Source organism: Litorivivens sp. (genome assembly GCF_057445395.1).
Genome location: NZ_JBVBUV010000023.1, coordinates 1 through 48,792, shown reverse-complemented (window position 1 = coordinate 48,792; position 48,792 = coordinate 1). Strand labels below are relative to the sequence as shown.

At 52.5% G+C, this 48,792-nt stretch carries 41 protein-coding genes and 1 pseudogene; 25 read left to right on the top strand and 17 right to left on the bottom strand.

All coding sequences use genetic code 11. The annotated features are described in order from the left end of the window. Positions 1-235: pseudogene (locus AC222A_RS09000) on the top strand (calcium/sodium antiporter); the annotation flags it as partial. Between the two features lie 111 nt (positions 236-346). Next, positions 347-709 (top strand): hypothetical protein, encoded by a 363-nt coding sequence (locus tag AC222A_RS08995; RefSeq protein WP_372783772.1) that lies wholly within the window; start codon positions 347-349, stop codon positions 707-709. A 116-nt stretch (positions 710-825) separates the two neighbouring features. Here the strand turns inward: AC222A_RS08995 and AC222A_RS08990 are convergent, their stop codons facing one another. Further along, positions 826-1,677: a hypothetical protein gene (locus AC222A_RS08990; protein ID WP_486774871.1), complete on the bottom strand. Its 852-nt coding sequence runs from the start codon at positions 1,675-1,677 to the stop codon at positions 826-828. Between the two features lie 342 nt (positions 1,678-2,019). Next, positions 2,020-3,378, bottom strand: a complete 1,359-nt coding sequence (locus tag AC222A_RS08985; RefSeq protein ID WP_486774870.1) for a spinster family MFS transporter — start codon at positions 3,376-3,378, stop codon at positions 2,020-2,022. Positions 3,379-3,602: 224 nt separating this feature from the next. Here AC222A_RS08985 and AC222A_RS08980 point away from each other — a divergent pair, with 224 nt between their 5' ends. From AC222A_RS08980 to AC222A_RS08960, 5 genes are read left to right on the top strand one after another with little or no spacing between them, the layout of a single operon-like run. Further along, entirely contained in the window at positions 3,603-6,047 is a 2,445-nt protein-coding gene (locus AC222A_RS08980; protein ID WP_486774869.1) for a TonB-dependent receptor, read from the top strand. Positions 6,048-6,059: 12 nt separating this feature from the next. Then, entirely contained in the window at positions 6,060-6,764 is a 705-nt protein-coding gene (locus tag AC222A_RS08975) for a hypothetical protein (protein ID WP_372758306.1), read from the top strand. Then, complete coding sequence (locus AC222A_RS08970) at positions 6,761-7,543, top strand: hypothetical protein (protein WP_372748511.1); 783 nt, start codon at positions 6,761-6,763, stop codon at positions 7,541-7,543. The genes AC222A_RS08975 and AC222A_RS08970 overlap by 4 nt, the downstream gene beginning before the upstream one ends. A gap of 11 nt (positions 7,544-7,554) precedes the next feature. Then, entirely contained in the window at positions 7,555-8,142 is a 588-nt protein-coding gene (locus AC222A_RS08965; protein ID WP_372748512.1) for a cytochrome c oxidase subunit 3, read from the top strand. A gap of 3 nt (positions 8,143-8,145) precedes the next feature. After that, positions 8,146-8,424: a cytochrome C oxidase subunit IV family protein gene (locus tag AC222A_RS08960; protein WP_372748513.1), complete on the top strand. Its 279-nt coding sequence runs from the start codon at positions 8,146-8,148 to the stop codon at positions 8,422-8,424. Between the two features lie 107 nt (positions 8,425-8,531). Here AC222A_RS08960 and AC222A_RS08955 read toward each other — a convergent pair whose 3' ends face one another. Further along, positions 8,532-9,137, bottom strand: coding sequence for a TetR/AcrR family transcriptional regulator (locus tag AC222A_RS08955; protein ID WP_372748514.1), 606 nt, complete (start codon positions 9,135-9,137; stop codon positions 8,532-8,534). 259 nt (positions 9,138-9,396) lie between these two features. Between AC222A_RS08955 and AC222A_RS08950 the strand changes: the two genes are divergently transcribed. From AC222A_RS08950 to AC222A_RS08930, 5 genes are all read left to right on the top strand, one after another. Continuing rightward, a complete protein-coding gene (locus AC222A_RS08950) occupies positions 9,397-10,650 on the top strand; it encodes an acetyl-CoA C-acetyltransferase (protein WP_372748515.1) in 1,254 nt (417 codons plus the stop codon). A 128-nt stretch (positions 10,651-10,778) separates the two neighbouring features. After that, positions 10,779-11,471 (top strand): TetR/AcrR family transcriptional regulator, encoded by a 693-nt coding sequence (locus tag AC222A_RS08945; protein WP_372748516.1) that lies wholly within the window; start codon positions 10,779-10,781, stop codon positions 11,469-11,471. A gap of 90 nt (positions 11,472-11,561) precedes the next feature. Beyond that, positions 11,562-12,305, top strand: coding sequence for a 2-oxo acid dehydrogenase subunit E2 (locus AC222A_RS08940; RefSeq protein WP_372748517.1), 744 nt, complete (start codon positions 11,562-11,564; stop codon positions 12,303-12,305). Positions 12,306-12,743: 438 nt separating this feature from the next. Continuing rightward, positions 12,744-15,485 carry a cation-transporting P-type ATPase gene (locus AC222A_RS08935; protein WP_486774868.1) on the top strand — a complete coding sequence of 914 codons (2,742 nt, stop codon included), beginning with the start codon at positions 12,744-12,746 and terminating at the stop codon, positions 15,483-15,485. A gap of 22 nt (positions 15,486-15,507) precedes the next feature. After that, positions 15,508-16,482, top strand: a complete 975-nt coding sequence (locus AC222A_RS08930; RefSeq protein ID WP_372750331.1) for a universal stress protein — start codon at positions 15,508-15,510, stop codon at positions 16,480-16,482. 6 nt (positions 16,483-16,488) lie between these two features. Here the strand turns inward: AC222A_RS08930 and AC222A_RS08925 are convergent, their stop codons facing one another. The 3 genes from AC222A_RS08925 to AC222A_RS08915 form a co-directional block, all read right to left on the bottom strand. Beyond that, on the bottom strand, positions 16,489-17,385 hold the full coding sequence (locus AC222A_RS08925; protein ID WP_486774867.1) for a histone deacetylase family protein: 897 nt from the start codon (positions 17,383-17,385) through the stop codon (positions 16,489-16,491). 57 nt (positions 17,386-17,442) lie between these two features. Then, the gene (locus tag AC222A_RS08920) at positions 17,443-18,771 is read right to left on the bottom strand and encodes an LVIVD repeat-containing protein (RefSeq protein WP_372763770.1); all 1,329 of its coding nucleotides are present in this window, start codon (positions 18,769-18,771) and stop codon (positions 17,443-17,445) included. Positions 18,772-18,875: 104 nt separating this feature from the next. Continuing rightward, on the bottom strand, positions 18,876-19,499 hold the full coding sequence (locus tag AC222A_RS08915; RefSeq protein ID WP_486774866.1) for a DUF305 domain-containing protein: 624 nt from the start codon (positions 19,497-19,499) through the stop codon (positions 18,876-18,878). A gap of 553 nt (positions 19,500-20,052) precedes the next feature. On the opposite strand from AC222A_RS08915, the gene AC222A_RS08910 reads away from it, so the two are divergent. Further along, entirely contained in the window at positions 20,053-20,442 is a 390-nt protein-coding gene (locus AC222A_RS08910) for a carboxymuconolactone decarboxylase family protein (RefSeq protein WP_372759480.1), read from the top strand. A gap of 28 nt (positions 20,443-20,470) precedes the next feature. Here the strand turns inward: AC222A_RS08910 and AC222A_RS08905 are convergent, their stop codons facing one another. Beyond that, entirely contained in the window at positions 20,471-21,493 is a 1,023-nt protein-coding gene (locus AC222A_RS08905) for an SDR family NAD(P)-dependent oxidoreductase (RefSeq protein ID WP_372759481.1), read from the bottom strand. Between the two features lie 178 nt (positions 21,494-21,671). Here AC222A_RS08905 and AC222A_RS08900 point away from each other — a divergent pair, with 178 nt between their 5' ends. Further along, the gene (locus AC222A_RS08900) at positions 21,672-22,541 is read left to right on the top strand and encodes a hypothetical protein (RefSeq protein WP_372759482.1); all 870 of its coding nucleotides are present in this window, start codon (positions 21,672-21,674) and stop codon (positions 22,539-22,541) included. Here the strand turns inward: AC222A_RS08900 and AC222A_RS08895 are convergent, their stop codons facing one another. Next, positions 22,542-23,105 carry a TetR/AcrR family transcriptional regulator gene (locus AC222A_RS08895; protein WP_372781966.1) on the bottom strand — a complete coding sequence of 188 codons (564 nt, stop codon included), beginning with the start codon at positions 23,103-23,105 and terminating at the stop codon, positions 22,542-22,544. It lies immediately after the preceding gene. Positions 23,106-23,568: 463 nt separating this feature from the next. On the opposite strand from AC222A_RS08895, the gene AC222A_RS08890 reads away from it, so the two are divergent. Beyond that, on the top strand, positions 23,569-24,390 hold the full coding sequence (locus AC222A_RS08890; RefSeq protein WP_372750164.1) for an SDR family oxidoreductase: 822 nt from the start codon (positions 23,569-23,571) through the stop codon (positions 24,388-24,390). Positions 24,391-24,546: 156 nt separating this feature from the next. Here the strand turns inward: AC222A_RS08890 and AC222A_RS08885 are convergent, their stop codons facing one another. Next, the gene (locus AC222A_RS08885) at positions 24,547-25,602 is read right to left on the bottom strand and encodes an RNA-guided endonuclease InsQ/TnpB family protein (protein ID WP_372758817.1); all 1,056 of its coding nucleotides are present in this window, start codon (positions 25,600-25,602) and stop codon (positions 24,547-24,549) included. A 118-nt stretch (positions 25,603-25,720) separates the two neighbouring features. On the opposite strand from AC222A_RS08885, the gene AC222A_RS08880 reads away from it, so the two are divergent. Continuing rightward, positions 25,721-26,035 carry a hypothetical protein gene (locus AC222A_RS08880; protein WP_372764423.1) on the top strand — a complete coding sequence of 105 codons (315 nt, stop codon included), beginning with the start codon at positions 25,721-25,723 and terminating at the stop codon, positions 26,033-26,035. Between the two features lie 104 nt (positions 26,036-26,139). Here AC222A_RS08880 and AC222A_RS08875 read toward each other — a convergent pair whose 3' ends face one another. After that, the gene (locus AC222A_RS08875) at positions 26,140-27,342 is read right to left on the bottom strand and encodes a cytochrome P450 (RefSeq protein WP_372750296.1); all 1,203 of its coding nucleotides are present in this window, start codon (positions 27,340-27,342) and stop codon (positions 26,140-26,142) included. A 201-nt stretch (positions 27,343-27,543) separates the two neighbouring features. Between AC222A_RS08875 and AC222A_RS08870 the strand changes: the two genes are divergently transcribed. The 3 genes from AC222A_RS08870 to AC222A_RS08860 are packed head-to-tail and all read left to right on the top strand — an operon-like array spanning position 27,544 to position 31,077. Further along, positions 27,544-28,173: a paraquat-inducible protein A gene (locus AC222A_RS08870; protein ID WP_372758815.1), complete on the top strand. Its 630-nt coding sequence runs from the start codon at positions 27,544-27,546 to the stop codon at positions 28,171-28,173. Further along, a complete protein-coding gene (locus tag AC222A_RS08865) occupies positions 28,170-28,790 on the top strand; it encodes a paraquat-inducible protein A (RefSeq protein ID WP_372758814.1) in 621 nt (206 codons plus the stop codon). The genes AC222A_RS08870 and AC222A_RS08865 overlap by 4 nt, the downstream gene beginning before the upstream one ends. Beyond that, positions 28,783-31,077 (top strand): PqiB family protein, encoded by a 2,295-nt coding sequence (locus tag AC222A_RS08860; RefSeq protein ID WP_372810896.1) that lies wholly within the window; start codon positions 28,783-28,785, stop codon positions 31,075-31,077. The genes AC222A_RS08865 and AC222A_RS08860 overlap by 8 nt, the downstream gene beginning before the upstream one ends. Positions 31,078-31,172: 95 nt before the next feature. Here the strand turns inward: AC222A_RS08860 and AC222A_RS08855 are convergent, their stop codons facing one another. After that, the gene (locus AC222A_RS08855) at positions 31,173-34,424 is read right to left on the bottom strand and encodes a transglycosylase domain-containing protein (RefSeq protein WP_486774865.1); all 3,252 of its coding nucleotides are present in this window, start codon (positions 34,422-34,424) and stop codon (positions 31,173-31,175) included. A 289-nt stretch (positions 34,425-34,713) separates the two neighbouring features. On the opposite strand from AC222A_RS08855, the gene pbpG reads away from it, so the two are divergent. Continuing rightward, a complete protein-coding gene (gene pbpG, locus AC222A_RS08850; RefSeq protein ID WP_372749214.1) occupies positions 34,714-35,619 on the top strand; it encodes a D-alanyl-D-alanine endopeptidase in 906 nt (301 codons plus the stop codon). A 12-nt stretch (positions 35,620-35,631) separates the two neighbouring features. Here the strand turns inward: pbpG and AC222A_RS08845 are convergent, their stop codons facing one another. Beyond that, a complete protein-coding gene (locus AC222A_RS08845) occupies positions 35,632-37,515 on the bottom strand; it encodes a DUF3604 domain-containing protein (RefSeq protein WP_486774864.1) in 1,884 nt (627 codons plus the stop codon). 428 nt (positions 37,516-37,943) lie between these two features. On the opposite strand from AC222A_RS08845, the gene AC222A_RS08840 reads away from it, so the two are divergent. The 3 genes from AC222A_RS08840 (at position 37,944) to AC222A_RS08830 (ending at position 41,224) form a co-directional block, all read left to right on the top strand. Continuing rightward, positions 37,944-39,629, top strand: coding sequence for an FAD-binding protein (locus AC222A_RS08840; protein WP_486774863.1), 1,686 nt, complete (start codon positions 37,944-37,946; stop codon positions 39,627-39,629). A gap of 303 nt (positions 39,630-39,932) precedes the next feature. Further along, on the top strand, positions 39,933-40,412 hold the full coding sequence (locus AC222A_RS08835) for a hypothetical protein (RefSeq protein WP_486774862.1): 480 nt from the start codon (positions 39,933-39,935) through the stop codon (positions 40,410-40,412). Between the two features lie 35 nt (positions 40,413-40,447). Then, positions 40,448-41,224, top strand: coding sequence for an enoyl-CoA hydratase/isomerase family protein (locus AC222A_RS08830; RefSeq protein WP_486774861.1), 777 nt, complete (start codon positions 40,448-40,450; stop codon positions 41,222-41,224). A 187-nt stretch (positions 41,225-41,411) separates the two neighbouring features. On the opposite strand, the gene AC222A_RS08825 is transcribed toward AC222A_RS08830, so the two are convergent. Beyond that, on the bottom strand, positions 41,412-41,954 hold the full coding sequence (locus AC222A_RS08825; RefSeq protein ID WP_372750071.1) for an aromatic-ring-hydroxylating dioxygenase subunit beta: 543 nt from the start codon (positions 41,952-41,954) through the stop codon (positions 41,412-41,414). Then, positions 41,951-43,243, bottom strand: coding sequence for an aromatic ring-hydroxylating oxygenase subunit alpha (locus tag AC222A_RS08820; RefSeq protein ID WP_372764750.1), 1,293 nt, complete (start codon positions 43,241-43,243; stop codon positions 41,951-41,953). The genes AC222A_RS08825 and AC222A_RS08820 overlap by 4 nt, the downstream gene beginning before the upstream one ends. A gap of 170 nt (positions 43,244-43,413) precedes the next feature. Here AC222A_RS08820 and AC222A_RS08815 point away from each other — a divergent pair, with 170 nt between their 5' ends. Next, complete coding sequence (locus tag AC222A_RS08815) at positions 43,414-43,995, top strand: TetR/AcrR family transcriptional regulator (protein ID WP_372749808.1); 582 nt, start codon at positions 43,414-43,416, stop codon at positions 43,993-43,995. A gap of 189 nt (positions 43,996-44,184) precedes the next feature. After that, positions 44,185-44,553 carry a helix-turn-helix domain-containing protein gene (locus AC222A_RS08810; RefSeq protein WP_486774872.1) on the top strand — a complete coding sequence of 123 codons (369 nt, stop codon included), beginning with the start codon at positions 44,185-44,187 and terminating at the stop codon, positions 44,551-44,553. Between the two features lie 68 nt (positions 44,554-44,621). Here the strand turns inward: AC222A_RS08810 and AC222A_RS08805 are convergent, their stop codons facing one another. The 3 genes from AC222A_RS08805 to AC222A_RS08795 form a co-directional block, all read right to left on the bottom strand. Continuing rightward, positions 44,622-45,344: an SDR family NAD(P)-dependent oxidoreductase gene (locus AC222A_RS08805; RefSeq protein ID WP_372749809.1), complete on the bottom strand. Its 723-nt coding sequence runs from the start codon at positions 45,342-45,344 to the stop codon at positions 44,622-44,624. Between the two features lie 93 nt (positions 45,345-45,437). Next, positions 45,438-46,499, bottom strand: coding sequence for an MBL fold metallo-hydrolase (locus AC222A_RS08800; protein WP_372749810.1), 1,062 nt, complete (start codon positions 46,497-46,499; stop codon positions 45,438-45,440). 40 nt (positions 46,500-46,539) lie between these two features. Next, the coding region (locus tag AC222A_RS08795) for a TonB-dependent receptor (RefSeq protein WP_486774860.1) at positions 46,540-48,792 on the bottom strand (2,253 nt) is incomplete at its 5' end.

Genomic DNA, 48,792 nt, shown 5'->3' with positions numbered 1-48,792 from the left:
CTTGGGCAGCAATATTTTCAACCTCTTGGGAATACTCGGAATCTCTGCATTGCTACAACCGCTCCCCGTCCATGAGCGGATCCTGCAGTTTGACCAATGGGTCATGTTGGGAACCTCACTGATTCTATTGGTCTTTCTTTATACGGGCAGTCGGCTTGGCAGGCTGGAAGGCGGGTTACTCCTGATGGGTTATATTGCGGATGTCGGTCTGAGCTTCACCGTATTTGGCACATAACTGTGCTATTGGTGCGATATGGCAGCTTGGCTTAGTTAATTGCTGCGGCTTAGGCGCTGCGTTTGTGTTTTCTGCGCGCAGGTTCTCTTGCGGATATATTGGAGATGACAAATGAAGAGCTATCCTGAAGCACTCGACCTAATGCTGGCTGCTTGGAATGCATCAGACCCTACCGAGATTCGAAGCCTGTTGGAAAAAGCACTGGACCCAAAGGTTCGTTTCGTGGACCCAACCATTGATGTCTCCGGTATCGATGGCTTTGAGCAGAATGTCCACGAAGTGAGATCCAAGTTACCCGGCGCAGTTTACTTCCGCACCAGCGGTGTAGATTCACAGCACAATTTTCATCGTTACCACTGGGCTATCCATCAGCATGGAAAACTTTTGATCTCAGGGTTCGATGTAACGCAGACCAATGAACAGGGTAAAGTCATCTGTGTTATCGGTTTTTTTGGTGACATCCCTGATAGTTAGTTCGAAGATCGGCAAGCCGGGGCTACGAGTTTGTCTTGGCGCACCACTGCTGCGGAGTGATATCGAAGTGCCGTGGTTTGATATTACCCGCTGAGTTTCACTGGCTGTCTATGACCTTAGTCAACATAACGATAAATCTTAAGTGCCGGAATAAACGGCTCCTTCTCGATGGTTGCATCACTTCTGCCACCGCGCTTGCTCGCTGGCTCTTCGTTTCCTACCCATCGCAGGTCGGGTAACGCCTCCTGATTTATCAGCACAATGCTGGGCGTCGGAATGCTGTAGCGAATCTTTTCGCCTTCATACAGGGCTACTATGTTGGCTTTCAGTTGCGGTGACGGTTGTGTTCTCGCCCGGGCAAAATCGTGATTCGGGTTCTCTCGGGCGAGTTGTGACAGGGTTACTTCTCTCGCTTTGCCTTTCATTCGTCGCTCGGCAAGTTGCACCACCTCTTCGTGCTTGAGGCGTATTACCTCCCGGCGTTTTACATGCCAGCACCAGCGAAACGACAATACGGTGGGATCAAGAACTCGCAGTTGGCGATAGGCCCAAACGAGATGCAGATCGCCAAAGCGAACCTGTCGCAACGCTTTTGCTACGGTGGGGTCGCGCTGGAAGAGAGGGGAGTCCGTCTGGGTTAGCAGCGCATGAAAGGTTCGGTTATCTCTCCCGGGAGGTAAATCTTCTTTCAGGGACCGGATGGTTTCTTTCAGTATTTGCTTATAAATATTGAACTGCGCGGCGATGTCAGCGGAGCGTTGCCCCACGCACAGCAAACCTGAACGTGGTGGAAGAGGGCACTCATCGGCATACAGTGCGGTGGCGGCTTGGATCGCGACGGATCGCTGCGAAGCTTGATCTGGCAGCCAGGCCGGCAAGCTTTCACTCGTCAGCTGGTCTACCAGTTGATTCCGGGTGTTGACGAGCTGGCGGCAGACGCTCAGCAGACTAGAAATTCGGTGATCCATGGGCCCTCCTGAGAGGCAATATTAGCACACCGCATATATGAACCCATGTAGATTGGTGCAAGTAGAGCCATCGCAGTATCCAGGGAGTTTCTTGAGTTATGTTAAATAGGTGTTTGAGTTGATGACTGATGCCTCGGCGGTGATGTTGTGGGGTGCTTAAATGGAGGGGAATATGTGTTTCACATATGTGGTGTGCTAAATCTGCTTGTTCGGCTTATCTTTGGTTGGCGGTAGGTCTCAGTTAGTGCCGCCGCGCGCCGAAAAGGCGGTGCGAGGATCCTAAAGGCATAGTGGCGGGATACCGTCGCTGCGCTATGGTGGATTAGAGGGCAAGGCCGGTCGTTACTGACTGGCGCTTTCGAGGCTGACTACAGCCTGATGCATCGCCTTGCAGCCTGTCAGAAGGAGGGTTGCCGCTATCGGACAGCAGATGGCGATCGTGGTGGCCATACCCATGCCGATGGCATTGCCACCATAGAGGTGGTCAGAAAAGAACGCGATTATGAGCGGGCCAGCTGCCAGCCCTACCAGCCCAGCCGTGCCTGAGAAAAAGGCGATACCTGCGCCACGCAATTCATTTGGGGTAACAAGGTTTAACGCGGCAATATAGCAGGCGGGTAATGGCGCCAGAAGCACCAGAAATATACTGACACAGCCGAGAAACAAGTACGGATCAGTAAACTGCATGGCAGCAATACCAAACGGTACGGCCAGTATCAGACTCCAGCCATACCAGCGGAACTGCGCATCGCGGTAGCCGCGCCGATAGAGCGTGTCGGCCGCATACCCACAGAGTAACTTACCAACAATACTTGATACGATAAGCGTTAACCCCAGATACAAGCCAATCTGACTGGCACTCCAGCCAAAGGTTCGCCCCATATGCGCTGGATACCATACGCCGCACCCCCCCATCACAATAGACGCCATCGCAAAGCCTATGTAGTGATGGATAAAAAATCGTTTCTGCGTACGGATAAAAACCAGCAAATTCTTGTAAGTGCCCAAGATACCTTCCCAGAACCCCTGCTTCTCAACTACCGCTTTGCGATCTCTGCGTAACGGTTCGGGAAAGGTAAAAACGATCAATGCCAGCGCCACGCCCGGCACGCCAATCATGAAAAACACGGCTTGCCAGGAGCGCACTTCGCCAATCAGTGGCAGGGCATAGGTAGGTGCCTGCGCCACCATATCCACAATCATGCCGCCAAAGAGGTAAGCAGTACCGGAGCCTATAGTGGCGCCAATGGAATACACGGCCATGGCGGTCGTGAGCCGGTCTCGCGGGAACAGGTCGGTCAGCATGGAGGTCGCGCTGGGATTCAGCCCGGCTTCGCCGACACCAACACCAATACGGGCCAGTAGCAGTTGCCAGTAATGCAGAGCCATACCGCAGGCGGCCGTTGCCATAGACCAGATAGTCACACTCACAAAGATAATCCAGCGCCGACTGAAGCGGTCCGCCAGTGCCCCGGCAATCAGCCCGAACAGGGAATAGGTGACCGCAAACGCCATCCCGTGCAGCAATCCGAACTGCACGTCTGTCAGCCCCATATCCCGTTTGATGGGATCGACCATCAGCGAAATGATGAAACGGTCGAGAATCGACAGCCAGTACAACAGGGCCAGACAAATGGTGGCATACCAGGCAACCGAGGGCGCCGGGTAGGGGGCTTGCGTGCGAATAGCGCTCTCGGTCATGCGGACAGGTCTCAAATATTATTCGAATAGGATTCGGAACGTTACTGGGGCAACCCAAAGAAATCAATATTAAACATCGCTGTTGAGTATTATAGTATGGGGGGGAGCCGTCTGGCATGCCGATATCCTAGCTGAATGTCGACATGCCTTGTCGTTGCTCCCGTTGGCAGCTCCTCCCAAGCTAGACCGGGGCGCCGTAACTACAATAATTACAGAGGTTCACCATGTTTTCCTGCCGTTTGCCCGTGTTTGCAAGCGCCCTGTGGGCAGCCGTGGCAAGCGTTGTTCCGACAGCGTTTGCCCAGGATGCGCCAGCTGCAACCATTGAAGAAGTCCTGGTCACGGCCCGCCGTACGCAGGAAAGTCAGCAAGACGTGCCGATCGCCCTGGCCGCCATGAGTGGTGATGACCTGCGGCGTGAGCAAATCAATAGCCCGACCGATCTGAACGGTAAAGTGCCATCGCTTGTGGTGGGTACCGGTAGTCAGATGCGCAACACCGAAACCCCGACGATTCGCGGGCAGGGCGCACAGTTTGGCTCAAGCCCGGGCGTGGTCATCTATCTCGCGGAAGTGGCCCTGCCATCAGATCCGGTAGCAAACTATCAGGGCGGTTCCGGTAAGTTCTTTGACTTGTCCAATATCCAGGTATTAAAAGGTAGTCAAGGTACCCTGTTTGGCCGCAATACCACCGGCGGGGCGCTGCTTCTGGAACCCAACCGCCCGGACAATGAATTCAGCCTGTCGCTGCGCGCCGGTATCAGTCGAATGGCGGGCGACAATGGCCATGATCCCAAGGGCGCCAGTTACGAAGCAGTCGTCAATCTTCCCCTGATTGACGATGTGCTGATGGCGCGTATTGGTGGGCAGGTGTTTGAGCGCGACGGCTTTACCACAGATGTGGTGACCGGCAAGGACTACGATGACAAGAATTACTGGACTGCACGTCTGGGCGTGTTGTGGCAGCCCACCGAACGCATCAGTAATTACCTGTTGGTCAATTTCTCCGATAGCGATACCAACGGCACAGCAACCGTAATCGAGCGCGTAAACCGGACGGGGCTTAATCGCGCCATACCCGGTGCGTTGGGATTAACACTGCCATCATTGCCACTGGTCGATCCGGCACAGTCTGCCAATTCCGGCTGTCTGCTGTTGAATGCCTTTGGGCCTTCAACCAATTGCGGGCAGGATATTATTGATGAGCAGGCAGCCCGAGGAAATCGCAGCGTGCAGCTCAGCGGCGACCCCAATGATCAGCTAAACAGCGACACCTTTGTCGACAACTTCAGTTTTGACCTCACCGACAGCATCACACTGCGCAATATTCTCAGCTACTCTACGCTGGTACACAGCTACCGGTGGGATCTGGACGGTTCGCGCGCAGCTTTCAATGAATTCATTAACCCGGATGGTGTCAACAATTCCGATGTGCGAACCATCACCGAAGAACTGCAGCTGCAAGGGGAGGCACTCGAGGGCGCGCTGAACTATGTCGTGGGCGCTTACTATGAGGAAACCGATGCCGACGGTCGCATCATTGCCAAGTCACTGCTGTTTGTCGATGTCGAACAAGGCTACAAACAACACAAAGAATCGTTCGCTCCGTTTGCGCAGGCAAGTTACGACCTTGGACATCTCACCACGTCGCTTGCAGGGCTGAATCTGACACTTGGCGTGCGCTACACCGACGATCTCACCGAGGGCAGTGCATTCATAAAGCAGGTCGCCAGCGGCGGCTTTACCCTGGTGGACAAATCTTTTGTTACCGAAGTGGAAACGACAGCCCTCACTTATACTGCGGGTCTTGACTACAAGTTTGAAAACCTAATGCTCTACGGCAAGGTAAGCCGTGGCTACAAAACCGGCGGACTGTCGACGATCGCCGCCAATCCTCAGCATTACACCTACGAACCGGAGTTTGTGGTGAATTATGAGATCGGCCAAAAGGCCGATTTCGCGCTCGGTGACATTCCGGTGCGGCTGAATACCGCCCTTTACTATACCGACTACACCGACATGCAGACGGCGGCACCGGATGCCTACGTTGACCCCGACAACCCCAGCCCGGTACCACAACTTGGCCAGTCGATTTTCAATGTGGGTGAAGCCACGGTTGCAGGCCTAGAAATGGATCTGACCGTGCAGCTTTCACCCGGTCTGACCGTGGTGGCAACCTATGGCTACACCGATGCGAAGTACAACCGCTTTGATCTGGATTATTTTGGCGCCACGCCGCAACTGGACTGCAGTGGTCAGGAAAAATCTCGCGGGGACTCGCTGGAACTAACCTGCTTGCCGTTCAAAACCACGCCGGAACATCAATACAGCCTATCGCTGCGCTATCTACTGCCCGTTGCGCAGCACTGGGGCGATATCGAGGGTTCAGTTACCTATGCCTGGGTTGACGAACAGTACAGCGCACAAATTTCGCCACCCGAGGCTGAGCCCGGTGCATGGCTGCCGGATTTTGGTCTCGTCAATGCCAGTATCAGCTGCAGCCGTATTCTGGATTCTGCCTTCAGCGCGCAGATTTACGGCACCAATCTCGCCAACAAGGAATACCGTATTTCAAACAGTAACCAGTGGAATCTGACCTATTTTCAGAGTTCGATCTATTCCGAGCCACGCAATATCGGTTTGCAGCTGAGTTACGACTTTGGGCAATAACAGGGGAAGAATATGAATACCCGAGGACAAAACATACTGTTGTGGCTTACCCCAGTGGCTGGCCTGCTGTTTTTAGTAGCGTACTGGCTGTTTCCAGCGTTTGCGCCACCACTGTCGCCGACCTTGTCACCCGAGGAAGTGGCAGCATTCTTTAAAGAAAATCTCACCGCCATGCGTGGCGTGGTGATTTTTGGCAATATCATTGGCGCCCTGCTGGTGCCGCTGTTTGCCTTAATTGCGGTACAGATGCTGCGTGTCGTAAATTCCAGTCCGATTTTCGCCTACGCCTATATTATTGCCGCTGGGATTGGCATCACAGCCTTTATATTGGCGGACTTTGCGTGGGGAATTGCCCTGTTCCGCCCGGACCGCGATCCGCAACTGATCAGTCTGCTTAACGATATGGCTTGGTTCTTCCTAGTAGCACCGGTAGGTTGCGTGTTCGTGCAGAACCTTTGTCTCGCCGGCAGTATTTATCTCGACGCCCGACCTGATCCTGTGTTCCCGATCTGGGTCGCCCATTTCAATATAGTTACAGGCTTGCTGATGCTGCCGGCAGCGTTTTCGCTGCTCTACAAGACGGGGCCGTTGGCTTGGGACGGTAGCATCTCGTTCACACTGCGGTTTTCCACATTTATTGTGTACGTGGCGGTGATGTTTCTGGTGTTGCTGAAAGTGACTAAACAACAGGTAGAACAGGAAGGAGTGGCGGCATGAGCACAATCGCCACAGCAGAGCGGGAACCCGTCAGCCAGCCGACCGAGCCCTGGTACAAAAACAAAAAATTGGACCAGCTGCTCTGCTTTTGGAGCATTCCTGTGTTCTATAACCTGTTCGGGCTGGTGTTTGTGCCGTTGAGCTGGATGATGCCGCCGCGCGCGCCAGAAAGCGATCTCGCCGGCGTTGTCGAATTCATGCAGTCGCCCAATCTGCTGATTGCCAGCACCATCTTGATACTGTCGGTCGGCCTGTCAGCAGTTGGTAACGCTATGTATGCCATCCAGATGAAACGCATGTCGGTCAGCCCCGTTTTGCGCTTTGCATTTATCGCCGGTGCAATGACAGGCGCTATTGTCGGTTGCCTTTTCCCGATGTTCTGTTTCGGACTGGGCGCTTTCCGCGAAGGGTACAGTCCAGAAATACTGCAGATGCTGTACGACTTCGGCTACCTCTCGTTTATCGGTTGTCTGGGCTGTTTCTTTTTGAACTGGTCCTGTCTGGCGCTTGCCATACTGCTCGATAAAAACAATATCCTGCCGAAATGGCTGGGTTACTACACCATCTGGCAGTCAGTAACCGAGATCTTCGCAGCAACAGTGTGGATTGCCCATACCGGCCCCTTCGCCTGGAATGGGTTGCTCGCCTTCTGGTTCAATATGGTGCTGTACGTGCCTTGGCAGTTCATCGTGTATTACTGCATTTTTCAGGCGATCCGAAAACAGCCGGAGTCCGAGCTTTACAACAGCGGCCCAACACCGCGCGCTGCCTACGCCTGAGGAGACTGGTCATGACAATTTCACAGGTTGGCCAAGCGCCCCGCACACGCGCCGACTATCTGCCCGGCGATCACGGCATGTGGTTTTTTATCGTTGGCGATCTGCTGATCTTCGGCGTCTACTTCCTTTGCTACATGGTCTACCGCGGGCAGAATCTCGACGTCTTTCTTTACAGTCAGCAGTTTCTGAGCCAGGGAATCGGCGTTGCCAATACCATAGTGCTGCTAACCAGCTCACTCTTTGTTGCGCTGGCCACCGAGGCGGTGCGAGAACACAAGATTCGTGATGCTGGACGGTTACTGAGTCTTGCGATTGTTCTCGGTGCGCTGTTTCCCGTACTGAAGATGGTGGAATGGATACCCAAGATCAGCGCCGGCCATACCCCCGGAGAAAACCTGTTTTTCATGTATTACTACGTGATGACAGGACTTCACCTGCTCCATGTGCTGCTGGGCCTGTGCATTATGGCGTTTATGCTGCGCAACCTCCGACAGGCGGCCCAGCCGGATATCAAATTCATTGAGATCGGCGCGATCTACTGGCACATGGTGGATGTGCTGTGGCTGGTGCTACTCGCTGTGTTTTATCTGATGAGGTAAGCGATGATCGCGTATCTAAAAAATCCGCTGACGACAGTCTGGGCAATACTCAGCCTGATCACAGTGGCCGCGTGGTTGATCGGCCGCAACGTCGGTACTGATCTGCAACCAAGCCACGCGGTCACGTTGTCGGTGCTTCTCATTGCCGCCGCCAAAGCCCAACTGGTCATCATGTATTTTATGGAAGTACGTTCAGCTCCTCGCTGGTTGAAGCGTGTCGCCTATGGTTGGGTCCTGGTGCTGTTTCCGCTGCTGTATCTCACAAACCAGTTGGTAAACTGACTAATGTGATTGCGCGACGACGTTGGCGGGTTGTTGGAAAAAATCCGCTGGTGATGGATGCCTGTGTTAGGCAGCCCAACGCAAGTGCTGACCGCTTAGCGTGGATGTCACGGTTTACGCCCTGCGCTAATTGCCTCATGCATGAGCGTAAATAACCAGCGCAGGCTGCGACTGGTGCGCTCGTCATCAAAGCCCCAGCGGCCGGTAAGACGTTCGAACAGCTGCGGCTGCCAGAGGATATCGAGCATTGCCGCTGCGGTTTCCTGCTCTTCCGGGCTCCAGTCAGGCGTCTCGGCAACGACGGCATTTATCAGGCCCGCGCGACGCAGGCGATCGAGGCTGTCGAAGGCAGAATCTTGGGGGGTCGTGGTTTTAGCCTGAAATGACTGCAGGTGCTGGAACAGACCCACCACTACTTCAGAAAAATCGCTAAGGCTCAACGTACTCAGGTCGATACCCGATTCTTCAACCAGCCGTTTTAACACGGCGTCGCGCAATTTGGCATCGGTGGTGAAATAGCGGCGCACGGTGCGCTCGCTGACCCCCGCCTTTTCGCCAACGGCCCGGGCCGACAAATTCTTCCAATCCCAGTCTGGCAGGGTATGTACCAAGGCGGCCCCTGCCGAGACAATATTCTCTCGGGTCTCGGCGCTCTGCTGCTCACGCAAGGGGCTGTTGTAGCTGCGCTTTTGTGTGGCCTTCTTCATTGGCATTTATTGCGCCTTTAACTTTGCATTGCCGGTGGTCCCGGGAGCAAAATTTTTTCGACTACCTGTCATTAGCCGTTAAGTCTCTGAATTCAATGACAAGAATAATAGCAGAGTCGATCAACGGGCGAGACACATTCGACGCCTTCTATTATTGCACAACACTGTCGAATAATACTAAACTACCCTCCAAGTATCAGTCGCAACGGCGACCCGGTGCCGCACTTACCCATACTGCGGCGCTTGCGAACACAGGAGATCACGCATGTCTGAAGTCTATATCGTTGACGCAGTCCGCACCCCTCGCGGCATCGGCAAACCCGGCAAGGGTGCGCTGACTCATATGCACCCTCAGCATCTTGCCGCCACGGTGATGAAGGCAATTGTGGAGCGCAACGGTATAGACAGCAAAGACATCGATGACATTATCTGGGGTACCAGTGCCCAGAAGAGCACCCAGGGCGGTGATCTTGCGCGAATGGCCGCACTGGATGCTGGCCTAGATGTTACGGTAAGCGGCGTTACTCTGGATCGCTTCTGTGGCAGTGGCATCACCTCTGCGGCACTCGCTGCCGGCCAGATAATGTCTGGTCTGGAAGACCTGATTATTGCTGGCGGTACTGAAATGATGTCGGTAATTTCCAAAGCCAGTCAGGACGAAATGGCCGCTGGCTTGCGTCCGCTAATGATGGGTAGCGGTAATGCCCGCCTGCAGGCCAAGCATCCGCAGAGCCATCAGGGCGTCTGTGCCGATGCCATCGCCTCGATGGAAGGAATCTCCCGCGAAGATCTGGACGCATTTGCACTCGAAAGCCAGAAGCGCGCCGCTATTGCCATCGCAGAAGGCCGCTTCAACAAATCTCTGGTGCCAGTGCTCGACGACGACGGCAATGTGGTATTGGACAAAGAAGAGTATCCACGCCCGAACACCACCGCCGAAGACCTTGCCAAGCTGGAACCAAGTTTCGCCAAACTCGCGCGAATGCCTATTGATGAAGAGGGCAATACCTTTGCCGGGTTCATAAACCGCCGCTATCCGGATCTCAACATTGAACACTTCCACCACGCGGGCAATTCATCCGGTGTGGTAGACGGTGCGGCGGCCCTGTTGATGGCCTCTGAAGATTATTTGAAGAAAAGCGGTCTCAAAGCCCGCGCGCGCGTTGTCGCCAGCGCAAATATCGGTGACGACCCCACGCTGATGCTCAATGCCCCGGGACCCGCCATTAAGAAAGTATTGGCTAAAGCCGGGCTCACCCTCGGTGACATAGATCTGTTTGAAATCAACGAGGCATTTGCAGTCGTGGTGGAAAAGGTTATCCGGGATCTCGGTATCGACCGCGACAAGATTAACGTTAATGGTGGCGCGATTGCCCTTGGGCACCCGATTGGGGCGACCGGTGCGGTGATGATTGGCACCCTGCTAGATGAGCTGGAACGTCGCGACCTGAAGCGCGGCCTGGTCACCATGTGCGCCGCGGGCGGTATGGCTCCTGCACTGATTATCGAGCGCGTATAAGCCGGTCTACGTAGCGAAAATCGTGTAACTTGCGGGAAATTAGCTCTAGGGATGGCCCGAATTGTGCAGTAACCACCAGAAGTCGGTTAAAATACAAAATCAATTTGCTAAACGGGTTGGGTAGAACATTGAGCGACGCAGTAGCGACACGAAAAGCACGAAAAAGTAAGCGCGATCCGCAGCTGACGCGCGAAGCCATTCTCGAAGTAGCCGGCAAGTTGCTGGCAAAGGATGGCCCCGAGGGCTTAAGCGTTTCACAGGTTGCGCAGCTGGCCGGAGTCAACCGCGGAACGGCCTATCACCATTTCCCCACACGGGAGACGCTGATCGATGAAACCAAGGCTTGGGTCAGCCGAAAGCTGATGCGGGAAGTCTTTGGCGATGTCGACGAAAACGGTGTCGACGCCGAGGTGCAAACACGTCGCCCGCGTGAAGTTATCGAAAAACTGGCCAATTTCGCCATGGAAAACCCGGAATTCGGACGAGTCTGGCTCTATGAGGTATTAAGTTCCAACCAGGCAGCCAGTGACCCGTTCTGGGCACGCTACCGCCAGAGCATCGACGATTTTGTTGAGTCAGACTACGCTCAGCCGGACATCGACGCCGAAGTACACGCTGTTATCTTGCTGGTGGGTGTTTTCCTATGGCCGGTGTGGGCAAACGCACATTCCAGCAGTGCCAACAGCAAGAAAAAGATGGCCCAGCGTTTTACTGATGAAATGCTTCGCCTGAGCCTGCACGGCACACTGCTCAAGGAAAAATTCCCCGAGTTGCTGGCCGAAGAGAAGGGCAAAAAGAAAAGCGGCCGCAAGTCCAAGTAATTTCCCATTGCTGGTGTCTAGCGGCTTCTCTTAATCAGCCGGGGGGCAGTTACTGCCCCCCGGTTCCGATTGACAATTGGAGTACAAGCTATGACAACCAAGCCAGCACCCATGATGCCCTGGCCCGAGGAAGACTTTTCGGTATACGGCAGCGTGGAAGAAAAACCTGTCGGTAAAATCCAGGGCTTTGTCGCCAAAGCTATGGAACGCAACTGGTCGATGATTCCCCACGTCACGCACAACGACGAAGTGGATGTCACTGATTTTGAAATCCGCCGCAAAGCATGGAACGCTGCGCATCCCGACAAAAAACGAACCTTGCTGCCTGCGCTGATGAAGTGCACCGTGGACATGCTCAAGCAGTTCCCGCAGTACAACTGTTCCCTCAGTGCCGACGGCAAAAAACTTTTCGCCAAGAGCTACTACAACATAGGCTTTGCGGTTGATGTGCCAGCGGGGCTGCTAGTACCGGTGATCCGCGATGTCGACAAGAAAAGCCTCGACGACATCAGCGCCGAAATCGTGGCACTGTCTGAGAAGGCTAAGACCAAAGGTCTGTCAATGCAGGAGATGTCCGGCGGCTGTATCACTCTGTCGTCACTTGGCCACATTGGCGGCACATCCTTCACTCCCATCATCAATGCCCCGGAAGTGGCCATCGTCGGGATCACCCGTACCCAGCAACGCTTTGTACCCGACGACAATGGCAATCCGGTACTCCGGCAAATGCTGCCATTGTCGTTGAGCTACGACCATCGCGTAATCAATGGCGCCGATGCGGCCCGCTTCCTGCGTGCCATGGCGGACTGGTTGGTCAGCTACGAGTTTTCCTGAGCCCTACGCTGATTGCGCAGCCGTTTGCAGCGACTGTGGTGCTGGGATTGGCCACGACGTTGTCCGCTTTCTTGACGAAAGTAGGGATGGATACCGTCGCCCCCCGAATGTGACGACTGTTGTTCTGGCTAGCATTTCTCAGGCGCTGGTACTCAAAAATGCCCTTGGCTTGTCAATAGGTCATGCCCCTGAACAGAAAGAAATTCCAGACCGACTGTTTGACTTGGCGGGGCGCAGCGGGTCGACGTACCCAAATGAGTAGCCAGCGCAGCTGATCCCGATCTTTACATAGGGTTTCCCTCCTCATAACAGCGCCCCTTGATCCTGATCAATGCTTTTATATAGCTAGGCCTGTATCCCTGTCACCATGACTGCCTGACATCAGGAAGACATAGCGGCACCACAGTCTGTGATCCAAATTTGTCATTTGAGGCAAAGATGCAGAACCCGGAAAACGAGTCGTTAACAACATGGCACGCGCTGGCACCCGACGCTGCTCTCAATAAACTCCAGTCATCCCCGGCGGGCCTGACCCATTCCGAAGCACAGCAACGGCGGGCCACCCATGGCGCCAACCGCCTTCCCCAGGCTGCCAAAAGAAATGTCGTCGCGCGATTCCTGCTTCACTTTCACAACGTTCTTATCTACGTTTTGCTCGTCTGCGCCGCGATTACCGCATTGCTCAGCCATTGGGTCGATACGGGGGTCATTCTCGCCGTCGTGATAGCGAATGCAATTATTGGCTTTGTTCAGGAGGGCAAGGCCGAACAAGCAATGGATGCCATTCGGCATATGTTAGCCCCTCGCGCCAATGTTATTCGGGCTGGGGAAAGAATCGCTGTCGCAGGGGAAGATTTGGTTCCCGGCGATATCGTGTTATTGGAAGCTGGCGACAAAGTTCCTGCCGACCTGCGACTCGTGAACGCACATGGCCTGGCGATACAGGAGGCCATACTGACCGGCGAATCAGCACCTGTAGAAAAAAGCACGCTGGCCGTTGAGAGCAGCCTCCCGCTGGGCGATCGCGCCGGCATGGCCTATTCCGGCACTCTCGTCACAAGTGGGCAAGGAAAAGGCGTTGTAGTCGCGATTGGTACGGGCACTGAAATCGGAAGAATAAGCGGTTTACTATCAGACGTCGAAACACTCACCACGCCACTGGTCACCCAAATGGCCGAATTCGCAAAATGGCTAACGATTATGATTCTGCTTATCGCGGGGTTGTTGCTAATCTTTGGCCATTTTGTTGCACATTATAATTTCACCGAGATGTTTATGGCTGTCGTCGGGTTGTCGGTTGCCGCGATTCCCGAAGGGCTGCCCGCTGTACTGACGATTACGCTTGCTATTGGCGTACAGGCCATGGCCAAGCGCAATGCTATTGTCAGGCGGCTGCCCGCGATTGAAACCATTGGATCCGTGTCTGTTATATGCACCGATAAAACAGGCACACTAACGCGCAACGAAATGATGGTCTCGTCCGTGGTATCGCACCAACATCTATTCACACTGGACGGGTGTGGTTATGAGCCTAAAGGCGCATTAAGACTGAACAACGTTAACGTTTCTCCCTCTGAGCATACAGTACTTGAAGAACTTGCCCGTGCAGCAGCACTTTGCAACGACGCGGCGTTGCGTCATAAAGACAATATTTGGCATGTGGAAGGCGACCCGATGGAGGGCGCATTGCTTGCGTTTAGCGGAAAAATGTATATCGATGCTAACCGTGAAATGGACGCATGGACACGTACCGACGCGATTCCCTTTGATTCGAAGCACCGGTTTATGGCCACGCTGAACCACGACCACGAAGGCCATGGCTGTATTTTCGTAAAAGGCGCGCCAGAACGCATTTTGGCCATGTGCGCCGATCAACGTGCAACCAACGGCGGCACGGAACCCCTGGACACCGATTACTGGAACTCTCGCGCAGAAACAATCGCCTCGCTTGGTCAACGACTGCTGGCTTTCGCCGTCAAATCGGTTCCGCCCGAGCACACAGTATTAGCACACACGGACGTTGAAGGGTCGCTTACGTTCCTAGGATTGGTCGGGATGATTGATCCACCACGACCAGAAGCGATAGCCGCGGTCAGCGAGTGCCATACCGCTGGCATTGATGTAAAAATGATTACTGGCGACCACTTCAAGACAGCGGCGGCTATCGGCCAACAGATCGGATTGCGCAACACCGACAAGGTTCTTACCGGGTTAGACCTCGACGGGATGGATGACGCCGCATTGCAGCAGGCAGTACGCGATTGCGATATCTTTGCGCGCACAAGTCCAGAACACAAACTGCGATTGGTCATGGCATTACAGGCTCAAAATATGACCGTAGCTATGACCGGCGACGGGGTTAACGACGCTCCCGCACTCAAGCGGGCCGACGCCGGTATAGCCATGGGTAAAAAAGGCAGCGAAGCCGCGAAGGAAGCCGCGGAACTGGTGTTGGCAGACGATAACTTTGCATCCATCGTTGCAGCCGTCAGAGAAGGCAGAACAGTCTATGACAATTTCAAAAAAGTAATCAGTTGGACTTTGCCAACAAACGCCGGCGAAGCCATGACGATTATACTGGCTTTACTGACCGGACTGACGCTCCCGGTAACTCCTATCCAAATACTTTGGATAAACCTGATTACCGCAATCACGTTAGGCATAGCGTTAGCATTCGAGCCAACCGAGAAAAACACCATGTGCCGACCACCGCGTGACCGCCGAGAACCGCTGCTAAACGGTGAACTTGTATGGCATATCATTCTAGTTTCTATTCTCTTTCTACTCGGTGTTTTTGGCATCTATCAATATGCAATTGATCGGGGATACTCCGTGGACTTGGCGCGTACAATGGCATTGAACACCCTGGTAGTCATGGAGATTTTCCATCTGTTTTTTATCCGCAACATTTATAGCACATCTCTAAATTGGAGCGCCGTGCGGGGAACAAGGGTTGTCTGGACGGTCGTATGTGCGGTCACCGTCGCGCAGTTCGCGATAACCTACTTGCCGCCACTTCAGAGTATATTTGCGACGGTCTCAATCGCGTTCTTTGATGGTTTGATCATTGTGGGTATAGGCGTAGCACTCTTTGCAATTATCGAAACTGAAAAGCAAATGCGTCTTGCGTACCGACGGATGACATCTGCGACGGAAGTAGAGGCAGCAACAGGCAACTGAAACAGGCCAAGCAGGTAACATTATGAGGCAATTCAACAGTGTGTTATGCATAGTAGACACTGAGGAAAACTCGGATGAAGCGATACTGCATTCAATAAAGATTGCGGAAGATCACCAGGCTACAATCACGTTTGTGTCCACCATGGACGCTAGTAAACTTTGGTACTCCACGGAGCACTACACCTACTTCGATCAAAGTTTACAGCACCTCGCGGAGGTCAAACGATCTGCTATCGCCAGCCGCATTTCTGAGATTTCTCCCAAGGTTAAGGCCAACATCGAGGTTCTCTCCGGCATCGGCTTCCTTGAGATCATCAGGAGCGTCGTAACCAATCAACATGACCTTGTTGTTAAATGTGCTGAAGATGTCGCGTGGCTAGAGCGTATGTTTGGTAGTGAAGACATGCAACTCATCAGAAAATGTCCATGCCCAGTTCTGATGTTAAAACCGGGCCACAACGACAGTTTTCACCGTATTCTTGCTACGGTTGATATCAATGAAGACGTCGACGAAGTCGAAGAGGTTAGAGTGCAAGCTGCACTAAACAACAAGGTACTAGAATACGGCGCAACGATGGCTATGCCCGAACTAACAGAGATGCATATCGGTGCGGCATGGGAAGCCTACGCCGAACATTTCTATCGCTATGGCGCGTTTTCTCGCATGCCGGAAGAAGAAGTAGACCGCTACGTCGAACAGATTCGTCGTGAACGCTCAGACGACCTGGACCAGCTAGTCAGAAAAATGGAGACGATGCTGGGAAAAGACGCCGTATCGTACCTCCAGCCCAGAGTGCATCTGGCTAAAGGCAAGCCATACAAAGAAATTCCAAAGATGGTTGAAAAATACGATATCGATCTGATTGTGATGGGAACCGTCGGGCGAGTAGGCATACCGGGATTGATTATTGGCAATACCGCAGAATCCATACTAGAGCAGGTTAAGTGCTCCGTGTTGGCACTCAAACCAGACGGTTTTGAGACACCGGTTCGTTAGGCCGCGTTACACTGCCTTCGCCGCCTGAAACAGTAATTCATGTAAATTGACCAACGCTTGAATATCTCGCTGGTAGCCACCGCCAATCACCGCCGACACGGGTAGCCCGGCACGATCACAGGCCTCGAATACCAACTGGTCACGAGCCAGTATGCCCTCGTTGCTAACCTCAAAATGTCCGAGATCATCATCACAGTGGATATCAACGCCGGCATCGTATATCACTGCATCAGGCTTAAACGTGTTGACCGCCATCAGTAGTGACTGTTCCACCTTTTCTAGATAGAGGTCGTCACCAGTGCCTTTGGGCAATGGCACATCAATATCAGAAACCTGCTTTCGAAAAGGGAAGTTTTTTTCCCCATGCACAGATACGGTAAAAATATCCTCATGGTCCTGAGCCAACGCTGCGGTGCCATCGCCCTGATGCACATCACAGTCGAATATCAGCACACGGTTAATTGCCGGTTTTGTGAGCAGATTGAGCGCAGACAAATACAAATCGTTAATGATGCAAAAGCCCGCGCCATAATCGTAGAAGGCGTGATGATACCCGCCGGTTAGGTTAATGGCTTTACCTCTATCTAGTGATAGAACTCCGGCCAGTATGGTGCCTGCCACTGCCGTCAAGGTGCGTTCAACAAGTTGCTCTGACCAAGGAAATCCAATTCGGCGCATTGCCTGCCGGTCAATCTCGCCATTGATAAACCGAGATACGTAGCGCGGACAGAGCGCATCTTCGATACGCCTATAATCCAGTGGCACAGGGCGCACAAACTGAGCAGGCTTTGCGCCTCGAGCAACAAGCTGGTTATAAAGCTGCTGATATTTCGCCACGGGAAAACGGTGCCGCGCGGGTAATTCAAGCTGACTGTAAATGGGTGCGAAGATTAACGGAATCATAACCCTGAGCGGTCAAACTGGAGGAAAACCAAGTCTAACTGTTTTTACGGCACGTGTTCACCACGCGCCGTTTGTCACCCGTACAACGTAAAAGCCGCTGTAACCATCGGTGTACCAGATTTCCTTGCGCTCCGGAACAAAAGCGGGTTTGGACATAGCCCAGTTACTGGCCGGCGCCGGCTGCGTAATAATCCGCGGTTGAACGGGGGCATTGAAGTAAGCCACTTCTCTAGGGTTGGCAGGATCGCGTATATCAAAAATCCGTAGCCCGGATAGAATCATACTGCAGGCGGCAATATCTGGATTCACGCGTGTGGGTATGTCGCAATAATGGCCCGCATAGCCCCCGGTAATATTGGAAGCTCCCGGATCATCCTTGATGGCAGCACGGTTCTCAGGCTCGTGCACTTCCAGTCGAAGATCGGACACGATCTTGGGGTTCGTCTCATCGCTAATATCGATGATGCGTCCGGCACCAACGAACTCACCATGAGATGCCACAGAGCTGTCTTCGCCGGGGTTGTTCGTGGAATATTCATCAATTTCAAGCAAATAGGGCTTACCGTCTCGGGTAAACGGGATCGCGTTCTGGGGGATACTCTGGTTTGGCCATGTAATCGATGCTATCTCGCGAACCTGGGGATTAGGCTGGCGCGACTGAATTTCAGAGACATCCAGAATAAGCACGCCTTTACCATTTCCAGATGACAGATAGGCGCGATTGCCATCGTCACTGATCGACAGGCCGTGGGACGTATAATTGCCTCTCCATATAGGAACCGGTGCAAAGGGTACGGAAAGATCGACGGCGGTGAGAGTCGGCGTGCCGGGAGAGGCTGAATAAAACGTTTTACCGTCTGGCGAGATACCGCTCTCGTGTCCAAGGAAGCCTACGGGAGCAGACGCCTGCAAAGCAGGATTCAGACAGTCAGAAGATATATCGTAAACATCTACAATGCCCGGGTAAAAGGCTGGATTACCCAGAACCGCCGCCAGAATGCCGCCTTGTTGTGCAACTACCATAGATTCATGAGGTGAATCCATCGCTGGCGTTACAAGCCGAGTGGACAGCGTCGGGTTTGTTGGATCGCTCATATCCAATACATTCACACCGACGTTTAGGTCCAGCACGTTGGAAGGGAACAGCAGAGTGCTATCGTAATACGCACACTCATTGCCCGACGAGTCCACATAGCGCTCAACCTTGAAACCGCCGACAGTGCCAATCGCATTAGGTACCGTGTATTGCCCGACTAATTGGGTATTACACGTAAAGCCAGCCGCCGCGCGACCTGTTTCGTGATCCTCGGGCGACACGCGCCCCTGCATACCACTTTCCGGTTGCGAACCCGGACCACAGCTTGCCACCCTGGTTTCTGTAGGCACGTTGACTCCAGCAGAGCCGCTGCTGGAACTGCTGGAGTTGCACGCGGTAATTGTAGTGACCAGAGCGAACAATGGCGGTATAAGCAGGTATTTCATTGGCATCCTCACAGTGTCGGTTCACTTGCGTCTTGCAGCGCTCTATCAGTGGCAACAGGTTGAACCTGATTTAGCATATGGGTGAACTGCTGAATTTCTCGCGCCTGATCCAAAACAATCTGGCGCGCCAAGCGTCGCACCGGCGGCAGCGTTGCCTCCTCGGATGCAAACCTCGCCATGGGCAGACCACCCTCGTGATGGGCTAACATCAGGCGCAGATACTGTATATCTCGCTCGATCCCCGTTAATTCGCGCAACTGTATCAACTGTTCTGAAGTGGCCAGTCCCGGCATTCCCTCCGGCGCGTTCCCACAGTCAACCAAATACTGTAACAGCTCATCATTGTAAGGTTGTTGGCCGAGTAGCATCCAGGTCATGTCATCCAAGTCGGGTTCGAAGGGCTGCTCCCACAGCCTCAACCACCCCTGCATCTCGCCCAACTCCACCAACTGACTACTGGCAATACGCTTTGCAAGCCCACTCAAACCAGTGGCTTGGCCATCAAGTAACAGTTGAGACATCGCGATTGCCTGTCGGTGATGCAGAGCCATAAATTGACTGAAACGAACATCGATAATATGCGGAGTCTTGGCGTCCAGCGACTGGTGCACTTCAGCAAGATCACGCCACAACAAGACGCTTGCGACAATGCTGACCGTGAGACCTAATAATGCTAGAGGAAGTGAATAACGCACCTAAATAACGGTAGTCCTGATTTCAAGAGCATGTAAATACGTAATGTGCGCAGGATATTAGCCAGTCGGCGGAGGTAATACCAGCGATTTGATCGCAATTCCAGCTACAACAGCGGCCTAACACCATATTGCGCGGTACAAGCAACACACCAGTTTTCACGCCGATCGATTGTTGATATCGGGCGTCGCTCGACTACCCATGCTAAAAGACGGAAGCACGTGTCTAGGTACTCCGTGCGTATACTGATTGTGATTATCTTACCAAGCGGAATAAGCAAAAACCCATCAAATTGCATTAGAAATGTTTTATGATATATTGCGGAAGGCCCCTGCAATTTACAACAAATATGTCGCAAACAAGGCCCGCCACAATTTCGTTATTTGCCGCGTCTGACATCTACCGGGACTACGATAGGAGATAGTCTCGAGCGTAGTAAGTGTGATGTGCTCTCGGCTAAATAAAATACACACTGAGAGAAAAAAGAATACTATGAGTGACCCTACGCGCCGCGAACGCGGCGAGGCTATGATTAAAGATGTTTATGCCGGCGACGTGGTCGTCCCAGAAGAAGGCTATGCATTCACTGACGTCATGCTGGAACAGCTTTTCGCAGAAGTCTGGACACGCGACATCTTGTCAATGCGAGACAAACGCATATTACTACTGGGCATTATTGCGGAAAAAGGCGAAAACACTACTTTCAAAATCCAGATCAAAGCCTCTCTCAAGCGAAAAGAGATGACACCGGACGAAGCCCGCGAGTTACTGATCTTTATTGCGCAGTACGCGGGCTATCCGCGCGCCGCCGCGATGCTGATACCACTGGAAGAAGCAATCAATGAAGTAACGAGTGAATTACAACAGGCGCCAGCAGAATAAGGAGCGCGGCGCCTGTCTCAAACACTTACTAGCGAAGTTTGCCTGAGGACTTCATCCAAGACAGCAAATCACTGAAGGACTTCTCACAACCCACCAGCTCCAGCTCCAGCTCGTCAATGGCAGGCGAGTCATCGCAGGGCACACTGCGTGTCAGCACCTCAGCAGCTTCACGCGTGAGCATATAACTTTTCCCCGTGAGTTTTGAAAGCAGATCGATAGTGCTCCCTATGCCGCGCAACACAGATCCGGGTACGTTGATAGGCTTTATGTCTCTGCCACTTAGATTTGCAAGGAGCTGGAGAACTTCGCGATGCTCAAGAAAGTAGCCACCAAACATATAGCGCTTTGCGCCCCGGCCTTTCACCAGCGCCTTGCGAATAAGCTGGGCAAGATCACGCACATCGGTAAACCCGCGCCCCCCCTCTGTTACCAGCATTTTTCGCGTTTTCACCGCCTGCTCCAGCAACTGCGAGCCTATACCGTAAGTTGGATCGTTCGGGCCCTGAATTGAGCCAGGATAGACCGAGACAACCGGCGCTCCTTGGTCCTGCAGGGTACGGGCGATGCGCTCCGCTTCAGCCTTGGTGCCGGCATACATGGCGCGGGGCGACTTTACCGTATCGTCGCCAGTCATAATATTTCCGTCCGGTGGGAAAAGGGCTAGATAACTCGACAGGTAAATTATGGGGTCTAATTTTTGTTGGTGCGCTTGAGTCAGAATGTTCCGGGTGGCATCCACGTTAATTTTCTGCAACTTTGAACGGTCTGAGAGGTCATTTGAGAAAATACCTGCGCAATGTACCAATGCATCACAACCGTCAATATACGATGCAAGCGCTGACGTATTACTGATATCTCCCTCGACAATCTCAACCAACTCAGTCGTAATATTGAACGGCTCAAGACAATGAAGCAGCTTCTCCCGACTGCGGACCAGCACCCGCACCCCCATCCCGTGGCTGACGAGTTCGGCCACTGTGTGCACGCCAACCAAACCGGTGGCACCGGTAACCAGCGTTTTTACAGGTATTGTAGTTTCTGCTTCTACCATGAATATGGCGCATCCTTCGTCTGAAATCAGGCAGCGGTTGTGGCCAAGTGCCAGCCGCACGCGTCATTTTATAGTATACATATTATGCATTATATGTATACTCACCTTATCCTCACTGCGCCTGACGATTCCCAATTACAGCGCATATAACAGAATCAAAATAACAGGAGTTTGTGTTATGGCCGACGTCAAACCCACCACTAAACCGCTTCCCGGCTACTGGTTTTCACCCAATCCCGACAAAGCGTGGGCCGAAAAATTCCTTCTTACTGTTATCCCGTTCTGGTTCGTTTACAACATGGCAATGGTACAGATGGGCTGGCTTAATACCGGCACATTCTGGAATATCATGCAGAATGTTCTGATGTGGATTCCGTATTGTGTCCTGCTACCGTGGTTTCTTCGCCGCAACAGTGGTATCCCCTGGCACCAAAGCTACTGGTTCAAATTTAATCTGTACATGTTTTGGTGGGTCGTTATCGCCACATACTTTCATACCGAATACTTTTTCGAAGTGCTTGGGTTGCGCTACCGCTTCCCAGAAGTAACTCTTTATCTAGACAGTGCGCTCGTCGGGCCTGATGAAGCAACAGCACTGGCCGGCTACCAGAAAGTACCGCCCTCTATGTATTTCAATTCCGTTGTGTTTTTCACGGTCTACCATGTTTCGGCCATTATTGTGATGCGACGCATCCGGACCCTGAGTGAGGCCTGGACTTCGGGCGCGGTTCGCACGCTGACCTGGTTTGCCATTGTCGGGCTGATCTCCCTATTCTGGGCATGGGGAGAAACCTATTTTTACTTTGTTATTGCCGACAACGACTTCTCCAACGTCTGGTATGAAGACCTAGACGCCATGCTGGTAACCGGCTCACTGTTTTATGCGCTCTATTTTGTCGTTGCCTTCCCCAACCTGTACCGCATGGACGAAGACAGCGACGGAGAGCGCTGGAGTATCGGTCGCGTATTTATCGAAGCCTCATTCGTGGGGATGATTACGCTGTTGCTGATCGACCTCGCGACGCATTTGATGGGTGGCAGCCTTTAGTTAGTCGCGATTACCCGAACGCAGACCGGCGCTGATGGTCTCTACGAGCAGGGTACGATACTTCTGCTCCCGCAGATCAATCACCGGTCGAGTCGACAGATAATTTCGCTTCACACTGAACACAACCCCCTGCAGCATATGAGCAGTATCAGCAGGCTTGATATCATCTCGTATTTCACCCGACTTGATGCCACGCCGCAAAACTTTCACTAGGGCTTTTTTTACATCGTTGAGCGTGGCTTCGGTGGCCTCCTGTCCCTGAATCAGCACCTGCTGCGCATCATCAATCATAACAGCCCGAACAAACCCGGCCTGCTCGGTATTGAGATACTTGAGCAGCCATTCCCGTATGACCTCCAGCGCAGGCGCTTTGCTAGCAGACAAGCGTCGCGAGTCTTCCTGTGCCTCTTCAAGCACTTTCCTGTTCAGCTCCAGAAGCAGCGAATCCTTCGTTGGAAAGTACTTGTATAGGGCCGCACGTGATATTCCGCTCATATCCGCTACCACAGTCATGCGGGTATCACGGTAGCCGTTCTGTAACATGCATTCAGCAGCGGCGTTCATTATCTTGTCATAGGTAGAACGTGCCGCAGGCGATGTTCCCGGTTGGACCTTTTTCAATATCCTGATTACCTTTTTATAGCTGTTGGCATGACAACATCAGGCGGCAGCCTCCGCGTCCACCCCGAAAATCGCGTTACATAGTAGGTGAAATCTACGCCCAGTGAAATCTAGCTTGCCGACCAGGTACCCCGCGATACTCACACGCACACCCAGCAGATACTAACGTAGTTCGATCTACCGCATATTAGGTAATATAAAGTTACTATTATCTAAATAGCTATTTACCACCGCAAGGGAAGCTTGGTAGGCTACACCCCATAACAACCAAAACTGCCAGTCACATCCACTACATGATGGCTCGGCGCCTATTTGCAGAACCGGTATTTTCCGCTAAGCGGGACGCCAATCAGGCCCGCAGAACCGGATTTATTAAACAACAACGTGACAAGAGACAGGAATACCCATGGACAATATCCTTGGCTACAAAGACCAGAATGTGGTTATTACGGGTGCCGCGTCCGGCATGGGCGCGGCCGCAACCGAACTGCTGATTGAAGCCGGGGCGAATGTCTATGCTCTGGACATCGGTGAAGTCAGCGCTCCGGTCACCAAGGCACTCAGGGTCAATATCATGGATAAGGCATCGATTGATGCAGCGCTGCTGGAGCTGCCCGATTCTATATACGGGCTGTTCAATTGCGCCGGGGTTCCTCATCCCCCCACACCGGCCTACGAGACGATCATGATCAATTTCGTCGGGCTGCGCTACCTGACAGAACAGCTGCTGCCACGCATAGCGCAGGGGGGAGGTATCGCATCAATTGCCTCTACCGCTGGCATGGGGTGGCGCGCCAACCTGGACACCGTGAAGTCCTTCCTGGCACTGGAATCCTTCGAAGCCGCCTCCGACTGGCTAAAAGCCGAGAACGAACTCGGCGAAGCCGACGCCTATGGCTTTTCCAAGCAATGCATTATCGTTTATACCATGCAGATGGCTGGTGAGCTGGCAAAACAACACAAGCGCATCAACTGCATCGCACCATCCCCGACACAGTCAGCCTTTATGGATAACCTCAATTCTGCCGGTGTAGGCAAGGACGTGACCAGCTTGTTCTGCCCAAGCAACGGCGACTTTGCTACCGGTACAGACATGGGGCATGCGCTGGTGGCAATCAACAGCAAACTTGCCGGCTTTATCAGCGGCTGCAATATTCCAGTTGATTACGGCTACTGCGCGGAAATCACGATGGAGCAGCGGGACAACCTGCTCGGCATTTCACTCTGATTCACTCCCCACTATCGACACAAAACGGTGATCCCTAGGTCAGATTGCCGTTTTGTTCGAGTTTTCCGTTTTACGACCGACAGGCTTTGACCTCCTCCCCTCCGCATGGCGAAGGGGATTCCCTAAACCCATTACAGGCTTAAGCCCAGGGCGGCACTAGGCCGCTACCTTTCCTCCAGCGAGACGTCCGAGTCCAGACGCGAGAATGTTCTTCGATGCGTTACCATCGCGCTGATGCGTGACTCCACACTCACAGCAAGTCCATTCTCTTATTCGCAAATCTTCCTGACCACTAGGGCCAGTGCGCTTGTTACAGTCGCTACAGGTTACGGTGGAGTGTGCTTCGTTGACTACTTCAAAAACCACGCCTGCCATAGTGCACTTGTACTCCAGCATGGTTTTGAGTTGGCCCCAGCCTGCATCCAAAACAGATTTCGCCAGTTTGGTTTTTACTAGGCCGGTGCTCGATACGTTGCCAACGAAAATAGCCGCATTTTCATTTACTAATTTGCGGCTGTATTTATGTTGTCCATCTTTTCTACAGTTTTTGATTTTTGCGTGAATTGCCCTAACGCGCTTCGTCTTTCTTGCACGTTGAGCATTGCCTAATTTTTCTTCAAGCTTCCTGTATTCGCGCCCAACAAGAACATGCCCGCTTGAGTCCGTTGCAGCTTTTTTGCAACCCAAATCGATTCCGGTTGCCGATTTTCCCTCGCTTCTTTCAAACTCAGCATCAACAACGACATTGAAATACCAGCGCCCTCGTGCATCTTCGGAAAAGCAAGCAGTCCTAAATTTATACTGGCTCAGGCCGTAACTATCAAAAACCTTGTAGTGATTACCGTTAAAGTAGACTTGTCCGCTTTTCCATGATGCAGCACCGGTGTTAATTGGAATCCAGCCAAGACTTCTTTTTGCGCCTCTTGAGTTGCGCCACCTGAGCCTTGCCTTTTTGGCCTTGATCCTGCATTTAACATATTCAGCAGCAATACATTGCAGGGTTTGGCTATGTAGACCAAGCTCTTTTCCGGCGCCAGCAGTGTAAGGGTGGAAATCGTATTTTGAAAGAAAATTTCCACGCTCACGAATTGAGCGATGACTTAAATCATTTATGTAATTCCAAACGAAATTCACTGCGTTAGCCTGCCGGATCAACGCTTTTGCGTGCCGATCTTTAACTCTCACTGACAGTGTTTTCGTTAGCTTAGCCATACTGTATGTTTACACAGCAATTTGTTTGGAGCAAGTATTCTACAGGGGCTGGCTGCGCCAGCCGCGCTCTACATCCCCAACGCATGGCGACGGGGTTTTACGTGCAAAATTTGATAAAATGTCAGGGCTTTTTTTAACGTGCGAAGTGTTTTTTGATCCGGATGACACGACCAATAGTAGTTTGTATCTGTTTCGCGAAACGCTCGCGATCGCTGATGTAGACACGCACATCAAGCGACTGATGGAATCGGGATTGTGGACACCCAATAGCGTTGCCTGCGTCCGCGACGAACAGCGCCAGACTTATGCAGATCAACTTGAATCTATTGACGTAGTGGATCTTGGTCCCGGCATAAAAGCCGGGCGGTTTAATCATCCTGCCTACCCGTCCAATGCCGATCGCTGGCATGACTGGCTGGATTGTCTGAAATAGCATTACAGCACTTGCCGTCCAAGCGCTGAGTTTGGCAAAGCAGCTCACCCCTATACGTCGTCTGAAGAGTATGTCCGCGGGCCGCTTTGCTCTACCGCAGACCGTCAGGGTGTTTTTTCGCAAGTAATGACGGCATTGCGCAACTCATAGCCCTTCACCTGATCATTCCAGCCAATATCTGGCTCACGCTCCAGTTTCAGACCGGGGACCTGAAACAGCATCGTCAGAAAAATACGTGTCTCATGCAGCGCAACCTGCCAGCCAGGACAGGCGTGCGGCCCATCCCCAAAGCTCATGTACCGACCAGTTTCTTTAAGACGTTTTGCACGATCTGGGTCTACCGCAAAAGGGCACTCGCCGACCAAAGCCTCATCTGTATTCGAGGCACGAATATCAATGCCATACTTCTCACCGGGTGGCAGCGGCTTGTCTGCAACGCCGTCGACTTCCTCCGCGACTCGGCGATGAATCATCGCGGCAACCGGTTCCAACCTCAGAATTTCCATCAGAACGGCCAGCTGATCCTGTGAGTCACCAGCGAGAAAACGCTTTCGAAGGTCGAGATCTTCAAACAAGTACCATGCAGCCATCACAATAAATTCGCGGGTTGTGATCATGCCGGCTGTACCATAAGTCAAACAGTCCACAATGATTGCCGTATTGGTATATCCTTCATCTATAAAGAAGGTGATCGCATCGTCTTTAGGGTGCTGCTTACGCGCCTCAATCGCCGGACGCACATCAAACCAAAAGAAAATCCCCGTGTGGAACGCCCGACGTAAATTCAACCAGAATATGGACAACGGATTATTGCTGGCCTTGGAAATGCTCGCGCTCAGCACATTCTGAATGCGTTTTGCGCGACCGCGCTGGTCGCTCTCGGTAAGCCCTATAATTTCACCCACAACCTCAATTGCCAGATCAAAGCTAATATCCTCCAAAACGCCGCGGCCTTGTGCCTGGAAAGCATCCAGCAACTCGCGGGATTTCTGCTCCATTACCTTGTAGTGCTGATCTGAGATCGCCTTGGGCGAGAGAAATCTCAGCGTTTTGCGCCGCTTCTTGGCATGTTCTTCCCCGTCGAGAAAGAATACCGGCATTTGCTCGGGGTTCTTATATTTGAGCATGTCGGCGCCAGCACCTGCCTGGGTGGCTGTCTTGTTACGCAGAATCATTCTGGCCAGAAGCGGATTCTTGACCCAGTGGGCGCCTTCGTCTGGGTGTGTGTTGGCCAGAGCCAGAGGCGCAGATTTTCGACGATCGACATTGTCATGTATGGGGCAGCCCGTGCCGGCAGCTTGGTTCATAGTCTTCACCTTGGTTTACGATTCAGATGTGGCGCCAATATTTAATGTCATTGTACTGTCATCAATATAAAAGTACACCACTTTGCGCCCCAGCTCACACCGCGCAACACTTTCAAGCACACCCTCCAAGTTATTGAACTAGCTGTATTTTTACGCAACTCTGCCAGTGCGCTGAGCTCAGATCTTCATTACAATGCGCTAATGCACACAGCCCCCACGCAACATCCTGGCCTGCTGGCCTGTCCTGAATGCGATCTCTTATTGCAGAACCAGCCACGCGCCGACGATAAGGAGGGACATTGCCCTCGCTGCAATGCGCTGTTGTGGGGCGTGGGCAAACACTCCAGCGATATCGTGTTATGCGCAGCCCTCAGCGGTCTTATCCTATTTATACCGGCCATCACCCTACCGATTCTCAAACTGACAATGGTTGGGCAAAAAGGCAGCAATTCTCTACTCGGTGGTATCGGCCGGTTGTGGACAGAAGGGGAGCAGATGCTGGCACTGCTGGTGCTACTGTGCTCTATAGTCGCGCCGCTGCTACACCTACTGTGTGTATTCGCCATCAGCCTGTGGCAGCGGCAGCGGCGCTTTCCCAGCAATTTTCCCCAGTGGATGAAGTGGCACCGCTGGATGCAGGGCTGGAGCATGCTTGAGGTCTACGCCATGGGTATCATCGTGGCCTATGTAAAGATGATAGACGACGGTGAGGTCGTTATCGGCAGCGGTAGCTGGTGCTTTGCTCTATTGTTGTTAACTGTCATTGTTTGCAACCAGTATTTCCGCGAAGAACAAGCCTGGCAGCAGTGGGAACAGGAGTCCAGCGCATGACTGACACTGCCCGTGCCCATGGCATTGCCCGCTGCGGCATGTGCGGCAAACTCTGTCACCTGCCCGCAAGCCGAAAGCGCCACCAAACACACTGCCCACGGTGCGATAACCCGGTGACCATGCGCAAACCCCGGAGCTTGGAAACGAGTTGGGCCTATACGCTGGCCGCTATCGGACTCTTAATACCGGCCAATGTTCTACCCATTCTTACCGTAGTGAGCTTTGGCCAAGGCGACCCGGACACCATCATGTCTGGCGTAATCGCTCTCTGGGAAGCGGATTTACGCGCCATTGCAATGATCGTATTTATCGCGAGTATTGCAGTGCCGGTAGCAAAACTGGTCATTCTCGTTATTCTTATGCTGGTGGTCCAGTGGCGCTTGTCACTCAGCAAATTTCAATGCACCGTGCTATACCGTTTTATCCACTTTATAGGACGTTGGTCGATGCTGGATCTCTTTATGATTTCCATCCTGGTTACCCTCGTACATCTGGGAAATATCGCCAACGTGGAAAGCGGGCCGGCAGCAGTAGCTTTCGGCGCAGTCGTGGTATTGACCATGCTTGCCGCCAGCAGTTTTGACCCACGCCTACTTTGGGACCTGGAACATGAATGAAACCAACCTGCCGTCTGCCACCGAAAAGCCCAAGAAAGGCATTTCCGCGATCTGGCTTTTGCCGCTCATCGCCGTCGCCCTCTCCGGCTGGTTAATGTATAAAAACCTGATTGAGCATGGCCTGGAAGTTACCGTTTCTTTTAACAATGGCAGCGGCATTACCGTAGGCAAAACGCCCGTCGTGTATCAGGGCATCAATGTGGGCGAGGTAACCAATCTGCAGCTCGACGATGATCTGAAAGGCGTTACGGTAACTCTCGAGCTCAGCCGCCAAATTGAACCGCTGATTCGGGAAAAAACGCAGTTCTGGCTGGTACAACCACAGATTTCCCTCTCGGGCGTATCTGGCTTGGACACCCTCGTTGAAGGTAACTACATAAGCTTCAAGCCGGGCGACGGCAAACCCGCCAGTAACTTTGAGGCTTTGCTCGGGCCGCCACCACTGGCTCGCACCATGCCTGGCCTACGCCTGCGTCTGGAAGCTGACAGCCTTGGCTCATTAGCCGTGGGAGCTCCACTGCTTTACCAGCAGATTGACGTTGGCGACATCGAAGGCTTCCAGCTAACCGACCACGGCGTGGAAATCGTCGCCCGGGTTGATCCGGTCTACAGTCACCTGATAAATCGAAGTTCCCGTTTCTGGCGGCAAAGTGGCATCAAAGTGAATGCAGGTCTACAAGGCGTCGAGGTCGATGTAGGCTCCTTTGCCAGTATTCTTGTAGGCGGCGTCGTAATTGACACACCGGATAAAAACGCTGAACCCATCGAGGATGACGCGACCTTCACGCTTTTCGCAACCAAAGAAAAAGCAGCGGGCAGTCGCGTCATTACTGTGTACTTTCAGAACCCTGACGGCCTGGATAGCGGCAGCAAAGTTCGCTTGAACAGCATGGATGTAGGGCGGGTACTCAACTGGCATTTTGTTGACAACTTCCCGGCGAAAGGTGCAGAAGTTCGCTTGGAGATAAAAGCTCCCTACAATACCTACCTGAATGCCGACACCCAATTCTGGATAGTAAAACCCGAAGTCTCTACCGAAGGTATACGAGGCATTGATGCGCTTATTGGTGGACCCTACGTCGCTATGAAGGTAGCGGGAGAGGGTGGCAGTCCTCAAAAGCGCTACACCGGGTTAGCCAAACCGCCAGAACAAAAAATCCAGGATCCGGGACTACGTGTCACATTGCGCAGTGAGGAACCTGGTTCCATTAGCGTTGGCAGTAAAGTTTTCTATCGCAAAATTGCCGTCGGCCAGGTAGAGCATGTTGAGCTCGACCCACGCGGCGTCAATATCGGCGTCTTCATCCACCAGCGCTACGCGCACCTCCTGCAACGTCACTCGCTATTCTGGAATGCCAGCGGCATCTCAATCAGCGGCAACCTGGGTGGTTTTGATATCGCGACTGAATCTCTCTCCACCATCGTTGCCGGTGGTATCGCTTTTCGTACACCGGAGATAGCCAATCCCCAAGCCGCATGGGAAGGCCTGAAATACACGCTGCACACAAACTATGAAAGCACCCTGGTCGACGACTCACTGGATATCAGCTTGCATTTCAACTCTGGTAGCGGCCTGAACAAAGGGACTGAGCTGAAATATCAAGGCATCAAGGTAGGGGAAGTGTACGCCGTCGAGCTGGACGAAAATCTGCACGGGGTAAACGTCAAGGCGCGATTGTCGCCTTCAGCCAAGGGGTTGGCCCGCAGCGGCAGCGAATTCTGGCTGGTAAAACCACAGCTCGGACTTGTTGGCACGCGCAACCTAGAAACACTGGTTACAGGCAGTTATATCATCGTGCGGCCAGGGGAGGGTAAACCAAAACGTCATTTTGTCGCGCTGGACAGTCAACCGGCACTACGCAAACCCGAAACCGGACTGAACCTGATATTAACGGCGTCGCAACGCGGCTCAATCAAAGCCGGCAACAAGGTGTTTTACCGAGACATTCCGGTGGGCGAGGTCTTCGACTTTGAGTTGGCACCAGATTCAACCAAAACGCTGATTCACATAAATATACATCCACGATATACCGCGCTTATCCGTCGCGGCACCCGCTTCTGGAATGCCAGTGGCGTGGCCGTGAATGTCGGTTTGTTCAGTGGCGCCAATATCCGCAGTAAATCCATTGAATCACTGCTTGAGGGTGGGATCGCTTTTGCCACGCCCGAGGAGGCCGTCAAGGAACCCATTGTTCCCGCAGGCACCGTGTTCAGACTGAATGATTCTGTTGAGTCGCGCTGGCTGGAGTGGGCGCCGAAGATTGCTTTACCGCAGGCTGCTCGCTGAGCGGCCTTCGAAACCAGAAACTATCAGACCCGACCGCCATAAACATCAGGGCGAAACGTTTCGGGAGTTTATCGTACCGACCGACCTAGCGAGTTCTAGCGACCGCTCTCGAATGGCTGTCGTCTGGGTCCTTTTCGGATCGGCTTTCCTGCTGGGATAGCCGCCGGCTCAGTCTCCTGCTGAGCCGAGCTCCTTGCACTCTCTTGGGCGGCGTGCTCGCTCTCTACTAGATTAGTATGCAAACGTTCCTGTTCGACTTGTTCCTGCTCGACTTGTTCCTGTTCGACTCGTTCCGGTTTGACTTGTTCCGGTTCGATCTTTGCCTGTGCTGCCTGCTCAAACTCCGGCTTTTGAAGATACGGTTCAAGAATCGGCGCTAAGCCCTTTAATACCTGAGCCGGCAAAGCTGATGTGAATTTGAAATCCTTTGCTTCACTGCCGGGCACAAAGGCCGTCAGCGTGCCGAAGTGGTTATCACCAATATAGAACACCAGCGTGGCGGTGCGGCTTAGCGCGCGGGATTTATGCTTTACCCCGGCGGACGTTGTCACCAGGCGATTATCACCGGTACCGGTTTTACCGCCTGAGACGCGGGCCGTTCCATCGATATGACGAAATACGCCCTGCAAACGTCGGCCAGTGCCCTTGTTGACTACGTCGGCCAACGCAACTTTTAAAGCATGAGCAACTTCCGGCCGCATTACTTGGGTTGGCGTCGGAGGAACATAGGTCAGGCTCACTTCGTAAGGAGTGTCCTCGGCGAACTGCAGCCTATTGACCCGATAAGTCGGCAAGCGCTTGCCATCATTGAGAATAATACCCATCAGTTCCGCCAGCGCTGCAGGCCGGTCACCTGAACTTCCCAGCGCACTCGCCAACGACGGTACTAATTGATCGAAGGGATAACCCAACTGCTTCCAGCGTCGATGGATTTCTGTAAACGCCTCCAGTTCCAACATGGTACGTACTCGGCTGTCTCGAGCATTCTTGGCCTTGGTACGCATTAGCCAATTATATACTTGCTGCCGTTGTTCCTTGCTTTCGTCCAGCAGGGTCTTAAAGGTTGCCCCCTCATTATTCTCAAGATAACCCAGCAGCCAAAGCTCCAGAGGATGCACCTTGGCCAGATAACCCTGATCTTGCAGGCTATAGGCATCCGCCGAATACTGTTTGTACAGGCGCTCAACTTGCGCATCCGATACGTCGGTCTGCGGCATACGTTCACTCAGAAAGGCTGCCAGATCCGTCGCGCTGCCTTCTGGAAACAGGTATCGATACACGACTGACAAGCGGACCGGCGTCGGCTGAATACCGGCAAGAAAGGTATCCAGGCGTTCCTGGCTAGGCTTACCCTGATACTTTACCCAGAAGCGCCAAAGAAAGACCGAACCTTCCCGGTCGATAAATCGCGTCAGCATTTCTTTGCGACGAGTGTCGCTGTCGTCTTTAAGCACCCGATCTACATCATTCCATTGCAAATAAGTGATGTAATTGGCTATATCGCGAAGCATTCGGACAAAAGGCAGGTTGACTGAATCCTGCAATGCTTCGCGGACCGTGGGCGCCCGCGCATTGTCTTCAGGTTTGAAGTTGCCGAAAGTATGGCGTCCGCCGCCGGTAAAAAATCCTTCCGCCGGACTCGCAGAATAACGCCGCTCAAGAGCGCCCTCCAAAAGCGACGACAAGCTCAGTTCAGGCGTTGCAATCAACTGCTCTAGTACCCAGCGCGACAGTGCGTCGCGGCCGGGATCTCTCATTAACATCAATTGCTCGGTAGCTGCACCGGCAAAGCGCTGATGCAGTTCGGCTATAACCTCCAGATAGGTAGCAAGCACCCGAAGTTTAGCGGTAGAGCCTAATTCCAGTTTACTACCTTCATTTATATCGAAGGGTATATCTGTGTTATCGGTCTGTACGCGCACCCGGTTGCGATCCCCTGAACGCTCAAACAGGGTAAAGCTGTACCGCAGCTCTGTGCTCTGTCCAGGTCGCAGCAGGTATTCCCCAACCAGGCCATTTTGTCGTGCAACCGACTCGTCCCGCAGATTGCGCAAATGCGCGGTAATCTTTTGCTGTAGGTCTTTATCCAGGGTTGTAAAGACATTCAGATCCAAACGATCTAGTGCGTAGAGAGGTATGCCGAGCTGGGATACCAAGCGGTTACGAATTGCGTTCGCCCCTTTGTTGGTCTCGTTGACCTGCGCGGCCGGTGCCATTCGGAAATTCCGAAAGACCAATGGCTGGGCCAGGGCATCTTCCATAAGTTCGAGTCCAATCACACCCTTGCGACCGAGCAATCGCAAGTGGGCATCGGTAAGCTGGTTCAAGTCGTCCCGGTTCTGAAGCAAATAATATGTGGGACGGCGTTGGGCTATCATTAGCGCCATCACCTGACGCAACGCCAAACCTTGCCCCTCAAGCACCTCCGACTCCGGGTCGACAGACATCAGCAGATCATTCGTTCGATCAAAGTCAGCACCAAACCAAACATGCAGTCCGTCTCCCAGACCATTGACCTCGCCAAAGCCGGGAGCCGCCGCGAGTGGTACCGTATTGAGATAATCCAGCACCAATTGGCGTCTGGCGGGATAGGTATCTATTCCCTGCTGATACACTCGAACACTGGCGGACGCTATCTGACGGAGCTTCTCGGAGATCGACGTAGTAAGGCCATCCTCTGAGTGGCGAAACTTTTCAATCTGTGTCGCTAGTGTACTTCCACCGGCAGCGGGTGTATCGACGTTCATCGCGTCACCCACCTTGAATATCGCCGCCTTTAGGAAACGCCCCCAATCGACCACCGGGTTTGCTTGAGTGTGTTTTTCTTTAAGCAAATATCGGTTTTCGATATACAGTAATGACTGTGTCACCGGATTGGGTATTTGTTCGAAGTCATCATAACCACGTCGCGGATATCTATACTGAAACAGGGCTTGCTGTTGCTCATCGATGATTGTCAGACCGGCACGTGATTTTTCGCGGAATGGCGGAAACAACCCGGACTGGGCATAACGCAGTAACGCCGGCGAGAAGACAGCCTGTTCTTCAACCCGCATGCCCCCGCCATCTTGTAACCTCCCAATCATTCGCGGCAAGCGGATGTATCCCAAGCGGTCGTCAAATGGCCCCTCATGGGGATAGAGCACGGCGTCGGTTGGCCCTGGTTCAACTTTATAACTTAAGGTACTGGCAAAGCGTGTCAGCCAGCGGGCTTGTAGCGTGGATGTCTCCGCTTCGTACACGATGGCTATAAGAAGGGCAAAGGGCAGGGCGATTAACAGCAGTGCAATCCACCGAGCCCTAAGCCGTTTGGGAGGGTTAGCTGCTGGATGGCAAGCGGAATTCACAGGGTCTTCGAATTTCCTGTTGCGTTGCTTGGTTTGACCGTAAGGATTTTTTGCCACGAGATAACCGGAATAAAGTTGAAAGTGTGCCCAAGAGGCCTTCGGGGGGTCGCTTAGGCTTCGCCGTGAAGGTCTGGGGATAAGAGGCGCGGTCTGAGCTGACGCTCTCTAGAAAAATATTTTGGCGGAGAGGGCTTTTACCTGCTCTTTCTGGCGCGAAATTATACTAGAATCGCTTTCGCAAAAGTAGCTAGTTGCAGTGTTAAACGCGTCCAGCAGCAGAGTATAACGTGTGAACTCCCGACTCCTTATTATTATAATCAGCCTGGCCCTTGGCTCTGGCATACCCACTACAGTGCTCGCAATTCCAAGTACACCGCCTGCACGTGACCCGTCGCTATTAGAGCTGGCTTCGGTTAAAGCCATGGTTGTAGACACTCAAACCAATGAGGTGATCTACGCTTTCAATCCCGATACGGTCGTAGCCATTGCATCCATTACCAAGCTAATGACAGCGATGATCGTGCTGGATGAGGGCGATCCACTCGACGAAATGATTTCGGTCAAAATTGACCAGACAAGCGAACTCAACAATGTGTTTTCACGCCTACGTATTGGCAGTGTCGCCTCCCGACGCACGCTCTTACTCCTGGCGTTAATGTCATCAGAAAACCGAGCTACCGCGTCGCTAGCCCATCATCACAGCGGCGGATACGCTGCTTTCATCACCAAAATGAACGCTAAAGCGGCGAGCCTGGGCATGAAAAACACGCGCTTTGTCGAACCCACCGGGCTTTCTGAGCGCAATGTCTCCACCGCGCGAGACCTAACCTTGTTGGTACAAGCTGCGGCCCGCTATCCCCTCATTAACCAGCTCAGCACAACGCCGAAAAAAGACATACAATTCAAAAAACCGAGCTACACACTGGCGTTTTACAATACCAACCCGCTGGTACTCAATGAACATTGGAATATTCAGCTTACAAAGACCGGGTTCATTAACGTAGCCGGGCGCTGTTTGGTGATGTTAACCAATATCAATGACCGCCCGCTGGCCGTGGTATTGCTAGATTCTTTTGGAAAACGGTCGCCAGTGGGCGACGCAAGCCGAATTAAGCAATGGCTAGAAACGGGGCGCGGCATGCATGTACCCCCAGCCGCAAAGGCATACCACCAACGAAAGGTGAGTGAGATATAGCCATTATCAGCATTAGTTCGTTGGCGAATACCAAATGGACGAGCTAATCGCACGCTCTTGAATCACGGCTGGCTGCATAGGGGGTATCCCCAGCCTAACCGCATCATACGTTGACCAGCGTGGGGTAGGTATTTCAAGTACCCGGGCGTAATAAAAGGCATTCTGCGTGGGGTCAAATTCCGGGTCCCGCCAAAACCCGGTCAAACTCGAGGCGCCAATGGTGTTTTTGTAGCTTGCCGATGCCAGGTCAACCGTAGAGCCGATTGGCGGAAGTTTGCCAATCGATCCGGTGTCCGCTTTTCTACTCGCAGCGGCAATATCAAAAATCTTTTCGTGGCTACTTCCGTTCTCGTCAACCCAGCCCTTTACGATCTGAATTCTATCCAGGTTTGCTCCCAGCTCGTCCTTCAATGCTGCCACGACAAAAGTGGGTGGAGTTGGGCCGGTATGCGGCGGTAGCAGACTACCCATGGGAACGCCCATTTCGTAAGCCGAAGTGACCCACGACGGGTCATCCAGCAACGACCGCTTGAAATGCCAACCGCCAAACATCCGAAGTTTTATCCGCGGACCCGAGGTTGCGTATGTTTCTCGTCGCCGCAATGCATCAAACAAAGCTTCGCGCGTATTTTCCAACGCCCAAACACCCGCCAAGCCCCCGGATGACCAGCTGGTCACAGGGTTTACGCCATCTGGCAGCAGCAAAGCCTTACCCGTGCGCAACCCCGCACTACCGTCCATCATTGGCAATTTGCCAGTGTAATCATTCTCATCTGCAGGTGAACTCGCGTTGTGACTGTCGCTAGCTCCTATCACACCAATGCGATAGGGGTTAAAGCCCTCCTGGCTAGAAAACACCAAGCCCTTTCGCAACGCGTCCCGCAAGTAACTACCGGTTACCGTTTGCAGTGAGGTTTTTTCGCCCGGCTGCATTTGCGCAACCCCGTATTCGGCAAATTCATCGAGAGGAGACAGCAGCGGATGTGTTTCAGACGCTCCCTTGATCTGCAGGATTTCGCTTACTGGTTCAAAATGTGTACGCAAGTCGGCGTAGTTTTTATTCAGCTTGTTGCCGTTACTGTCTTGGGTGGGATACATGTTCCCACGACTAACATTTGCATTATGCGGTATCGCGATCGCTACGTTACCCTTAGCTTCTTCCTTCTTCAGGAACTCCCAAAGATCCTCAGGGCGGGAACTATCAATAGAGCTGAATGGCAGATCCGACACGTCGCTTCCGCGATAAATCACGTTACGGTGAATATGGGTCGCGATATCACCGACCGAAGCGGACCATTCATACCCTACAAACGTAGTGAAGCGATGAGGTTGGTAGTGGCGCTCAGCCGCATCGATAGTCTCCTGCCAGGCCGAGCGGTTAGTCGCTACATTCAGTTGATCCATCCCGGCCCCAAATCCATTCGATCGAATAGTTAAGGTCGTTTTTAGCCAAGCCCACGTAATACTCAAAGGATTGCCGTCGAGCAATATCTGGCGAAGTGATTTGCGAGACGTTGGCATATCTACCCGTTCAGCCATTGCCTGCCCCAGATACTCAGAGTGATCAGTTACTGCTGCGAAATCCAGAGGCCTGGCGATCTGAATGGGGTATCCCGCCGCGTGCTGCAAAGTGTGGCCTTTAGCAAAACGGTACGCGTCGTCTGGTCGCGACCGCACGCCCATCACGTATGCATCGGTGGATAATCCGGTATGAATATGCAAGTCGCCAAAATAGAGATTACGATCTGAATTTTGCTGTGTTTGAGGAAGCTCTACCTCGGCGAGTTGCGCGGGCTCTCGATATTCGGGAAATAAACTGGGGTCATCTACCGCGCCACAAGCCGCCAGGCTGGCGAGTAGAAAAATAAAGATAAAGCAGCGGTGACATTTTCTCATATGAAGCTCTCTTAGAATTATTAGGCCCAGCACCGCATGGTACAAAGTCTGATCTACTCGATCACAGGCCGGGCTTTACCACAGCCAAGCAATTATGACGCTCGGAGGCTAGCGGCGCCTATACCGTATTTAGTGAAGTATAGAAAAGACCGACTGAAATCGGCATTACATCGTCGTTAAAACCGTGAGGATCTTGCCAATCGAAGGCATTCCAACATTGTATACCAAATATTAATCTTTCCAGCGTAGGCTGAAGCACTGTAAACCCCATATGAACTTGTGCCAGCACTATGCCCGTGGTAAAACTAGTAACATTTCACGGGAAATGTTTTTCGCAGCCAGCCGCCCTGAGCGCCAATGTGCTATTGCAGCGTTGTGGACGACAGCCAATCCCGAAATGCAGGTTCTTCACCATTATCGGACATCACATGACAGAAAAAATGATTGAATCCGTCGATCTTCTCGTTATTGGCTCTGGCGCAGGAGCCATGACAGCCGCGTTGCGTGCCGCCCATGCAGGTCTTAGTGTCTTGATTGTGGAAAAGTCGAGTAAATACGGCGGCACCTCCGCTACCTCTGGCGGAGGGTTGTGGATTCCCTGCAACCACCTGATGTCTTCGGTCGGAATTGATGACTCTCGCGAAAAGGCGCTCACTTACCTGCGAGAACTATGTGGGAATGACGTCACACCCGAGAACATTGAGGCCTTCATCGACAACGCACCAAAGATGCTGCAGTGGCTAGAAAAGAACAGCCACGTGCGCTACATGGCGATGGAGCACTACGCCGATTACTACCAGGAACTAGAGGGCGCGGCCCCTGGCGGCCGCTCGATCGACCCGCTTCCATATAGTGCAAAAGCGCTCGGCGACGATTTCCTGAACCTACAAGATAATCATGTACAGACGAAAGTCATGGGCATGATGGGCTACACCAATATCGAAGGTGCAATATTGCTTAGTAAGTCACCGGGTTGGTTCAAATTGGTACTGAAGCTTGCCTTTGAATACTTTGCCGATATACCGGGGCGACTCAAATCCCGTAAATCGCGACGCCTCACCATGGGAAATGCCTTGATAGGGCGCCTGCGTCGCTCGTTGATGGATAAAAATGTTCCGCTTTGGCTCAATAGCCCAGCCAAAAAAATACTGGTTGAAAACGGCAAAGTAAGTGGAGCACTCATAGAACGCAATAACCAGCTGGTCAAGGTAAACGCCAAGGCCACAATATTGGGTAGCGGCGGTTTTGAACACAACCAGGCACTGCGCGAGAAATATCTGCCAAAACCCACGAACGCCAACTGGTCATCTGCCAGCCCGGCCAATACCGGGGATATGCTGCTCGCCGGACTGGAAATCGGTGCGGCGACTCACCTGATGGACGAAGCCTGGTGGGGGCCTAGCATCACACTGCCGGGCGAAGACCGTTCCCGCCAGCTATTTACCGAGCGCTCCATGCCGGGCAGCATTATGGTAAACCGGGCAGGGAAGCGTTTTTTCAACGAATCCGTAGCCTACACAACAGCCGTGCAGGCGATGCAGAAAGAGGGGAATACTCCGGCTTACGTCATTTTCGACAGCCGCTATAAACGCGAGTACCCCTTTGGCCCCCTGTTGCCAGACACCATGCATCTGAACTGGATGCAACCACCGCGGTTTAAACAGATATTAACCAAAGCTCGCGATATCGAAGAGCTGGCTAGCACCATTGGAATTGACAAGTCCGGCTTGCGAAAGACAGTCGATCGCTTTAATCAGTTTGCCGCCAATGGCAAAGACGAAGACTTTCATCGAGGCGAAAATGCCTACGACTTACTCTACGGCGATGTTCGTATCTCACCAAACCCATGCCTGGCTCCAATAGAGGAAGGCCCGTTCTACGCAATGGAAGTCTATCCGGGCGATATAGGCACGAAAGGGGGCTTATTGACTAATGATAAGGCTCAAGTATTGAATACCGAAGCTGCCCCTATCACCGGGCTCTACGCTATTGGCAATACCGCAGCCTCTGTGACCGGCCGCTACTATCCTGGCGCGGGCGCGACCCTTGGGCCAGCTATGACCTTCGGTTTTGTAGCCGCTGAACACGCAGCCAGTGAAATGAGCGAGTCGTAACGATTAACACCATCCGATTACGGCATTCGATTCTGGACAATCAGCGAATTGCTGCTCAGAACCAGCCTGCGTCGAAATCGTTGTTATTCGACTCTCGTTTGATACTATCTAAATAGCAACAATACATAAAAAACACAGACCTTCAAACACAAGGCTATAGCCAGACCACAATTCCCCTCAAAAAAATGGGTTGAGAAGCCTTATAGGAGTCCGGATTAGGAAACGCTCGGCAGCCTGATCAAGGGCTCTTCAGACGATGTTTCGGTGTATACTATTATTTTGCCTAAAGAGGCTTGCTAAACCGTGGCTTTGTATAACCTTCGCGTCAATGAACTCCGCTTGTTTGCCAGACACACAGGCTGCATCAACTGGCAATCTTTGCTACGAAAACGAGCGTTGTGCGTTGTTTTATTTCTATGGACTCCGCTGGCTTTCGGTGAGGATATTTCCGGCGTCTGGAAATCGGCTGAGGCTCCGGTTTGGGTGGAAATATCGCTTGCAGAGGGCAGGGCCATCGTCGTTCGTAATGATAAACATCCGGAACGCGTAGGACGAACCCTTCTAAGAAACCTTAAAAGGGCTAATGCAGCTAAGTTGTCCTGGCAGGGACAGCTTTATGTTGAGATGAAGGGTGACTTTATTGATGTCGACGTGTCGTTACCCGAAGTCGGTCGCATGGTTACGACAGGAAAACTGGGCTTTTTCAGCAAGAGCATGGCTTGGCAGCGAGCTGACAAGTCAGCGATAACGGCCAATAAACCGAATGAGGGCGCTTCGCCGTAACATAACACCTGATCGTTGAGACTGGATACCATACGATGAATCAAAGTTACGCACCTAAAACTGAACACTTGCTCAGTACGATCGGTGATGGGGTGCTGACGATTTCGTTTAATCGCCCTGAGGCGATGAATGCTTTACGTCCGGAAATGCTCAGCGGTCTCGCTGAACTGGTCGGACAAGCCAGTGAAGACCAATCGGTATCGGTTATCGTGCTGCAGGGAACAGGTCGCGCATTTTCTGCAGGCGTAGACCTCAAAGTGTTACAGGATATTGAACCCGCTTACGGCCGTATCGGTGATCTCTTTGACAGGCCGGCAAAACAAGCCTATGCGGCTATCCGCAACTGCAATGTGCCTGTTATCGCCAAAGTCCATGGAGCGTGCTTTACTGGAGCGCTGGAATTGGCCTTACATTGTGACTTCATCTATACAACCGATACCACAAAATTCGGCGATACCCATGTGCGATTTGGATTGCGCCCAACCTGGGGTATGTCACAAACGCTTTCTCAGGCTATTGGCATTCGTAAAGCGAAAGAGCTTTCCTATACCGCGCGCGTGGTAAAAGGTCAGGAAGCCGAGCAACTTGGCATTGCCAATAAGTGTGTAGCGGGATACGAAGAGCTGGATGCGTTGGTAGCACAGCGGGCGGCGGAGATTGCCGGTAATTCGCGCGCAGCTGTTGCGGCCATGAAGGATTTGTATCGTATTGCTCAGCAAAGTCACCCGATTGAAGACGCACTCGAAAAAGAGCTGGCGATCGAGTACACCGATATTCTTGATACCACAGCGCGGTTAGCAGAATTTCGATAGCTGAGCACCGAGTCGAGACCGGCCGAGCACGTTTATCTTCGCCTTCTCCGTATATAGTCGTTAAGGTGTGTTCGACTACACACGTGAGTGGCTGTCTTTCAGAGTCACAATATACTCCGCTCGAACACATAACTCCGGTAATTCGCTGCGAAGCGCGAGTTATCAGCGCGACCCCGTGTGGGCATACTTAGAGCAACAGGCCCAGCGTAGGCACATTCACATCCGCCAGATCCATAACGACTTCGCGTTTCAGAATCTGATAGCCGTCGCCGGCTGTTAGCAGAACATCGCGCCGCTGGCCGGCGTAAAAGAAATCGCGCATGCCGGGGCGGGCATAAAAAAGATGAAAATTGCTTAGCACCGATAGCTGGTCATCATTCTCTTCGATGATCTCTACATTGCCAATAATCCGGCGAGTTCGCGCCGGCGGATTCTCCGCCCAGGAATTCATCTTGTAACTACGATCCACCCTCAGCCACAATACCGCGTAGTTTTCGTCTCGAAATGGCAAACCATCAGAATCGACACTTTCAAGCTCGCGATCAACGCTAATCATCGCCTCATTACCGCGCTCACGGTTATCGACCATAGGGTTAGAGCGCCCTGGCATGCTGTAGCTTATTTCAGGATGAACAAGTGCCAGCCATTGCTGATACTCCCGACCATCGAGTAAACGAGCCTCACGGTAATAAAACTGCTCAACGCTATGCTGCAATTCAGGCGTCGTCATTGCGATTGCTCCGTCCCCAATAGATCTTCACGCCAGCGTTGAAAGAAAGCGCGCGCATAGTACTCGTTGGCGCCAGTAGTCACCGTGCCCGGTAAATCCGGGTGAGTAGTTTCCTCGCCCAGCCCCAGTCCGTAATAGAACTTACGATCATCTGCAAAATCAATATTTGCGCCAATATTCTGCTGCATCCAGGCTTCAGAATCTTCCTGTTCAAGCACTCCTCCGGGACCGAAGAAAGAGGCGTGATTGTTTCTCAAGTATTTCTTTAGGTGCTCAGGGGCATCTGCGGGCACGACCGACCAAGACCAGTATTCCACTTTGTTGGGGCCACGAGGATGCGACACTTTGAAGCCGGCGTTTGACCAAAGGAAAGAAAGATTGGGGTAGACCCCATAGGTCAAACCTTTCATCTGAGCACGTATCGGCCCAACTCGTTCCTTTGCCTGAGCCTGCACACTACGGAGGTATTCTTTGAGTTCTTCGCTGCCTAGCTGACCCACCGTAGTCTCAAAACCCCACGCAAGTTTGTCGACCGGCGTATCCTCAGGCATTAGGCGAAACGACGCCCCGTGTCCCTTGATAGGTATCGCATTGAATGCATGGTTGTCGATTTCGACACCCGCTTCCGTATCTGACCCTATCAGCGAAGCATGCAGGTAGGGGCCGTGATAAACATCGCCCAACTGATTTTCAACTGGCAGTTTCCAATTGGCATCCAACACCCAGCGCTGAGGTGAACCTATGAACTCGATGCCGCCGGGAAAACGATCTATCCAGGCTCCCAAATAGAACTTCATGTCACCTAGGTAATCTTCAAGCGGCTCAATCTCCGGATTAAACGAGCCGAACACTAGCCCCCGCCAACTTTCAACTCTAGGCACTTTTTTCAGCCCGAGTTTGGACTTGTCAGGACTACATTTAACCTTTCGCTCTTGCGGAATTACGGCAAGCTCACCGCTCACCGTATAAGACCAATTGTGGTAAGGGCATACGAACCGCTTGGTGTTGCCGTGATCACTGCGACAGACCGGAAGACCCCGGTGGGTACAGCTGTTTACGGATGCGTGAATCGCGCCATCCTCACCCCGGGCGAGAATGATTGGTGTCTCGCACATATAGGCCTGAACAAAATCACCGGCCTTCTTGATTTGAGATTCGTGCCCCAAGAATAGCCACGATTTACCAAAAATAGCCCGCTTTTCAAGCTCGTAAACGGCTGAATCACTCCAAACACGGCGACTGATAAGAGAAGCATCGTCGCTTACCAGCTCTTTTATGTCTATTGTCATGCCCTTCTCCTGTAGCGCCATAAAATTATCACTGATTAATATTTATGGCAACAATACGGTGTAAGGTGAGATAATTCGGGAATACAATATGCTTTTTATGAATACCTCCTAATTTTATGACCCAGAAGACAGACAGAATTCACAGATTGACCAAAGGCGAACGCACGCGATTGAAACTCTTGGATGCTGCGGAGAAGTTATTTGCCAGCAAGGGCTATAGCAATACCAGCCTGAGGGATATCGCCGCCAATGCCGGCATCCAAGAACCCGGCATTTACAACCACTTTAAGGGAAAGGACGCTTTATATAGCGAAGTTCTAGACAGGGCACTTCAGCCGCTTGCCGATGCCATTGAAGCGACAATCGTGAATGGCGCTCCGGAGAAAGATTTGGTGACACTACCAGCAACGCTGACTGACTTGCTCGCTGAGCACCCGGCTATGCCAGCCTTGTTTCACCAAGCTCTAATCGGGAGCCCAGATGACACAGGGCATACCGTTATCACACATTGGTTAGCGAAGCTCTTTGCCCACGGTGAGAATATGTGGGCGCAAATCAGCCCTGAGAATCGTGTCGACAAGCAACGCATCACTCTGAGGATGATACTCATGTTCAACGCAGTAACAGGCTATTTTCTATCGCAGAAACTTTTGAATGGGGCTGGCGCGGGAGATATGCTGTCACCGGAAAACCTTGCGGAACAAAAAAGACTCCTTGCCAAAGTTATGCAATTGTTTATTTTGGAACTTTAAGTAGAGTGAGAGAGCTCGGTCAGGCAGCCTAAAAACCGACCTTCGGCGCTGCTACATCTTTGCTATTAATTGCAGCTTTAAACCACCTCGTAGTCACCATACTGTTCGTGTTCCGATTAATACTTTTAAGCGCCAGCCCAATCTAATCAAACGACCAACTCTGGGGCGTACAGAACCTTTGCAAATGCAATAACACTATCAGATCTTCGGATTCTACACGTCCGACAGCTATCACTGCCGGCGCATAATCGTGGGAAAGGTCAATCGCCAATCTATTTCCCTATATATTACTGGCCAGATGTTAAATCTGCCCCCAAACTTCCAAATGGTTTTTACGCTCCAGATACCCTTAAGCACAGGCGGGAAAGCGAGCCTCCCAACTTTAGAATAATCTGCGATGACGTGAGAAACCTATTGGCTAAGAAATACCTAGCAGATACCGAGCTTTCAGCTGAGGACATTGCCCATTGGCTTGGCTATACCGAAATGACAAATTTCCGCCGGGCCTTTATCCGTTGGAGTAAAATCACACCTGTCAATTTTCGCGAGACGAAGTAACCCCACTCAACAGTCGCTAGATAAGAAACGGCATCAGTTTGGGTGCGATCTCAGAGGCTACTTTAGTCTTACCAAACTTCCTTGTAAGGCCTCACATCAAGTTCAAATGACCAGGCATTGCGCGGCTGAGCGTGTAGCAACCAATACAGTTCGGCTATAGCGTCGGGATCGAGCGAGCCGTCTTCACCAAGTCGGTCAAGATACTCCGGTAGGGCTGAGCGTAAACGCTCGCCGTTAATGGCGCCGTCCACAACGACATGTGCCACGTGAACTCCCTTTGGACCATAGTCCTTTGCCAGCGCCTGAGCCATTGACCTTAAGCCTGCCTTAGCTGCTGCGAAATGTGCAAAACCAGGCCTACCACGCAATGAGGCGGATGCGCCAGTGAACAACAAGGACCCGCCATGTTTTTTGAGCCGAGGCAGCGCTTCTTTGGCGGTTAAAAACCCTGAATAGGTACAGACCCGCCAGAATTTTTCAAACTGCTCTGCCTTTAGATCCGCAAAAGAAATATGAGCATTATTTCCAACATTGAATATAACAGCACTTAGTTGTCCATATTGCTCACAGCTATTTAACGCGTGGTGGATTTGCTGGCTGTCTGTTGCATCACAAACCGCAATCGACGCCACACCACCTTGTGCTTCGATTTCTTGTTTAACAGCGTTCAGATTGTCAGCGGTTCTGCCGGCCACGCAAACGTGAAGGTTTTCGCGGGCGAATCTTCGGGCTATCGCAGCGCCTAGACCATTGCTCGCGCCCACACCGAGAATAAATGCAACCTTGTTCATAGCGGTATCCTTCCATAAAAACCGTTACCACGATTTACCATCTCGGCGTGTTAATCATGGGCATGAGGGCTTACTCCAAAAAGCCCCCAGCCGTCAGAGGTCTTCGCTCGTTTTAATAATCTCATCGGATCCAGCCGGAAGACTAAAGGCGACGCCATCTTCGCCAATCGTGTAGTTCTTAAAAATCTTGTCAGCACCATTAAGGTACAGGGCTTTCTGTCCGGGAATGACCATAGGTGGAACGATATGGTAGTAGAGGAGGTGACCGACTCCGGCATCGCGCGCTGTTTCGGCAGCCTCAACGGGGCTGGCGTGATAATCCAGAATATCGTGAGTGACCTTTGCCATCACAGTATTACCTGTTTCCTTGGCGACCTTGTTCATCAGGCCGACCAGGTTGGGGGATAGCGCCTCATGTACGAGCAGGTCAACCCCCTTGGCGAAACGGGCGATATTTTCAGATTTTATAGTGTCACCGGTTATCAGTAGTGAGCGGTCCTTGTAGGTAAAACGATAGCCTACAGCCGGCTCGACTGGCGCATGTTCCACGGCTAATACCTCGATTTTCAGATCAGGTGTCTGAACGAGTGTGGTCAGGATGCCGTCATCCGGTTTTTGAAAGGGGCGAGCCTCCAGGCCAGCGCCGCTGACAGGTGCAACGGTGTCGCCATGATGTTCGTGGCGGTAAATGAAGTCGTATTGATAGGCCTGATTGAAGCCGGCGACCACATTCTCTACGCCCTGGGGACCATAAACGGGGAGTGGACTGGTATTAGCGCGACTGGCCCAGCGCAGGGTTGCCATCTCACCCAGACCATCGATATGGTCCGAGTGAAAATGGGTAAGAAAAACTGCCTCAATATCGCCGATGTTGTAGCCCATCCGGCCTATATTGCGGGTGCCATCAGTTCCCGCGTCAACCACAAACATTTGCTGGCCAGCAATAACCAGTACACAGGGGCCGGAAGCATTAGGCGCAGGCATCGGGCCACCGGCACCGCACAGGGCCAGATGCAAGCCGTCGTCCAGCTCCTTGAGGCGCTCAGCCGACATACGCGCCTCAATGCCTTTCTCCATAAGCTTGCTGGTGATTCCCGCAGGCATGCAAGCGGCGACACTCGCCGCAAAAATGAGTGTTATCAGTTTTTTAGCCATATATAGCGGTTCCCTACGATTATTGGTTTCTTAAGGGGAATCAGTTTTCACCGAAAGCATACCGCACATCAATGGTATAAGTCGGCTCGTCGTGCTCTGCCAGCGCCACATAGTTACCGGCGTTACGCGGGCTATCCAGAAAGATGGTTCGCGATTGCTCGCCAGTCAAATTTTTCGCGTTGAATACCACGCTCCAGCCGCCATCCAACTGTTTCAGGCCTAGCCGCAGATTCACTTTGGTGGTCGCTTCCTGAAAGGTTTCTTCATCCAGGTCGATATCGAGGTAGTGCTCACCTTGGTGAAGAATATCCAGTCCGACCAACATGCCCCACTGATCACTAATCGGAAACTTGAGTGAGGGATAGAGGCTGGCGGAGACTTTTGGTGCGAAGGGTACTTCCCGGCCACTCAGATCTTGCCGTGGAATCTCGGTGCCGCACTGGGGCGGGTTATCAGCTGTTGTTTGTGTCGCCGTGCCGGGGGCGCAGGGATAGCTGTCGTAGGCCGTGTCAGACACACCGAGGCTGCCGGCAATAGTCAATGCCTGCCAGTCGGGCAACCACTGAAAATCCAGCTCGAAGCCTTTACCGGTTGCCTCAGCGGCATTAACCGTGGTGAATTGAACACCGTTAAAAGCCTGCACCTGAAGGTCTTCATAATCTACATGATAAGCGGTCAGGTTAAGTTGCAGCGTTTTGTTCAGCAGAAAACTCTTGATGCCGATTTCCTTGGAGACGGCGGTTTCCTTGGTATAGGTGGTATCGATCGGTGAAATCAAGGGGCCACTAACACCGCCGCCTTTTGTGCCTTTGCTGGCAACGGCAAACAGTCGTACGTCATCCCAAATCTCCCAGGAAAACGCCAGCTTGGGTGACAGATCGTACTCTTTGGCGGTGTAGGATTCGAAAAAGTCTTGCTGCCCCCCAATCTGCTTCGCCACAACTTGGCTGTCAGATTGTGAGCCGGTGAAACCTTCCTTGTCTTCCTCGCCGTAACGTGCCCCCAGTGTCAGATCCATTCGGTCTGACAGATACCAGGTGAATTGAGCGAATACTGATTGGGAGGTGTTCTCCAGCGCTGAAATGTTGCGGGTAATCGCTTTGTCTTGATTGGGATTGCCACTCGCGGCGCGATCAGCCGCAATTAACGTGGGAACGAGCACCGGAGCGCTTGCTGCCGGAAGTCCGCCTTGTCCGGCGCGCAGCACCTCGTCCAGGCCGTCGTAGTAGATAACGCTTAGCTGCGTCGCGGCTGCATCTGATTGATAGGCAAATAGTCCCGTGGCGAAGTCGATGCCGTTACCCCAGCCAAAGGGAGCCGCCAGGTCACCGGTAAACCGCAGCTCCAGCGATTTCTGGTCGAACCCCTCGGGGCCGTCTGTTCCGAGTTCGGAAAAGTCGACTGGACTGAAATCGGAATCCAGCAGGAAGGGCGAGCGGATTTTCGCGGTGTTGGCTATTAAGGCTACTTCCAGGGTCGGTATCGGTCCGACATTTTCGAAGAAGGCGGTCGCATTGAGCGTGAGCGACTCAGAATGTCTTTCATTGAATTCATCGACGCTGATCGACGATTTTCCATCGTATACATCGTCTTCAAATCTCGGATCGGCTTCTCGATAGACTTCGGCTGCTCGCGGTGTTGCCTTTTGGTACTGAAGACCATAGCCGTTGAGTTCTGAGTCGGTTTGAAAGTAATCCAGGCCCAGTGCAAGCCAGTCGCTGGCTTCCCATGCCAGTCTCAGACGAAAGGATTCGTCTTCCTGTTTGAGGTCTTTGTCTAATGTGGTGTTGTAGTTACCGGTCTCACGCTCGCGTTTGCGAAAAGACAATCGTGCGCCCACGTTGTCTGACAGTACCGGAAATGACAAGCCACCTTCGATGCGTTTTTCATCAAGAGAGCCCGCTGCTACATTTAAGTATCCCCGGAGTTCAGTGTCAGGAGCACGTGTCGTGAAATTCAGTACGCCTGAAACGGTGTTCTTGCCAAACAAAGTGCCTTGCGGGCCACGCAAAACTTCAACCCGCTCCATGTCAAAGGCGCCATCGTTGGTAAAGGTCGCTCGTCCGTAATAGACATCATTAATAACAACACCCACCGAGGGCTCGATATTTCTCGCCAGCGGGGGCGTGCCGAAACCGCGAATACTTAATACTGGGTTCGAGTTGTTTGAGTTGAATTTCACATTGGGGGTGTACTGCACCATATCCTGCGCATCAACCAGTGCGGCTTCGCTGGCCATTTCGCCGCCAACAACCGATACCGAAGCAGGCACGTCGATAAGGCCTTGTTCGCG

Coding starts and splice junctions, on each gene's coding strand:
- AC222A_RS08995 (WP_372783772.1), top strand. CDS start 347: ATGAAGAGCTATCCTGAAGCACTCGACCTAATGCTGGCTGCTTGGAAT.
- AC222A_RS08990 (WP_486774871.1), bottom strand. CDS start 1,677: ATGGATCACCGAATTTCTAGTCTGCTGAGCGTCTGCCGCCAGCTCGTC.
- AC222A_RS08985 (WP_486774870.1), bottom strand. CDS start 3,378: ATGACCGAGAGCGCTATTCGCACGCAAGCCCCCTACCCGGCGCCCTCG.
- AC222A_RS08980 (WP_486774869.1), top strand. CDS start 3,603: ATGTTTTCCTGCCGTTTGCCCGTGTTTGCAAGCGCCCTGTGGGCAGCC.
- AC222A_RS08975 (WP_372758306.1), top strand. CDS start 6,060: ATGAATACCCGAGGACAAAACATACTGTTGTGGCTTACCCCAGTGGCT.
- AC222A_RS08970 (WP_372748511.1), top strand. CDS start 6,761: ATGAGCACAATCGCCACAGCAGAGCGGGAACCCGTCAGCCAGCCGACC.
- AC222A_RS08965 (WP_372748512.1), top strand. CDS start 7,555: ATGACAATTTCACAGGTTGGCCAAGCGCCCCGCACACGCGCCGACTAT.
- AC222A_RS08960 (WP_372748513.1), top strand. CDS start 8,146: ATGATCGCGTATCTAAAAAATCCGCTGACGACAGTCTGGGCAATACTC.
- AC222A_RS08955 (WP_372748514.1), bottom strand. CDS start 9,137: ATGCCAATGAAGAAGGCCACACAAAAGCGCAGCTACAACAGCCCCTTG.
- AC222A_RS08950 (WP_372748515.1), top strand. CDS start 9,397: ATGTCTGAAGTCTATATCGTTGACGCAGTCCGCACCCCTCGCGGCATC.
- AC222A_RS08940 (WP_372748517.1), top strand. CDS start 11,562: ATGACAACCAAGCCAGCACCCATGATGCCCTGGCCCGAGGAAGACTTT.
- AC222A_RS08935 (WP_486774868.1), top strand. CDS start 12,744: ATGCAGAACCCGGAAAACGAGTCGTTAACAACATGGCACGCGCTGGCA.
- AC222A_RS08930 (WP_372750331.1), top strand. CDS start 15,508: ATGAGGCAATTCAACAGTGTGTTATGCATAGTAGACACTGAGGAAAAC.
- AC222A_RS08925 (WP_486774867.1), bottom strand. CDS start 17,385: ATGATTCCGTTAATCTTCGCACCCATTTACAGTCAGCTTGAATTACCC.
- AC222A_RS08910 (WP_372759480.1), top strand. CDS start 20,053: ATGAGTGACCCTACGCGCCGCGAACGCGGCGAGGCTATGATTAAAGAT.
- AC222A_RS08905 (WP_372759481.1), bottom strand. CDS start 21,493: ATGGTAGAAGCAGAAACTACAATACCTGTAAAAACGCTGGTTACCGGT.
- AC222A_RS08900 (WP_372759482.1), top strand. CDS start 21,672: ATGGCCGACGTCAAACCCACCACTAAACCGCTTCCCGGCTACTGGTTT.
- AC222A_RS08895 (WP_372781966.1), bottom strand. CDS start 23,105: ATGAACGCCGCTGCTGAATGCATGTTACAGAACGGCTACCGTGATACC.
- AC222A_RS08890 (WP_372750164.1), top strand. CDS start 23,569: ATGGACAATATCCTTGGCTACAAAGACCAGAATGTGGTTATTACGGGT.
- AC222A_RS08885 (WP_372758817.1), bottom strand. CDS start 25,602: ATGGCTAAGCTAACGAAAACACTGTCAGTGAGAGTTAAAGATCGGCAC.
- AC222A_RS08880 (WP_372764423.1), top strand. CDS start 25,721: ATGTCAGGGCTTTTTTTAACGTGCGAAGTGTTTTTTGATCCGGATGAC.
- AC222A_RS08875 (WP_372750296.1), bottom strand. CDS start 27,342: ATGAACCAAGCTGCCGGCACGGGCTGCCCCATACATGACAATGTCGAT.
- AC222A_RS08870 (WP_372758815.1), top strand. CDS start 27,544: ATGCACACAGCCCCCACGCAACATCCTGGCCTGCTGGCCTGTCCTGAA.
- AC222A_RS08865 (WP_372758814.1), top strand. CDS start 28,170: ATGACTGACACTGCCCGTGCCCATGGCATTGCCCGCTGCGGCATGTGC.
- AC222A_RS08860 (WP_372810896.1), top strand. CDS start 28,783: ATGAATGAAACCAACCTGCCGTCTGCCACCGAAAAGCCCAAGAAAGGC.
- AC222A_RS08845 (WP_486774864.1), bottom strand. CDS start 37,515: ATGAGAAAATGTCACCGCTGCTTTATCTTTATTTTTCTACTCGCCAGC.
- AC222A_RS08840 (WP_486774863.1), top strand. CDS start 37,944: ATGACAGAAAAAATGATTGAATCCGTCGATCTTCTCGTTATTGGCTCT.
- AC222A_RS08830 (WP_486774861.1), top strand. CDS start 40,448: ATGAATCAAAGTTACGCACCTAAAACTGAACACTTGCTCAGTACGATC.
- AC222A_RS08825 (WP_372750071.1), bottom strand. CDS start 41,954: ATGACGACGCCTGAATTGCAGCATAGCGTTGAGCAGTTTTATTACCGT.
- AC222A_RS08820 (WP_372764750.1), bottom strand. CDS start 43,243: ATGACAATAGACATAAAAGAGCTGGTAAGCGACGATGCTTCTCTTATC.
- AC222A_RS08805 (WP_372749809.1), bottom strand. CDS start 45,344: ATGAACAAGGTTGCATTTATTCTCGGTGTGGGCGCGAGCAATGGTCTA.
- AC222A_RS08800 (WP_372749810.1), bottom strand. CDS start 46,499: ATGGCTAAAAAACTGATAACACTCATTTTTGCGGCGAGTGTCGCCGCT.